This window comes from Myxococcus sp. AM009 (assembly GCF_013372605.1).
GTDB lineage: Bacteria > Myxococcota > Myxococcia > Myxococcales > Myxococcaceae > Myxococcus > Myxococcus vastator.
The window spans coordinates 1-57,671 of sequence record NZ_JABXEP010000034.1 but is presented as its reverse complement, the minus strand read 5'-3'; the positions used below and the strand labels follow the sequence as shown (position 1 = coordinate 57,671).

At 72.3% G+C, this 57,671-nt stretch carries 44 protein-coding genes (1 of these 44 running past the window's edge); 30 read left to right on the top strand and 14 right to left on the bottom strand.

Annotation, left to right across the window (positions count from 1 at the left end):
• Positions 1 to 549: the 3' portion of a hypothetical protein gene (locus HV824_RS11590; RefSeq protein WP_176423283.1), read on the top strand. It extends 129 nt beyond the left edge of the window; the window shows 549 of its 678 coding nt (coding positions 130–678); the start codon falls outside the window, past its left edge; its stop codon occupies positions 547 to 549.
• Between the two features lie 50 nt (positions 550 to 599).
• Here the strand turns inward: HV824_RS11590 and HV824_RS11585 are convergent, their stop codons facing one another.
• Positions 600 to 1,034: a hypothetical protein gene (locus tag HV824_RS11585; protein WP_176417608.1), complete on the bottom strand. Its 435-nt coding sequence runs from the start codon at positions 1,032 to 1,034 to the stop codon at positions 600 to 602.
• Positions 1,035 to 1,060: 26 nt separating this feature from the next.
• The gene (locus HV824_RS11580) at positions 1,061 to 1,846 is read right to left on the bottom strand and encodes an alpha/beta fold hydrolase (protein ID WP_176423282.1); all 786 of its coding nucleotides are present in this window, start codon (positions 1,844 to 1,846) and stop codon (positions 1,061 to 1,063) included.
• A gap of 129 nt (positions 1,847 to 1,975) precedes the next feature.
• Here HV824_RS11580 and HV824_RS11575 point away from each other — a divergent pair, with 129 nt between their 5' ends.
• A complete protein-coding gene (locus HV824_RS11575; RefSeq protein ID WP_176417610.1) occupies positions 1,976 to 2,716 on the top strand; it encodes a DNA methyltransferase in 741 nt (246 codons plus the stop codon).
• Here the strand turns inward: HV824_RS11575 and HV824_RS11570 are convergent, their stop codons facing one another.
• Both HV824_RS11570 and HV824_RS11565 read right to left on the bottom strand, forming a co-directional pair.
• Entirely contained in the window at positions 2,717 to 3,322 is a 606-nt protein-coding gene (locus HV824_RS11570; RefSeq protein ID WP_176423281.1) for a hypothetical protein, read from the bottom strand.
• 88 nt (positions 3,323 to 3,410) lie between these two features.
• On the bottom strand, positions 3,411 to 4,301 hold the full coding sequence (locus HV824_RS11565; protein WP_176423280.1) for an EamA family transporter: 891 nt from the start codon (positions 4,299 to 4,301) through the stop codon (positions 3,411 to 3,413).
• A 379-nt stretch (positions 4,302 to 4,680) separates the two neighbouring features.
• Here HV824_RS11565 and HV824_RS11560 point away from each other — a divergent pair, with 379 nt between their 5' ends.
• The 14 genes from HV824_RS11560 to HV824_RS11495 all read left to right on the top strand — a co-directional run bounded on the left by HV824_RS11560 (position 4,681) and on the right by HV824_RS11495 (position 20,764).
• Positions 4,681 to 4,896, top strand: coding sequence for a hypothetical protein (locus HV824_RS11560; RefSeq protein ID WP_176417659.1), 216 nt, complete (start codon positions 4,681 to 4,683; stop codon positions 4,894 to 4,896).
• Entirely contained in the window at positions 4,893 to 6,251 is a 1,359-nt protein-coding gene (locus HV824_RS11555; protein WP_176417613.1) for a sensor histidine kinase KdpD, read from the top strand. Before HV824_RS11560 ends, HV824_RS11555 begins: the two co-directional genes overlap by 4 nt.
• Positions 6,248 to 6,985 carry a hypothetical protein gene (locus HV824_RS11550; protein WP_176417614.1) on the top strand — a complete coding sequence of 246 codons (738 nt, stop codon included), beginning with the start codon at positions 6,248 to 6,250 and terminating at the stop codon, positions 6,983 to 6,985. The genes HV824_RS11555 and HV824_RS11550 overlap by 4 nt, the downstream gene beginning before the upstream one ends.
• Positions 6,982 to 7,866, top strand: a complete 885-nt coding sequence (locus tag HV824_RS11545) for a cyclopropane-fatty-acyl-phospholipid synthase family protein (RefSeq protein ID WP_176417615.1) — start codon at positions 6,982 to 6,984, stop codon at positions 7,864 to 7,866. Before HV824_RS11550 ends, HV824_RS11545 begins: the two co-directional genes overlap by 4 nt.
• Positions 7,867 to 8,029: 163 nt before the next feature.
• Positions 8,030 to 8,353: a hypothetical protein gene (locus HV824_RS11540; protein WP_176417616.1), complete on the top strand. Its 324-nt coding sequence runs from the start codon at positions 8,030 to 8,032 to the stop codon at positions 8,351 to 8,353.
• Between the two features lie 286 nt (positions 8,354 to 8,639).
• On the top strand, positions 8,640 to 9,893 hold the full coding sequence (locus tag HV824_RS11535; RefSeq protein ID WP_176417617.1) for a DNA repair exonuclease: 1,254 nt from the start codon (positions 8,640 to 8,642) through the stop codon (positions 9,891 to 9,893).
• Positions 9,890 to 13,114 (top strand): AAA family ATPase, encoded by a 3,225-nt coding sequence (locus HV824_RS11530; RefSeq protein ID WP_176423279.1) that lies wholly within the window; start codon positions 9,890 to 9,892, stop codon positions 13,112 to 13,114. Before HV824_RS11535 ends, HV824_RS11530 begins: the two co-directional genes overlap by 4 nt.
• 59 nt (positions 13,115 to 13,173) lie before the next feature.
• Entirely contained in the window at positions 13,174 to 14,043 is an 870-nt protein-coding gene (locus tag HV824_RS11525) for an alpha/beta fold hydrolase (RefSeq protein ID WP_255207954.1), read from the top strand.
• A gap of 190 nt (positions 14,044 to 14,233) precedes the next feature.
• Positions 14,234 to 15,130, top strand: a complete 897-nt coding sequence (locus HV824_RS11520; protein WP_176423278.1) for an ATP-binding cassette domain-containing protein — start codon at positions 14,234 to 14,236, stop codon at positions 15,128 to 15,130.
• 41 nt (positions 15,131 to 15,171) lie between these two features.
• Positions 15,172 to 15,936 carry an ABC transporter permease gene (locus tag HV824_RS11515; protein WP_176409247.1) on the top strand — a complete coding sequence of 255 codons (765 nt, stop codon included), beginning with the start codon at positions 15,172 to 15,174 and terminating at the stop codon, positions 15,934 to 15,936.
• Entirely contained in the window at positions 15,923 to 17,173 is a 1,251-nt protein-coding gene (locus HV824_RS11510) for an aminotransferase class I/II-fold pyridoxal phosphate-dependent enzyme (RefSeq protein WP_176423277.1), read from the top strand. Before HV824_RS11515 ends, HV824_RS11510 begins: the two co-directional genes overlap by 14 nt.
• Positions 17,170 to 18,081 carry a nucleotidyltransferase domain-containing protein gene (locus HV824_RS11505; protein WP_176423276.1) on the top strand — a complete coding sequence of 304 codons (912 nt, stop codon included), beginning with the start codon at positions 17,170 to 17,172 and terminating at the stop codon, positions 18,079 to 18,081. The genes HV824_RS11510 and HV824_RS11505 overlap by 4 nt, the downstream gene beginning before the upstream one ends.
• Positions 18,082 to 18,095: 14 nt before the next feature.
• Positions 18,096 to 19,778 (top strand): alpha-amylase family glycosyl hydrolase, encoded by a 1,683-nt coding sequence (locus HV824_RS11500; protein WP_176423275.1) that lies wholly within the window; start codon positions 18,096 to 18,098, stop codon positions 19,776 to 19,778.
• Positions 19,775 to 20,764 (top strand): nucleoside-diphosphate kinase, encoded by a 990-nt coding sequence (locus tag HV824_RS11495; RefSeq protein WP_176423274.1) that lies wholly within the window; start codon positions 19,775 to 19,777, stop codon positions 20,762 to 20,764. The genes HV824_RS11500 and HV824_RS11495 overlap by 4 nt, the downstream gene beginning before the upstream one ends.
• Positions 20,765 to 20,769: 5 nt before the next feature.
• Here HV824_RS11495 and HV824_RS11490 read toward each other — a convergent pair whose 3' ends face one another.
• Positions 20,770 to 21,558, bottom strand: a complete 789-nt coding sequence (locus tag HV824_RS11490) for a hypothetical protein (RefSeq protein WP_176417623.1) — start codon at positions 21,556 to 21,558, stop codon at positions 20,770 to 20,772.
• Positions 21,559 to 21,644: 86 nt separating this feature from the next.
• Between HV824_RS11490 and HV824_RS11485 the strand changes: the two genes are divergently transcribed.
• From HV824_RS11485 to HV824_RS11475, 3 genes are read left to right on the top strand one after another with little or no spacing between them, the layout of a single operon-like run.
• Positions 21,645 to 24,386, top strand: coding sequence for a PEP-utilizing enzyme (locus tag HV824_RS11485; protein ID WP_176423273.1), 2,742 nt, complete (start codon positions 21,645 to 21,647; stop codon positions 24,384 to 24,386).
• Positions 24,379 to 25,008 (top strand): gamma-glutamyl-gamma-aminobutyrate hydrolase family protein, encoded by a 630-nt coding sequence (locus HV824_RS11480; protein ID WP_176409240.1) that lies wholly within the window; start codon positions 24,379 to 24,381, stop codon positions 25,006 to 25,008. The genes HV824_RS11485 and HV824_RS11480 overlap by 8 nt, the downstream gene beginning before the upstream one ends.
• Positions 25,005 to 25,769 carry a phosphocholine cytidylyltransferase family protein gene (locus HV824_RS11475; RefSeq protein WP_176409239.1) on the top strand — a complete coding sequence of 255 codons (765 nt, stop codon included), beginning with the start codon at positions 25,005 to 25,007 and terminating at the stop codon, positions 25,767 to 25,769. Before HV824_RS11480 ends, HV824_RS11475 begins: the two co-directional genes overlap by 4 nt.
• 3 nt (positions 25,770 to 25,772) lie before the next feature.
• Here HV824_RS11475 and HV824_RS11470 read toward each other — a convergent pair whose 3' ends face one another.
• From HV824_RS11470 to HV824_RS11455, 4 genes are all read right to left on the bottom strand, one after another.
• Positions 25,773 to 26,288, bottom strand: a complete 516-nt coding sequence (locus HV824_RS11470; protein WP_176423272.1) for a hypothetical protein — start codon at positions 26,286 to 26,288, stop codon at positions 25,773 to 25,775.
• A 96-nt stretch (positions 26,289 to 26,384) separates the two neighbouring features.
• The gene (locus HV824_RS11465; protein ID WP_176423271.1) at positions 26,385 to 27,716 is read right to left on the bottom strand and encodes a peptidoglycan-binding protein; all 1,332 of its coding nucleotides are present in this window, start codon (positions 27,714 to 27,716) and stop codon (positions 26,385 to 26,387) included.
• 151 nt (positions 27,717 to 27,867) lie between these two features.
• Complete coding sequence (locus HV824_RS11460; RefSeq protein WP_176417627.1) at positions 27,868 to 28,338, bottom strand: NUDIX hydrolase; 471 nt, start codon at positions 28,336 to 28,338, stop codon at positions 27,868 to 27,870.
• A complete protein-coding gene (locus tag HV824_RS11455; protein WP_176423270.1) occupies positions 28,335 to 29,525 on the bottom strand; it encodes a DUF2380 domain-containing protein in 1,191 nt (396 codons plus the stop codon). Before HV824_RS11455 ends, HV824_RS11460 begins: the two co-directional genes overlap by 4 nt.
• 501 nt (positions 29,526 to 30,026) lie before the next feature.
• On the opposite strand from HV824_RS11455, the gene HV824_RS11450 reads away from it, so the two are divergent.
• The 8 genes from HV824_RS11450 to HV824_RS11415 all read left to right on the top strand — a co-directional run bounded on the left by HV824_RS11450 (position 30,027) and on the right by HV824_RS11415 (position 48,858).
• Positions 30,027 to 30,722, top strand: a complete 696-nt coding sequence (locus HV824_RS11450) for a lysophospholipid acyltransferase family protein (protein WP_176417661.1) — start codon at positions 30,027 to 30,029, stop codon at positions 30,720 to 30,722.
• Positions 30,723 to 30,791: 69 nt separating this feature from the next.
• Positions 30,792 to 33,968, top strand: coding sequence for a carboxypeptidase-like regulatory domain-containing protein (locus HV824_RS11445; protein WP_176423269.1), 3,177 nt, complete (start codon positions 30,792 to 30,794; stop codon positions 33,966 to 33,968).
• A gap of 50 nt (positions 33,969 to 34,018) precedes the next feature.
• The gene (locus HV824_RS11440) at positions 34,019 to 34,873 is read left to right on the top strand and encodes a phospholipid scramblase-related protein (protein WP_176417630.1); all 855 of its coding nucleotides are present in this window, start codon (positions 34,019 to 34,021) and stop codon (positions 34,871 to 34,873) included.
• A gap of 18 nt (positions 34,874 to 34,891) precedes the next feature.
• Positions 34,892 to 37,624, top strand: coding sequence for a hypothetical protein (locus HV824_RS11435; protein ID WP_176423268.1), 2,733 nt, complete (start codon positions 34,892 to 34,894; stop codon positions 37,622 to 37,624).
• Between the two features lie 15 nt (positions 37,625 to 37,639).
• Positions 37,640 to 38,527 (top strand): cupin domain-containing protein, encoded by an 888-nt coding sequence (locus HV824_RS11430; protein WP_176423267.1) that lies wholly within the window; start codon positions 37,640 to 37,642, stop codon positions 38,525 to 38,527.
• An 86-nt stretch (positions 38,528 to 38,613) separates the two neighbouring features.
• The gene (locus tag HV824_RS11425; protein ID WP_176423266.1) at positions 38,614 to 45,150 is read left to right on the top strand and encodes a HEAT repeat domain-containing protein; all 6,537 of its coding nucleotides are present in this window, start codon (positions 38,614 to 38,616) and stop codon (positions 45,148 to 45,150) included.
• Positions 45,147 to 47,000, top strand: coding sequence for an SWIM zinc finger family protein (locus HV824_RS11420; RefSeq protein ID WP_176409233.1), 1,854 nt, complete (start codon positions 45,147 to 45,149; stop codon positions 46,998 to 47,000). The genes HV824_RS11425 and HV824_RS11420 overlap by 4 nt, the downstream gene beginning before the upstream one ends.
• Positions 47,001 to 47,400: 400 nt before the next feature.
• Positions 47,401 to 48,858, top strand: coding sequence for a reverse transcriptase family protein (locus HV824_RS11415; protein WP_176409232.1), 1,458 nt, complete (start codon positions 47,401 to 47,403; stop codon positions 48,856 to 48,858).
• 3 nt (positions 48,859 to 48,861) lie between these two features.
• Here HV824_RS11415 and HV824_RS11410 read toward each other — a convergent pair whose 3' ends face one another.
• Positions 48,862 to 49,728 carry an alpha/beta hydrolase gene (locus HV824_RS11410; protein ID WP_176423265.1) on the bottom strand — a complete coding sequence of 289 codons (867 nt, stop codon included), beginning with the start codon at positions 49,726 to 49,728 and terminating at the stop codon, positions 48,862 to 48,864.
• A 151-nt stretch (positions 49,729 to 49,879) separates the two neighbouring features.
• Between HV824_RS11410 and HV824_RS11405 the strand changes: the two genes are divergently transcribed.
• The gene (locus HV824_RS11405; RefSeq protein WP_176423264.1) at positions 49,880 to 51,403 is read left to right on the top strand and encodes a GMC family oxidoreductase; all 1,524 of its coding nucleotides are present in this window, start codon (positions 49,880 to 49,882) and stop codon (positions 51,401 to 51,403) included.
• A gap of 1 nt (position 51,404) precedes the next feature.
• On the opposite strand, the gene HV824_RS11400 is transcribed toward HV824_RS11405, so the two are convergent.
• From HV824_RS11400 to HV824_RS11390, 3 genes are all read right to left on the bottom strand, one after another.
• The gene (locus HV824_RS11400) at positions 51,405 to 52,277 is read right to left on the bottom strand and encodes a DUF2785 domain-containing protein (protein ID WP_176423263.1); all 873 of its coding nucleotides are present in this window, start codon (positions 52,275 to 52,277) and stop codon (positions 51,405 to 51,407) included.
• A 117-nt stretch (positions 52,278 to 52,394) separates the two neighbouring features.
• Positions 52,395 to 54,014 carry an apolipoprotein N-acyltransferase gene (lnt, locus tag HV824_RS11395; protein ID WP_176423262.1) on the bottom strand — a complete coding sequence of 540 codons (1,620 nt, stop codon included), beginning with the start codon at positions 54,012 to 54,014 and terminating at the stop codon, positions 52,395 to 52,397.
• Positions 54,011 to 54,664, bottom strand: coding sequence for a hypothetical protein (locus tag HV824_RS11390; RefSeq protein ID WP_176417638.1), 654 nt, complete (start codon positions 54,662 to 54,664; stop codon positions 54,011 to 54,013). Before HV824_RS11390 ends, lnt begins: the two co-directional genes overlap by 4 nt.
• 81 nt (positions 54,665 to 54,745) lie before the next feature.
• On the opposite strand from HV824_RS11390, the gene HV824_RS11385 reads away from it, so the two are divergent.
• Positions 54,746 to 55,663: a hypothetical protein gene (locus HV824_RS11385; RefSeq protein WP_176423261.1), complete on the top strand. Its 918-nt coding sequence runs from the start codon at positions 54,746 to 54,748 to the stop codon at positions 55,661 to 55,663.
• A gap of 97 nt (positions 55,664 to 55,760) precedes the next feature.
• Here HV824_RS11385 and HV824_RS11380 read toward each other — a convergent pair whose 3' ends face one another.
• The gene (locus HV824_RS11380; protein WP_176417640.1) at positions 55,761 to 56,813 is read right to left on the bottom strand and encodes an SGNH/GDSL hydrolase family protein; all 1,053 of its coding nucleotides are present in this window, start codon (positions 56,811 to 56,813) and stop codon (positions 55,761 to 55,763) included.
• Positions 56,814 to 57,033: 220 nt separating this feature from the next.
• Between HV824_RS11380 and HV824_RS11375 the strand changes: the two genes are divergently transcribed.
• The coding region (locus tag HV824_RS11375) for a chloride channel protein (RefSeq protein WP_176423260.1) at positions 57,034 to 57,671 on the top strand (638 nt) is incomplete at its 3' end.

The following is a 57,671-nucleotide window of genomic DNA, read 5'->3' as shown; positions in this document are numbered from 1 at the left end:
GCGCAGGAGTTGACCCTCTGTGGCACCACCTGCCCCGCGGGGCATCATGTGACGAGCCAGACCTGCAATCCGGCCGCCTGTGGCGGCTCGTGCAGCAGCGCCTACTCCTACAATCAGGTCACCTGCGCCCCCAACACCGAGACGTTCTCGCAGTGTGGTGGTCCTTGCCCGAGCGGCTGGCAGGCGACGGAGTGGGGTTGCTCCTCGGCATGCGCCGACTTCTGCAATGGCATCTACGTCAATCAAACCACGTGCACCCGCGGCTGCGACCCGCGGGCGGGGACCTATGGCCGGAAGACCCTCTACACCTCCGCCGAAAGCGAGTATGCCTATCGGTCCGGATGGTGCGGCATTGGCACCATCTATCCCGCGATGTGCCATGAAGGAACGTACTACTACTCCCAGTCACTCGAGACGCGGGGCTGCCTGCGGGCGGGGAGCAACGGCACGTGCCAGGACCCCGATGCCGTGTGGCGGGTGACCTGCCGGTCATCCGTCCAATGCGTCTACGACTGCGACGGGAACTGTGTTCAGACGCACTGCTCATGAAGCAGGCGGACGGGGGCCGCTTCGACGGCCCTCGTCCCTGGCCGCGAGGCTCAGACCTTGCTGCCGACGAAGCCACCGCTGAAGGGAGAAAAGCCCCGCTTGCGCAGCGCCTCGCGCTCGGCCTGGAGCGCGGCCAGCGCCTCGTCGCGGGTCGCGTAGTGGTTGACGGCCGCGCCGTTGATGGCGCCGCTGGTGAGCACGAACATGCGCGTCATCTCGTCCCCACCGAAGCGGTACGAGCGGTGCGTGTAGCGCTCCAGCACGTCGCGGCGCTCCTTGCCGAAGACGCGGCCAGCGGTGAACTTCACCACCAGCCCGTCCAGGTTGATGAGGAGGTCCACCTTGGACGGGTACTTGGAGAGGTGGTCCTCGACTTCCTTCCGCCAGCGAAGGACGTCCGCCTCATTCATCAGGAGACAGTCGGTGAAGTACGCGGTGACGACGTCGTTCTGCGCGTCGTACTCGAAGGACATGTTCCAGGCCATCGTGCTGCCTCCTCGAAGCGCCGCGCTCAGGCCGGCAGGGAGCCGGCGAGGAAGGCGGACACCAGCGCCGCCGTCTCCGCCGGGCGCTCCACCTGGGGGTAGTGGCCGGGGCCGGGCAGGTACGACAGGCGCGCGCCGCGAATCTTCGACACCACCGCCTCCCGCAGGAAGGCAGCCGGCAGGAAGGCATCGTCCGTGGCCAGCACCAGCGTGGGCGCCGCAATCGAGGTCAGCTTGTCGGCGAAGCCACCCGCCGTCCACGCGTCGAAGACGTGCTCGATGGCCGCCGGGCTGACGCCCATCGAGTCCTTCACCAACGCCTCCAGCGCCTCCGGCGACAGCTGCTTGCACGCGAGCCCGAGGATGGCCTGCTTCTTCTCGAGGCTCTCCGCCGACGTGCGGAACAGCCCCGCCGCATCCGGAGGCAGCGGCAGCCCCGCGGCGGGCACCGTGTTGAGGAGCACCAGCCCCTCCACGCGCGCCGGCACCTCCGCGGCCACCCACTTCACCAGCTGGCCGCCCATGCTGTGCCCCACCAGCGTGAAGCGCCGCGCGTCCACGGCGTCCGCCACGGCCAGCACGTCGTTCGCCAGCGACTCCAGGCTGAAGCCCCCGGCCGGCCGGCCCGACTGGCCGGAGCCCCGCATGTCCGGAATCACCAGCCGCAGCCCCGCCAGGTCCAGGCGCTCCACCAGCGCGTCCCAGACAGCGCCGGACACCATCCAGCCATGGACCAGGATGACCGTGCGCGGACCTTCACCCACGACGCGGTAGTGGAGCGAAGTCCCGTCTTTCGCTGAAGTCGTGGGCATTCCATCTCTCCTTCACAACGAGATAAAACAGGATTGTAGAAATCTAGGGAAGCGCAAGCAAGCCACGGTTTCGGCGTGTTTTCCAGCCTGACGCGGAGTGCGCGCGGCTCTGGCAGACTCCCTGGCCACATGGCGGACGAACAGGCAGGCGCCACGGGCGCAGCGAAGCGCACGGTGTACTGCGAAGACGCACTCGTGTGGCTGGAGGCGCGGCCGGTGCTGGAGGGCAGCTCGGCCATCGCGTCCCTGCCGGACGGGTCCGAGTTCCCGTCCCTGTCGCTGGCGGAGTGGAAGGCCTGGTTCATCCGGGCGGCGGCGCTCATCCTCGCGCGCGTGCCGCCCGAAGGCGTGGCCATCTTCTACCAGACGGACGTGAAGGAAGCGGGCACCTGGGTGGACAAGGGCTACCTGGTGTCTCGCGCCGCCGAGGAGGCGGGCGTCGACCTGCTCTGGCACAAGGTGGTGTGCCGACGGCCGCCTGGGACGGTGACGTTCGGCCGGCCCGCGTACTCCCACATGCTGTGCTTCTCGCGCGGCGTCCGCGCGGACATGGCGAAGTCCACGCCGGACGTCCTGCCCGAAGCGGGCGAGGTGACGTGGACGCGCGGTATGGGCGTGGAGGCGTGCCTCATCGCGTGCCGCTTCATCCTGGAGCACACGCGCACGCGCACGGTGGTGGACCCCTTCTGTGGCCACGGCACGGTGCTGGCCGTGGCCAACGCCCTGGGGCTGGACTCGGTGGGCGTGGAGCTCAGCCGCAAGCGGGCGCGCAAGGCCCGCAACCTGCGCGCGGAGCTGATGGACGGCACGCTCGTCCTGTCGGGCGCCCATGGCACGGGCGCGCCCGGGGGCGAAGACGACGCGCTGTAGTCACCCTTGCTGCGTCCGCGCCACGGTGGCCTCCAGCTCACCGATGAAGGCCGCGAAGAGCCGCTCTTCCAGCGCCAGCGCGGCGTCCAGCGTGGCGCCCACGGCGGTGATGCGCGCGACGCACGCGTCCTCGATGGTGCGCCGGTGGCTCTGCTCCTCGGTGACGACGCGCCCCAGCTCCTCGCGCACGGCCGGCTGGCGGGTCGCGGCCTTGTAGAGCGGGTACAGCACCATGGCGCGACGCTCGATGGCCGTCGTCGTGAGCAGGTAATGCAGGTAGACGTCCGGCGCGCCCGTGAAGGACGACGCCCAGGTGGCCAGCTCGTGGTCCAGCGCCTGGAAGTAGCGGCCCGCCGCCTCCGGGCAGAGGAACGCGGTGATTTCCGCGCCGGCGACCTCGGCCGACAGGCGCTTGAAGGCGAAGGCGTGGCGCGTCTCGTCGGCCAGGTGCCCCAGCACCTCCAGCGACGGGTGCCGGTCCGCCACGGTGCGCGAAATCTTCCGCGCGCCGATGAACTCCATCAGGGACAGGGTGTGGAGCCAGCGCGCCTCCATGTCGGGCGTCTGGGCAAGCTGGCGGAGCACGGCCTGGATTCGGTCACGCATGAGGCCGTCGTCTAGCCCGGCGCCGGGCCCCATTGCGAGCCCGAAGACAGGCCCACCCCCGGAGAACGGGGTCGCCGGGCCCTTCCGGTCAGCTCGTGGCCGCGGCGGTTTCAGCGGGCCTGCGCGACGTCGCGGAGCTGCCCACGGACGCCAGGATGATGCAGCCGATGGCCGCCCACTGCACCAGCGACAGCCGCTCCTTCAGCAGCAGCAGCCCGGACACCGCCGCCAGCGCCGGCTCCAGGCTCATCAGGATGCCGAACGTGCGCGTGGGGAGCACCTTGAGGGCATACATCTCCAGCGAGTACGGCAGCGCGCTCGACAGCACGGCCACGCAGAGGATGACCGGCAGCAGCGACACGTCCAGCAGCTTCATGCCCGCGTGCGCCACCCCGAAGGGCATGACCAGCAGCGCCGCGGTGAGCATGCCCAGCGACGCCGCCGTGCCGCCGTGGACGGCGCCTCCGGCCCGCTGACCGAAGAGGATGTACAGCGCCCAGCAGGTGGCGGCCACCAGCGCCCAGAAGACCCCCACCCAGTCCAGCGCCCCCGACGTCTCCGACAGTGGAAGAATCAGCAGGATGCCGGCCACGGCCAGCAGCGCCCACACGAAGTCGAGCGCCCGGCGCGTGGAGAAGATGGCCAGGGCGAGCGGCCCGGTGAACTCGATGGCGACGGCGATGCCCAGCGGGATGCGCTCCAGCGCCAGGTAGAAGGTCAGGTTCATCCCGCCCAGCGCCGCGCCGTAGATGGCCACGGCCTGCAAGTCCGCGCGGGTGAGCCGCTTCCGCCAGGGCCGGAACACCGCCGCCAGGATGAGCGCCGCGAAGAACACACGGAGCGCCGTGGCCCCCGCCGCGCCCACCATGGGAAAGACCTGCTTGGCCAGCGACGCGCCCGCCTGGATGGAGGCCATCGCGACGAGCAACGTCAGGACCGCCACGGTGACTGGCCCCGGCTTCGTCAAGACTCGAGACATTCCGCGCACCTCTTCCACCGCGCCCGCTGGCCATCCCGTACCACCGGGCGGCCCCGAAGGGTGAGGAGAAGACGCTGGACAACACTCGCCTGGCCGGGAGTTTGACGGCGCGTGGGGGCCTTCGCTTTGCTTCGAGGTGAAACGACGGTGCCAGGCCCCGGGGGGAGCCAGCATGACGCCAAGAGTCCGAGAAATCCGAATCCATCCACTTCGCACGCGACGGGAATGCCCACCGCGCTGGGATGCCCGCACGGGCGCGCCCGCGACACCCCGGCCTCGAAGCCGTGTCGTCGGACCAGCGCACGACGGCTCGCACGGAGACACCGCCCGTGACAGCGCGCTGTCAGACTACCTGGCGCGCTGCAATGAGCTGGGCGCGGTGGAGGGCCCGCTGGGTGCGCGCGCGCTCAACCCCGCGCTGCGGCCCATCCTGGAGGCCCTCCATCACCTGCTCGCGGGCGGCGAGGTGTCGGTGCAGCTGCTCCAGCGCGGCAACGCGGACCTCGTCAACGAGCTGAACCTCCGGGCCGAACGCGCCACCGAGGAGTCCTCCAGCCTGGGTACGGCGGGTGACCTCCTGTCCGCCACCGTATGAGCCCGCGCTCCGCCGGACGACAGGCCCTCCTGTCCTCGTTCCGGCGGTGGACGCGCGCCCAGGATGCCGCGGAGGTGCTGGCCGCCTCGGGCCTGGGCGCGTGGCTCGCCCTCTGTGCCTTCGTGCCGAGCCTGCTGGCCATGACGGCCTGGGCCCCGGGCGCGCGGAGCTTCTTCGGCATCCACTTCGGCACGGCGCTGCTGTGCGCCGTGCCCATGTTGGCCAGCGGCGTCCTGTTCTCGCTCGCCCACCGACGACGCCGCCGCATCGAGCCCTGGGGCTGGGTGTGGCTCATCTTCAGCGTGGCGGCGATGCACTTCTTCGTGGCCGCGCTGATGGCGCTGTCGGCGCCGCCAGGGGCCGCCGTCCTGGCCTCGCTGTTCCTCTTCGCCACCGCCTTCCATGGCCGCCTGCACCGGGTGACGCCGCGCCAGCCCTTCCTCGCCTTGGGGACCCTGCTGGCCCTGGCGCTGGCCTTGCCCCTGCACGGGAGCGACGAGCACCTGGCCCTCTTCGGCGTCATCGGTCCCGCCGCGCTCACCGCCCAGCTCTACCTGGGGACCTTCGCCGTGCAGCATGACCGGGCGCGCGCGGACGCTGAGCGCCTGCGCGCCGCCGTGCACGCGCAGCTGCTGGAGCAGCAGGAGCGCGACGTGGGCCGCCTGTCGCAGGCGCTGTCGGAAATCCTGGGCTACCACCACGACATCGACAACGCGCTCATGGCGGCGGGCAGCGCGGCGGACATGCTGGCCGTGGTGGGCGCGCACCGCCCGGGCCCCGGCCGCACCGAGTTCGACGACCTGCTCCGGCAGCTCAACGACAACCTGACGCAGATACGGGACATGATGATGGACGCCCGCAACAAGGGGCGGCGCCATGCCGGCATGGAGCCGGAGCCCGTGGAGCTGACGCCGGTGCTGGACTCGGTGCAGGCCAGCGTGGGCCTGCGCTTCCCGGACGTGGACATCCAGGTGGAGGTGGAGCAGCCCTCTCCCCCCCTGCTCGCCCTGATGCGCGGCGGCGCGCCCACGCTGCGCCGCGTGGTGGAGAACCTGGTGCTCAACGCCTGTGAGGGAAACGGCGAGGAAGGCGCGGCGCGGGTCCACATCCACGCGCGCGTGGAGCCGCTCAGCGGGCGCCTGGAGGTCACCATCACGGATGACGGCCCCGGCTTCCCGCCCGGCCAGCTCAGCCGCCCCGCCGAGGCGCTGTACACCAGCAAGCCCCACGCGACGGGCCTGGGCCTCTACACCAGCGAGTGCCTGCTGCGCGCCAGCGGCGGCATGCTGCACCGGCAGAACGCGGACGGGGGCGGCGCCGTGCTCCGCATGGTCCTCCCCAGGGAGTACCGATGAGCGGCGGAGCCCTGTACCAGGAGTCGCTGCGCGCGCTGCGCCGGCTGGGCTTGCCGGAGGTGTCGGAGCGGGACGTGCTCGCGGCGCTGGAGGCGGCGCAGCCGGGCCCCCTGTCCCTCTTCTACGAGGCGGGCGCGGAGGCCGGGCTGCCGCGCGAGGCCCTGCTGGCGCGCGGCGCCGGGCTCTTCCTCAGCTTCAGCGCGGGCAACCTCGCCGACGACCTCATCGACGGTGAGTGCACGTACCACGACCCGCCCATCCGCGTGGGGCCGTGCGTGCAGTTCATCCTCCAGAACCTGGCCTTCGCCACGCTGTGCGGCGCGCAGGCGCAGCTGCCGGGCCCGGTGTTGGAGGAAGCGGCCCGCACCCTGGCGGTGGCCGCCGGCCCGCAGGCGCTGGAGGTGCGCGCCAGCGAATGGTCGGCGCCGCTGTTCCGTCAGGTCGCGGAGGGCATCGCCGGCCAGCAGTGGGCCGCGTACCTGCGCGTGTTGTGGGCGGGCACGGTGCTGGAGCCGCGCGCGGCGGCGGCGGGCCGGGCGCTGGGCGTGGCCGCGCACGTTGCGGAGGACATCCGCACGCGGGACGTGCGCTTCACCCGCATGCCCGAAGCAGACCGTCACGCGGTGGTGGAGTGGGCGCGCGCCGCCGCGCAGGCGCTGCGCCAACAGGACCTGCGCTGCCTGGACGCGGCGCTGCGCCGCATCGAACCGATGCTGCCAGAGGGGGAGTCATGAGCGCCGAAGCCGTGCCATCCGACGAGTGGAGACGCGACGAGGTGAGCGCGTACTACGAGGCGAAGACGGAGCGGCTGCTCCAGCGCTACGGGCCCGGCCCGCGCGTGCACTATCACTCCGGGCTGGTGGACGTGGTGCCGCCGCCCGGCGCGGCCTCGGGGGTGCTGCGCGACACGGTCCACTCCGCGCAGGAAGCGCTGTTGGTGGAGCTGGCGCGCGCCGTGGGCCGCTTCCCGGACGGCGGCGAGGTGCTGGACGTCGGCTGTGGCCTGGGTGGCGGCGCGCTGTACTGGGCCACCGAGCACCAGGCGCGCGTGACGGCGGTGACGAACGTGCCCTCGCATGTCGCGCTGGTGCGCGGCTTCGCGGAGGCCGCGGGCGTGAGCGCGCACGTGCGCCCCATCCTCTGTGACGCCCTCTGCGTGCCGGGCCGCACGGCCTTCGACGCGGTGGTGGCGGTGGAGAGCGCCTGCTACCTGCCGCGCGCCGAATGGTTCCGCCGCACGCGGACGCTGCTGAAGCCCGGGGGGGTGCTGGCCATCGCCGACTGCTTCCTCCGCCGTCCGGAGCTGGCCCCCGGCTTCGACCGGTATTGGCGCACGCGCATCGGCTCGCTCGACGAATACCTGTCCGCCGCGCACGCCGCGGGGTTGGAGCTGGAGGTGCGCGACGACGTGTCCTCGCGCGTGGTGGGCTTCTGGTCACTGACGCTGGAATTGATGGTCCATGAGCGCGCTTCGGCACACCCCGCCCAGCATCCCCTGCGTGCGCTCGCTCAGGCAGGCCGCGGCGAATCCAGCCGCGCGCACCTGCGCCTGCAGCAGGCGTTGATGGATGGCGGCCTGGAGTACGGGCTGCTCGTGCTCCGCCGCGTGGACTGAGGACTGGCGCCGTCTCCGGCGCGGACCGCAGGACCGAGTGCGGCGGGCCCCTGGCCGGCCGGCCGAGGCCTGGGCGGACATGCGCAACGGTCGAGAGGGCGGGGTGAAACACGCGCAGGTCGCCTCCAGCCTTGGGCCAGTCGCTACTCAGGGAGGAAACGCGATGCAGGCTTTCAATCGGTGGATGGTGCTCGGCGCGGTGGCGGTGGCGATGTCCGTCACGGGCTGCAGGGAACAGAACCGTGACCAGCAAGGGACGACGACCACCCCGGGCATGGAGGGCACGGGCGGCAGCGGCCAGGACACCGCGCCGCGCCCCATGGACGACATGGGCGGCACCGGCCAGGAGATGCAGGGCATGGACGCGGGGACGGGCGGCTCCGGGATGATGGAAGACGGCTACGACGCCGGCACCGGTGGCTCTGGGAGGATGGAAGACGACCGCCCCATGGATACGGAGACGCACAGCCCCGAAGGCCAGCAGTAGCCCGCCTGCCCGCGACACGCCGCGAGCAAGCAACCCGCGGGGTCCGGGATGCTCCGGGCCCCGCGCCGCATCCAGGCCCTTGCGCGGAGCGACCTGGCGGGTCCGCCACGCCGAGCCAGGAGGATTCGCTCCGGACCTTCGGCTCTGTCCTCCCCGTCACACCCGTTCTGGCGGCGAGTCGACGCCACCCGGGCGCAAAGGGCGAGGTCGCTGTCGGCCAGCGACCGTGCGTCCGGGCTGGAATGTCGGGTCACCCGCCCGCATCGGGTACGTTGTGCGGCGCGCCATGCCCTTCAAGTTCGTTCATGCCGCCGACCTGCACCTGGACACGCCTTTCCGAGGCGTCGCGACCCAGGGGCCGCTCCTGGGGCGCTTCCAGGATTCGACGTTCCGCGCGCTCACGCGCATCACGGAGGTGTGCCTGCGAGAGCGGGTGGCCTTCCTGCTGCTCGCCGGAGACCTCTTCGACGTGAAGGACCGCTCGGTGCGCGCGCGGCTGGCGCTGCGGCGCGAGCTGGGCCGCCTGGACGCGGCGGGCATCTCCACCTTCATCGTCCACGGCAACCATGACCCGCTGAGCGGAGACACCGGCGCGCTGGGGCTCCCGCCGTCGGTGAAGGTGTTCGGCCCGGACTGGGAAGACGTGGAGGTGAAGCGCGAGGGCCGGCGCCTGTGCCGAGTGCAAGGCATCTCCTATCCAGACGTGGAGGTGCGTGACGACCTCTCCGCGCGCTTCCGCCGCACCGGGGACGGCTTCAGCGTGGGCCTGCTGCACGCCAACCTGGGCGGCGTGGAGGGCCACGCCAACTACGCGCCCTGCACCACCGCGGGGCTGGGGTCGCGCGGGCTGGACTACTGGGCGCTGGGCCACGTCCACACGCGCGCCGAGCACCTGCTCCCCGGCGGCGGCGTCGCGGTGTACCCCGGCAATCCGCAGGGCCGGCACGCGAACGAGACCGGCCCGCGCGGCTGCATGCTGGTGGAGGTGGAGGACGGCGGCATGCGGCGGCGCTTCATCCCGGTGGACGGCGTGCGCTGGCACAAGCTGGAGGTGCCGCTGACCGGCGTCAGCACGTTGGACGGCCTGCTGGCCACGGCGATGGAGGGCGTGGAGGCGCGCTGCGCGCCCGAGCTGGACGGGCACGCGGTGCGCCTCACCCTCACCGGAAGAGGTCCGCTGCACCGCGAGCTGGCCCGCCCCGGCGCGCTGGTACAACTGGAAGTGGACCTGCGCGAGCAGCTCGCGAGGAGCCACCCGCCGGTGCTGCTGGAGTCGCTGCGGGACAGCAGCCGGCCGGAGGTGGACCTGGAGGCGGTGTGCGCGGCGGGCGGCTTCGCGCGCACGCTGCTGGACGAGGTGGGCTTCCTCACCGAGGACCCGGAGGCGCTGGCGCGGCTGTGGGAAGAGGAGACCCTGGGCGCGCTGAGCCAGCGGCTGAAGCGGCTGGGCGTGGACGCGCTGGAGGCGCCCCGCGCGGAGTGGGTGGCGCAGGCGGGGCTGCACGGCGTGGAGTCGCTGCACGAGGAGGAGACGTCATGAAGCCGGGGCTGCGCGTCGACGCGTTGCGCGTGCTCGGCTTCGGCCGCTTCTCCGGTCTCACGCGCGACCTGGGGCCGGGGCTGCACCTGCTTTACGGGCCCAACGAGGCGGGGAAGAGCACGCTGCTGGCCTTCCTGCGCAGCATGCTGTTCGGCTTCGAGAAGCGCGGGCAGCCGGAGCGCTACGAGCCGGCCCACGGCGGTGCGTTCGGCGGCGAGCTGACGCTGACCACCCACGCGGGACCGCTGTGGGTGCGCCGCATCGCGAGCCGGCGCTCGTCGGAGGGTGAGCTGTCGGTGCGCGACGCGGAGGGGAAGGAGCTTTTGAAGGAGTCGCTGGAGAGCGCGCTGGCCCACGTGTCACGCGAGCTGTTCTTCGACGTGTTCGCCTTCCGCCTGGATGAGCTGGCCGGCTTCGAGCGGCTCACCGAACAGCGAGGCGCCTCCGAGGCCCTGGTGGCCGCCAGCATGCGCGGCGCGCGCCGGTTGCCGGAGGTCATGGACCAGCTCCGCAAGAGCACCGAGGGCATCTACAAGCCCAACGGCGTGAAGCCTTCGCTGAACGAGACGCTGAAGGCCCTGGAGGACGTCCAGGTCCGGCTGCGGCAGGAGGGAGACCGGCCCGCGCGCTACTTCGCGGAGAAGGAGCGGCTGGGCGCGCTGAAGGAGGAGCAGCGGACGCTCGAAGCGGACCTGCTGGAGACGGGGACCGGCCTGGAGCGGCTGACGCGGCTGGAGGCGGCGCTCGGAGACGTGGCGGCGCTGGCGCAGACGCGCGCCGAGCTGGCGACGCTGCCCGCGCTGGAGTCCTTCCCCGAGGCGGGTGAGTCGCGGCTCGAGGAGGGCCTGCACCGGCGGAGGAACCATCGCGCGGAAGGCGCCCGGCTGGCGGAGCGACTGGCCACGGTGGAGGCCGGGCTGGAGCGGCTGTCCGCGCCGTCAGGGGTCCGTGGACGCGAGGAGGCGCTGAGCCAGGCCCTGGCGGCGTACACCGAGGGCGCCGCGCTGCTGCGCGCCCTGCCCTCGCGCCGGGCCGCCCTGGCGGAGAAGCAGCGGCAGGTGGAGCTGGCCTTGCGCGAGCTGGGCCTGCCCGTGGATGGGCCCGGCCTCCTGGCGTTGGACTTGAGCGTGAGCGTCCGCGTGACGCTGGAGGAGCTGGCGCTCCGGCTGGGAGCGGCCGAGGTCGCGCATCGCGAGGCGGAGGGCGCCTGGGCGCGCGCTGTCTCGGAGCGTGAGCGGCTGGATGGCGCGCTGGCGCGGGTGGACGCGGAGGTGTCGACGCTTCCGGAGGAGCGGACGTCACGAATTCGCCAGCAGCAGGCGGGGCTGGGACGGCTGCGCACCGTGCGCGCGGAGATGGAGCGCCTGTCGGAGCAGCGCGCCGAGCTGCACCGGCAATTCGAGAGCGTCCGCACCCAGGGCGAGCCACAAATGACGGCGGCGGTGCTGCCCACGTGGTGGGTGCCGGCTGTCGCGGCGATGGTGGTGGCCCTCGCGGTGACGGCGTGGCTGCTGGCGGGCAACGGGGTGGGCGCGCTGTGCCTCGTGGGCGGACTGCTGCTGACGGGCGTGCTGGAGCTGGCCCGGCGGCGAGTTGAGGCCGCGCGCGACGCGGACGTGGAGGCGCAACGCGCGCGCCAGCACTGGCGGCAACAGGAAGAGGAGCGGCTGCGCGCGGCGTTGATGGGTCTGTCCGCGCGGGAAGAGCTGCTGCACCGCGAGCTGCTGTCCGCGGCGTCCGAGGCCGGACTCAACCTGGTGGCGACGGCGGCGGACATGGCGGCGCGGGAAGCCGTGCTGGCGGATGCGCTGGAGCGAGCGGGACGGCGCGAACAGCTCCAGCGGGAGCGGGAGACCCTGCACGCCGAGCACGCCGCCGCGCGACGAGAGGAGCACCGCGCGAGTGACGCGGTGGCCGAGGCGGAGTCGCGGCAGGAACAGTTGGGCACGGAGCTGACGGCCCTGCTGTCCGAGCGGTGCTTCCCCTCCACCCTGGCCGCGTCCGCGGCACTCACGCTGTGGCGGGACACTGCGGCGCTCCGCCAGCGGCTCCTGGACGTGGGCGCGGAGGAAGCCGCGCTCACGGTGGACGCGCAGGTCTGCGCCCTGGTGACGTCACGGCTGTGGGCGGAGGCCGTGGTGGCGGAGCTCCTCCCGGGCGCGACGGAGGCCCGCGAGCTGGATGCTGGCGTGATGGAGCCCCTGGCCTCGCGGGTGGCGACGGCGCTGGAAGCGGAGCGCGCGCGGAGCCTGGAGCGCAGGACGCTGGAGGAGCGGCGGCACGAACTGCGCGCGGAGAAGGCGCGGCTGGACGGGCTGTGTCACGACGAGGAAGCGGCGTTGGCGACGCTGCTGGCCGAAGGTGGCAGCGCCGACGAGGAGACCTTCCGCCGCCGCGCCGCCCAGGCACGCCGCTACGTGGAGCTGACGGGCCGGACGCGGGAGCTGTCACACCGCATCGAGGCGCGCACGGGCTTGTCGGAGACGCCCGCGCGGCAGGCGCTCATCGACGTGGGCGGAGAGCAGGGTCTGCGCGTGGAGCTGGAGTCCCTGCGCGACAGACAGGCGGGGGCCCAGGAGCGACTGAAGGCGGTGCTCACGGAGCGCGGCGCCCTCAGCCACCAGTTGGAGCAGTGGGAGAACGACGACGCGCTGGCGAAGCTCCGCATCGTCGAGGAGTCGCTGCGCGCGCGGGCCGCCGAGCTGGCGAGGCAGTACGCGGCGGACCGGCTGACCCTGGCACTGCTGGCCCGAGCCCGGCGCCGCTTCGAGGAGGAGCAGCAGCCGCGCGTGGTGCAGCTCGCCTCGGAGCACTTCGCCGCGCTCACCCAGGGCCGCTACCAGCGCGTCTTCATCCCCACGGGGGAGGAGCGCGAGCTGCGCGTGGGAGATGGCCAGCGCGACTGGAGCGCGGCGCAGCTCTCCCGAGGGACGCGCGAGCAGCTCTACCTCGCGTTCCGGCTGGCGGTGGTGCGCGACTTCGGGGAGACGCGCGGGGCGCTGCCGCTCATCGTCGACGACGTGCTGGTGAACTTCGACCCGGAGCGGGCGCAAGGCGCCATCCACCTGCTGGCGAGGCTCTCCGAGCACCAGCAGGTCATCGCCTTCACCTGCCACCCCTGGCTGCGCGACGCCTTCGCCGCCGAGGGCGCGTGCGTGCAGACCCTAGATGCCTCCACCAGCGAGCCGCCCGCGCCGGTGTCCGTGCTGAAGGCGGGCTAGCCCGGCGAAGCGCCAGGATTCCGTGCCCGGAACGTATCGGGGGCACTGTCAGGTTCCACATGAAGACCATCGAGATGCAGACCCCAGAGCGGCAGGGGACGACAGCGCTGCCCGACGGGCGCGTGTTGAGCTGGAGCGAATGGGGCCCGCTCACGGGCAGGCCCGTGTTGCTCTGCCCGGGAGCGGCGACCAGTCGCTGGCTGGGCTTTGGCTCGGCGGTGTTGGCGGAAACAGGCGTCCGGCTCATCTCCGTCGACAGACCTGGCCTGGGGGCCTCCACGCCCATGCCGCGGCGGAGCCTCCTGGACTGGGCCACGGACGTCCGGCACCTCCGTCTTTCCCGGGCGCTGAACGGGCTCCGCGTGGTGGGATTCTCCCAGGGCGCGCCCTTCGCGCTCGCTTGCGCGGCCACACAGGAGGTGGAGGCGGTCGCGCTCGTTTCAGGCGGGGATGAACTGGCACACCCGGCCATTCGCGCGCTCCTCCATCCGGATGTCGCGAAGCTGGTGGACCTCACCGCCACGGAGCCCGCGCAAGCCGAGGCCTTCTTCGCGGGGATGAGCGCCCAGATGATGTGGGACATGGTCATCGGCATGAGCCACGAAGCGGACCGCGCCGTGTACACCGAGCCCCGCTTCGCCGAAGCGTACCGGCGCGCGCTGGACGAAGCCTTCTCACAAGGCACCGCGGGCTACGCGCGAGACACCGTGCTGGCCATGTCCCGGTGGCCCTTCAAGCCCGAGTCCATCTCCGTGCCGGTGGAGCTCTGGTACGGAGCGCTCGACACAAGCCCCGTCCACTCACCCGACCATGGACAGACGCTCGCAGCGAGGCTTCCCATGGCCCGGCGACGCGTGGAGCCAGAGGCCGGCGGCGCGCTGCTGTGGACGCATGCCGAGCCCATCCTCACGTCGTTGCTCGCCCGGTAGGCGCCGCGCGACGGCACCCGGCTTCCCATCCGGACACCCCAGGAAGAGACGCTCCACGGCGCCATCGGCATGACGCTAACGCCCGATGTCAGACCGCTCCGGTACAAGCCATTCCAGCAATGACTGGAAAAGCTAAAAAATCAGATAAACGCTCATCCTTCGAAATCCGGCCTGGGCGGACCCACTGACCATGGGACACACGCCGGAAACCGTCTTTCTCTCCGCGCAGGGACTGTCCTTCGCGTTCGCTGGTGGAGCGCCCGTGCTGCGCGACGCCACCCTTCGCTTGAGAGGGGGGACTTGCGTCGGGCTGCTCGGGGCCAACGGCGCGGGCAAGACGACGCTGCTGGGCGTGCTCACCCGCACCGTGCAGGGGACAACTGGAGGCGCGCTCCGGCTCGACGTGGGGGCGCTCCCCGCCCGCCGCGCCATCGGGTTCGCGACGCAGGCCATCGCGCTCTATCCCGTGCTCACGGTGGAGGAGAACGTCGGGCACCTCGCGCACCTGCTGCTGGGCCGCAAGGAGGCGAAGGCCGCCGTCGACCGGACCCTGGAGGAGTTCGCGCTGGGGCCCATCGCCCGCACGCGCGTGCACCACCTGTCAGGCGGGCAGCGGCGCCTCGTACACCTGGCGGCGAGCTTCGTCCACGCGCCGCCCATCCGGCTGCTCGATGAGCCGACCGTCGCGCTCGACTTCGAGGCCCGCCAGCTCGTCGTGCGGCGGGTGCGCGCCTGGCGCGAGGAGGGCGCCGCGGTGCTGGTCACCGCGCACTACCCCGAGGACATCGAGGAGCTGTCCACGGAGCTGGTGCTGCTGCGGGACGGGACAACGCGCGACCTGGGAGCGCTGGGCGCCGTCTTGTCGAGCCAGGCGCGCACGCTGTCGCTGCGCGGCGAGCGCCCCACGGACACCGCGTGGGAGCTCGCGCTGACCACCAACAGCCTGGAGGAGGTCCGCTCGAAGCTCGGCGAGCTCCCCTCCGACGTCCACCTCTCCGAGCTGCGCCTGTCCGGCAACCGGCTCCGCGACCTCCTGCTGAGAGACCCGTCGCTGAGCGCCTTCGCTCGGGAATCCGAGGCCCCATGAGTCACGACCCGTCGTCCCCGCCCTCCGCCACACACGGCGGAGTGGCTGGCTTTTTCAACGAGGCGCGGTGCTACGCGCTGACCGAGTGGCGTGTCCTCGCGCGCGAGCGCACGGCCATGGTGTTCATCTTCATCCTGCCCGCGGTCCTCTCCGCCATCCTCGGCCCGGGTGTCTCGGGGCTCAGCGCGGCGCCGGGCGCCATGGGCCGGGCCACCATCGGCTTCGCGGTGATGTTCAGCTACATGGTGGTGACGTACTCGGGTCACGCCTTCTACCGGGACTTCTGGTACCACACCCAGGGCAGGCAGGCGCTGCTCCGCCCGTCGAAGCTCGCGTTCGCCCTGGGCAAGGTCCTGCCCGCGTGCGCGATGTCCTTCGCGCAGCTGCTGCTCTTCACGGGCTTCGCGGCGGCGTTCCTGGGCCTGCCGCTGCACGGCAGCCTGCCCCAGGTGGCGCTCACCGGCGCGGTGCTGGTGGCCAGCGGCGCGGCGCTGGGCTTCCTCCTCTTCGCCGTCACCCGCAGCACCGCCACGCTCTCCAACCTCTCGTACCTCGTGCTCGTGACGTTCAGCGCGGTGGGCGGCGCCATCGTCGTCACCGAAGCCCTGCCGGGATGGTCGCGCGCGCTCGGCCATGTCACCCCGCACTACTGGGCGCTGCGCGCGCTCAACGAAGCCACCTTGGGCGAAGGCCGCTGGAGCGTCGTGCTCCAGAGCGCCGCCGTCATCCTCACCTTCACCGCCGTGTGCGCGACCGCCGCGAGTCTGGCGTTCGACTTCCGGGACCAAAAGCATGACACCACATGACCCAACCACCACGGGCCGCTCTCGGGCGCCCGTCATCCAGAAGCTGCTCGGCGACCCGCGCGTGGCCCAGGCCCGCCTGGGCAGGCGCATCGGGCGCCTCCCGTACTTCACGCGGGTGGAGTCCGCCACCGGCCCGCTCACGCGCATGGAGGGCCGGGACATCCTCAACTTCGGCTCCAACAACTACCTGGGGCTCGCGAACGACGCGCGCGTCATCGCCGCCGCGCAGGAGGCCTCGGCCCGCTGGGGCGCGGGGGTGACGGGCTCGCGGTTGCTCAACGGCAACCTCGCGCTCCACGAGGAGCTGGAGGAGGCCCTGCGCCGCTTCTATGGCCGCACGGGCGCCATGGTGTTCTCCACCGGCTACGGCGCCAACCTGGGCCTGATGAGCTCGCTGCTCGGCCGCAATGACCGCGCCTGGGTGGACGAGGAGATGCACGCCTCCGTCCTGGACGGCGTGTGGCTGGCGCGCGCGACCATGAAGCGCTTCGCGCACAACGACCCCGAGGACCTGCTGAGCCAGGCGACGCAGGAAGACCTCCCCGGCCTCTGTGTCGTGGAGGGCGTCTATTCCATGCGTGGGGACCGGGCGCCGCTTCGCCGGTTCCTGGAGGTGTGCCGCGCCACGCGGCTGGCGCTCATCGTGGACGAGGCCCACGGCCTGGGCACGGTGGGCGAGCGGGGGCTGGGCACGGTGGAGGAGGAGGGCATCGTCCAGGACGCGGACTTCATCACGGTGACCTTCTCCAAGAGCCTGGGCTCTTGCGGCGGCGCCATCATCGGGGACGCGGACCAGATTGAAGCCCTGCGCGTCCTCACGCGCCCCTTCCTCTTCACCGCCTCCAACACGCCCGCCTCCGTGGCCGCGGCCCTCGCCGCCCTGCGCATCCTCCAGACGGAGCCGGAGCTGGTGCGCGAGCTGAAGGCGCGGGTGTCGTCGCTGCGCGAGGCGCTCACGGCGCGCGGGCTGCGGCCCCTGCCGTCGGATGGGCCCATCGTCAGCGTGGAGGTGGGCGCGGACTTCGACACCCTCCAGGCGTGGCGGCTGCTGTGGAACCGGGGCATCTACGCCAACCCGGTCATCCACCCGGCCGTCCCAGCCGGCCGCGGCCTGCTGCGCCTGAGCGTGATGCGGACGCATGAGGCGCAGATGGTGCACACCGTCGCGGACGCGTGCGCGGACGTTTTCTCGGACTTGCAACTGTCCCAGCAGGGGCAGGGGAAGGTGACCTCATGAAGCGCACGCATCAGCTCTCCAATGGCCAGCCGCTCACCGCGGAGACGCTCCGCGCCCACGGCGTGGACCTCGAACGCATCCTTCCGGAGCTCGTCAGCGACCCCGCCTCGTGCGGCGTGCTGCTGACGGGCTCGCTCGCGGCCGGCAATGGCACGCCCAGCTCGGACGTGGACCTGATGGTGCTGGTGCCGCACCGCACGTCGCTCGTCACGGCGCGGGAGGGCATGCGCTTCAAGAACAGCCGCTTCAGCGAGGCGCTCCAGTACTGCGACGGCATCGAGGTCAACATCGAGCTCGCCGAGCGGGGCCGCGTCGCGGAAATCATGACGTGGATGACGGCCATCGCGCCGGCGCTCTACAAGCCGTCCGAGCTGAAGTTCGTCCCCATCATCGACGGCCCGGAGCTGCGCTTCCTGCACCGCCTGCGCACCGGCGTGCCGCTGCTCAACCCGAGCCTCGTCGCGAGCTGGCGGGATGAGTTCCTCGTCGAGCTGCTGCCCACCTACCTCACGGTGCGGCACTTCATGGAGGTCCACGAGTACCTCGAGGACGCCATCAGCCACCGCCCCACCAGCGAGGAGTCCAGCCGGCACGTCGCGCGCATCGCCGTGGAGGAGGCGCTCGTCTCCATCCTCGCGACGCTGGGGGTGACCAGCGCGTCGCGCAAGTGGCTCCTCATCGAGTCACGCAAGGCGATGACCACCGCGGGAGAGGTGGACCGGGCGCTGCTGGCGGAGGGGCTCTCCATCCTCGCGGACTGCGCGGCGGGCCCGCTGGGTGACTGCCTCACGCGCATCGAGGCGCTGCATCAGCGCATGGCCGCGCGCATGTCGGCGGAGCCGGAGCTGGCGCGCGCGGTGGAGTTCCTCCAGGGCAGCATCACCTACGTCCTCGAGCACCAGGCATGACCACCCCCCGCACCATGGCTGAACCGGTCCGCGCCTCGGCGATGGCGCGGCTCGGAGAAGCGCTGGGCCGGCTCCATGGCGCGGAGCGCGCGGACGCGCGGGCCCAGGCGCTGGCGGCGGAGGCGGAGGACGTCCGCGCGCGCATCCGGCCCGGACACGCGGCGGCGAGCGCGCGGCCCGCGGTCATCACCGTGTACCCGGACCACGTGGCCGACGGCGGCGTGGCGCCCCTCGCGGCGCTGCGGCGCTTCCTCGACGAGGAGGTGGGCCCCCTGGGGACGACGCTGCTGCACGTATTGCCGCCCTATGTGTCGGACGGCGACGACGGCTTCGCGGTGGTGGACCACCAGGCCGTGCATCCACGCCTGGGCGGGTGGGAGGACCTGGAGCGGCTGGCGGAGGTGGGCGGCGGGCTGATGCTCGACCTGGTGCTGAACCACGTATCCACCGCGCACCCGGGGTTCCGGGAGGTGCTACGCGGCGCGGGACGGCCGGAGGACTTCCACCTCTTCCAGGAGCCACGGACCATCGAGTGGGGCACGCGGGTGCGCACCGCTCCCCTCCTCCAGCGCTTCGACGCCGGGGGGCGTCCCGTATGGGCGTGGTGCACCTACGGGCGCGCGCAGGTGGACCTCAACCATGGCTCGCCGGACGTCTTCGAGCGCATGGCGCGGACGCTCCTGCGGCTGGTGGCGGCGGGCGCGCGCGTCATCCGCCTGGACGCCATTCCCCACGCGTGGAAGCGCGTGCCCGGCGGGCCACACCAGCCCGAGGCGAAGGTCCTGGTGCGCGCGCTGCGCGCCGTGGCCGACCTGGTGGACCCCTCGGTGCGCCTGCTCGCGGAGACGGACCACGGCGCCGGGGAGCGGTGCTACCTGGGCGGGGAGCTGGCGCAGCACGACAACCACCTCGCGGCGCCGCTGCTCGTCTTCGCGGCGGCCCTGGCGGGCGAGGGGCAGCCCCTGGTGGACTGGGTGAACGCGTCCGCGTCCGATGCGCGCCACCGCGACGGCTACGCCTTTCTCCAGACTCATGACGGCGTACACCTGCGGCCCATGGACCCGCCGCTCGACGCGCCCACCCTGCGGCGCGTGCTCACGCGGCTGGAGCGCGCGGGGGTCCAGGTGTCCCACGCGGAGGTGAGGGGCGAGTCACGGCCCTACGAGCTCAACAGCTCCCTGCACCGCATCTTCTCCACCGAGGCGGGGCTCGACGTCGAGCGCTACCTGGCCGCCCACGCGCTCCTCTTCGCGCTCCCCGCGACTCCTTGTCTCTACTTCCCCACGCTCTTCGGACTGCCGGACGCGGTGGAGTTCGAGCCCTCGAACCCGCGCGCCGCGAACCGGCACCGCTACGCCTACGAAGCGCTCCGCGAGCGGGTCCGGCGACCGGTGCATGCGCGCATCCTGAAGTCCCTTCTGAGACTCATCCACCTGCGCGAGCAGGCGCCCGCGCTGATGGAGGACGACGGCTGCGAGGCGCGGCTGCCCGCCCCGCGGGTGCTCCACCTGGCGCGGAGCCATGACCGTCAGCCCCTGCACGTCCTGGTGAACTTCGGCGTGGAGCCCGTGTCCGTCGCCACGCCCCTGCGGACCTGGAAGGACCTGCTCGGCGGGCGCCAGGGCAGCGGGCCCGTGTCGCTCGCGCCGGCCGAGGCGCTGTGGCTGGTCGAACCCGGGAGCGGAGAACACCCATGAGAAACCTCGCCAGTGTGTCCGGCCTCGTCGACGACTTCGCCACGCGTCCTGGGAGCGAGGCGTTCGTCTTCACGTTCTTCGACCCGTATGCCCTCGGGCTCGGGCTGGCCGAGGAGGCGCTCGCGTTCCTCCAGCGTGAGGGCTTCCACGTCGTGGACCGGCGCTTCGTCCAGTACACGCAGAGCACCATCGAGGCGGTCTACAGCCCCAACCGCCCCATCGCGGTCGACAAGACGTGGGCCGTCCCGAGCGAAATCTATCTGCTCGAGCCCTCCTGCGCGCTGCTCCTCCACACCCCGGGGCGCTCGGCCTGCGCGGCGTTCAAGGCGCTCAAGGGCTCCGCGGACCCGCGCAAGCGCTCGCCGCACCACCTGCGCAGCCGGCTACAAGCCCCGACGCGCGCGCTGAGCCTCATGCACTCCTCGGATGACACCCGCGCGACGCTGGAAGAGGCCGCCACGGCCTTCGACCCCCGCGAGCTGCGCCTGCTCCTGGCGTCACAGGGACAGCCCACCCGTCGCGCCACGTCGCCGGGGCAGCAGCTCCCGGAGGCGCTCGTGGGACGGGCGTGGCGGCCTTCGCCCATGGAGTTCCTGATGCACCTGCGCTTGCGGCTCGCCGAGGAGGTGGAGCTCATCGCCCCCTTCCCCGAGGCGCTCGTCGGACCGTGGCGCGAGGCCAGCAGCCAGCTCGCAGCGCTCCGCGCCGAGCACGACGCGTCCCGCGAGCTGTACCTGCGCGGGGTGGCCCACGAAGCCCCGCGGGTGGCGGAGGTGGTGCGCGCGGGGCTCGCGCATCCACGGCGGCCCGGGATGTTCGACTACCGCGTGGAGCCGGCGCTCATCGCCACGGTGCTGGAGCTGCTCCATCAGCCCGCACTGTACCGCGAGACGGACCTCACGCGGCTCATCGGTCCGCTGGGGGCGCTGGTCCGCAACGCCTACGAGCGCGTGCTCCTGCGCAGCGCGCTCCAGGAGTTCGAATGAGCCCGTCACTCCGCCAGCGGCACCCGGTCAAGCACCCGGCTCTTGAGGATGAGGTCGTCGTGCGTGCGCAGGATGGAGAGCTCGTTCACCTCGAGCTCCACGATGACGGTCTCCCGGAAGCTCCGCAGCACGCCGAAGAGCTCGTCCGCCTCATGCACGTCCAGCTCGGCGTTGAAGCGCAGGTGGTCCATCAACTGCAAACAGCCGATGTAGAAGCCGGGGTGGAGCGAGTGCCCCAGCCGCTTCTGGACCTCGGTGAGGTGGTCCACCGGCGCCGGGCCCTCCGTCAGCTCCGGGTAGACGGGGAAGTAGATGCGGCCGTTCTTCTTGCCCCAGAACCAGCCGCCCTTCACCTGGACACGGAAGCGAGGGAAGCCCTCCAGCCGCTGCTTCACGAAGGGGACGATGTCCTGCGCGGGCATCCGCTCATGCAGCCCGTTGCAGATGGTGAAGTGGTGTCTGTATTTGCGCCGCTCGACGAGGTCCCACGCAATCTTCCGCGCCGCGGCCGTCATGGCGACGGCGTTCATGAAGCGGTTGAATTGGGGGCTCTGGGCGAAGGCACCGAAGTCCACGAAGCCCACCAGCGAGACGCGCGGCGCGCGGTAGGTGCCCAGCCAGTCATAGCCGGCCTTGAGGTCGAACGGCACGACCTCCGGATGGTCGGGCCGCACCAGCGGCAACTGCATCAGCCGGTACTCGTAGGAGAGGACATGGTCCTCGGATGGGCGAGGCTGCAGCTCGTTGCCCGCGCGGCGATACGCGAGCCGCTCATCCGTGGCGAAGGTTCTCATGCATTCAATCCACCACACGTGGGCAGGGGCCACAATGCGATGCCTCGCTCGTGCCATGCGCCACGTCCGCCCGTGCGAGGCTGCCCGTGACTGCCCTGGACCGTGACACCGCGACGCTTCACCTCACCCCGCGGGTCGGAAGCGCGCCCGACTGCCGGAGCCGAAGCATCGGCCCCACCCACGCCTCCATGCGCGTCTGGGCCGAGCGTGTCCTGAGCACCCTGGCCCAGTCGTATGACGGCGCGCCGCTGACGCTCGTCTTCAAGGGAACGGTGCTCCCCCGGCCGCGCGCGCTCCACGCGCTGCTCCAGCAGGCCCCCGCCGTCGTCGCGACCTGGCGGGGAGCGTGCCGGTTCATCCTGGGGAGGACCCAGGCCGTGCGAGGCGCGCTGGAGGGCTGGGACCTGGACGAGGTGGCGGGCCGCCTCGCCCAGGCCGGAGACGTGGCGCGCCTCGAGCTCCGTGAGGACGAGGCCACGAGCGAGCCGCTCACCCCCGTGGGCCGGCTCGTCCTGGGGGACAAGGCGCGCACGCTCGACGTCCTCTCGGAGCTGCACGGACCATGGCGCATCTGCCAGCCGCTCGTGGTGCGCGGCGAGGAGTGGGCCCGGGACCGGGACGACGTGCTCCAGCGCGTGCGCGAGCGCTTCGGGAGCGAGCGCGTCGTGGTCCGCTCCTCCTGCTCCGCGGAGGATGCGTGGAGCGCGTCGAACGCCGGGCGCTTCCTGTCGGTGCTCGACGTGGACGCGGGCGACGCCGAGGCCCTCTGCGGCGCCATCTCGGACGTGTTCGGCTCGTATGGCCCGGGGGCGGCGGCGGAGAAGGTCTTCCTCCAGTCCTACGTCTACCCCGTGAGCGAGAGCGGCGTGCTGATGGCGCGGCACCCGGAGACGCTGGCCTCCTACTGGGTGGTGGCGTCGGACGTACACAGCGGGCGCACGGACCAGATTACGTCCGGGGCCCTGGAGAAGCCCTCCTCCGCGTATGTGGAGCACGGCGTCCCCAAGGGGCTGCTGCCGGACTCGCTCCGCCGCGTCGTCACCGTGGGCCGCGAGCTGGTGAAGCTCATCGGGGTGGAGGCGCTCGACATCGAGTTCGCGATGGCCGGCGGCCACTTCCACCTCTTCCAGGTGCGGCCCATCGCCAAGGGCGCGTCGCTTCCGGAGGGGAGCGAGGTCCACCGCGCGAGGTTGCTCGCGGAGGCCTGCACGGCGCACCAGGCGCTGCTGCGGCCGAGGAGCCCCGTCGTCGGCGAGGGGCCCGTCTACAGCACCATGACGGACTGGAACCCCGCGGAGATGATTGGCCGGCGCCCGCTGCCGCTCGCGCGGAGCCTCTACGGCGGGCTCATCACAGACAGGACCTGGGCGGAGCAGCGCGCCGGCTACGGGTACCGCGACCTGCGCGGCGTTCCCCTGCTCCGCGACTTCGCGGGGCATGCCTACGTGGACGTGCGGGCCTCCCTCAACTCCTTCATCCCCGCCGTCACCCCGTCGCACGTGGCGGAGGCCCTGGTCTCCCACCAGCTCGCCCGGCTGGCCGAGTCCCCCGAGCTGCACGACAAGGTGGAGTTCGAGATCGCCGACACCTGCGCGAGCCTGGGCCTGCGGGAGCGGCTGAGGCGCCACTATGGGGCCTCGGTGGATGCGCAGGAGCTGGACGCCCTGACCGCGGCGCTGCGAAACCTCACGCTCAACGGGCTCCGCGACCTGCCCGCCTGGCTGGCCCAGGTGGAGCGGCTGCGTGCCCATCCGTTCGCGCCCGGCTTCGAGGGTGGGCTCGGCCCCGTCCTCGCGCGCCTGCGGGAGCTGGGCACCCTGCCCTTCGCGCACCTGGCGCGGACGGCGTTCATGGTGACCGCGCTGCTCAAGAGCTTCGTGCGCGAAGGCGTGCTCGACGCGAGCGAACAGCGCGAGGTGCTCCAGCGCATCCGGACAGTGGCTGGGCAACTGCAAGCGGACGCGCTCCGCGTGCGGCGGGGCGCGCTGGGACTGGAGGCGCTCGTCGCGGAGTTCGGGCACCTTCGCCCGGGGACCTACGACATCCGGATGCCGCGCTATGGCGCGGACCCGGAGCGGTACTTCGGTCCGCTCATCTCGGGAGCGGAGGAGCCTCCCAGAGACGCAGCGCCGCTCTCCCGGGACCTCCTGGAGCGCCTCGACGCGGGCCTCCAGGGCGCGGGGCTGGCGCTGACGAGCGACGCGTTCCTCGGCCACCTGGGCGCGGCCATCGCGGGCCGCGAGTACGGCAAGCATGTGTTCACCAAGACGCTCAGCGGCGTGCTCGAGCACCTCGCCGCGTGGGGAGAGCCGCTGGGGCTCAGCCGCGATGACCTCGCGCACCTGTCGCTGGAGCAGGTGGAGGCGGCGCTCGGGCTCCCGCCAGCCGAGGCGAGGCGGTGGTGCCGTGACGCCGTGGACGAGGCGCGCGAACACGCCGCCGCCGTCAACCTCATCGAGCTGCCGGACATCCTGGTGCGCACGTCCCACCTGCTCTTCCACGTGAGCAGCGGCGAGCAGCCCCTGTTCGTCACCCAGGCCTGTGTGCGCGCGCCGGTCCTGGTCGCCAACGGCCTGCCGGACCCGGAGCACGTCCGCGGCGCCATCGTGCTGCTGGAGCGCGCCGACCCTGGCTATGACGGCCTGCTCGCGCTCGGCGTCGCCGGCATCGTCACGGCGTACGGTGGCGCGAACTCACACATGGCCGTGCGCTGCACCGAGCTGCAGCTCCCCGCCGCCATCGGCGTGGGCCGGGAGCAGTTCCGGCGGCTGTCGGGCGGGCGGGTGATGACGCTGGACTGCGGGGGGCGCAGGCTCATCCATGAGTGAGCGACGCGTGGTCCTGCTCACCCAGCGAAGCGACCGCGTCCCAGGGCGCCCGGAGGTGCGGGACGCGCTCGAGTCCTCCTGGGCCGCGTGTCTGTGGGAGGCGGGCTGGGTGCCGTTCCCCGCGGTGAACGTGGCCGCCGCGGCGACCGCCCAGTTCGAGGCCCTCCGTCCCGCGCTCGTCATCCTCACCGGAGGCAACGACGCACCAGGGACGGGTGAGGCGCAGGTCCCCGCGCGGGACGAGGCGGAGTCCGTGCTGTTGTCGCTCGCCGCCCGGGCGGGGACGCCGCTGCTCGGCGTGTGCCGGGGCGCGCAGATGCTCGCGCTCGCCGCGGGGATGCGGCTCGTGCGCGTCGAGGGACATGTGCGTGTACGCCACGCGCTGACCGGCCCGCTCGCCAGGGCGTGGCGGGGCCCGGCGGAGGTGGCGAGCTTCCACCACTGGGGCGTGGAGGAGCAGTCCGTTCCCGCCGGCTGGGACGTCCTCGCGCGCTCGGAGGAGGGCTCGGTGGAGGCCTTCGCGAGCAGGCAGCGGCGCGCGCTGGGAATCCTCTGGCACCCCGAGCGCGCGCCTCATCACCTGGCGGCGGTCCTCGACTTCATGGAGGCATACAACCTGTGAAAGCAATCGTTCTGGCCGCGGGGCTGGGAACCCGCATGGGGCCGCTGGCGGCGAGCCGGCCGAAGTGTCTGGTGGAGCTGGCCGGGGCGGCGCTGCTCGACCACCAGTTGGCCGTCTACAAGCACTTCGGCGTCGACGTCACGGTGATGGCGGGCGCGTACCCGGAGCAGATTCAAGCGGGGCGCGACGTGCGCGTGGTGGTGAACCCGGCCTACACCACGGGCAACATGGTCGCCACGCTGCGCTTCAGCCTGCCCGTGGTGTCGCGGAGCGAGCCCGTCCTCGTCGCCTACGGGGACATCGTCTTCTCGCGCGAGGTGCTGGGGACGATGCTCGCCGCGTCCCGGGACATCGACGTCGCCGTCGACACGCGGTGGCGCCGCCTCTGGGAGCTCCGGATGGAGGACCCCACGACGGACTGCGAGTCGCTGCGCTTGGAGGGTGAGCGCATCATCGACATCGGCGCGCGGGTGCGGTCGGTCGACGAAGTGCAAGGACAGTACATCGGCCTGCTGCGCTTCGCTCCAGGGGTGCTGCACGCGCTCTTCGAGCGCTTCGACCTGCGCGTGGCACAGGATGCCCGCTACTGGAACACGTCGATGACGGCCTTCCTCCAGGACCTCATCCGCGACGGCGTGGCGATTCACGCCGTGCCCATCGCGTCTGGCTGGCTCGAGGCGGACAACGCGGAGGACCTGCGCCGCTACACCGAGGCCCACGCCGCGGGCGCGCTGGCGGACCTCTGGTCTCCAACGGCGTGAGCCTCAGATAAGGCGCACCCGCGCGTCCCCCGCGTCCTGGAGCAGCGAGAAGCCGGCGCGATAACGCTCCTGGATGCCGGGGACGGAGGTCAGCGCGCGGACGGCCTCGTCCCAGTCCGGCCAGGTGAGGGCCTCCGCGCGGACGGCGTCGCTGAAGGGCGCGCCGTCCGTGAGGTGGAAGTGCACCTGCCCGACGTCCTGGCGAGGGCCCGCGTTGACGAGCACTGAGGACGGGGCCCGCTGCCGGGCGCTGGCGATGAGCGCGAAGAGGCCCGCGCGGAGCCCTGCATGGCGCGGATGCGCCAGGGCGAAGACATCCGGCACGCCATGCAGGGGGACGGCGATGTGGTGGAAGGTGCCGTAGACCGGATGCGGGTGGCGGTAGATGGCGGCATGCGCCGAGCGCGCCACGGAGGTGAGCGGCAGGAGCCGGTCCGCGTGCGCGAAGCCGAAGCGCACCAGGGCACCTGAAGCGGGAGTCCTCGCCATCTGGAACGCGACCTGTTTCAGGGTTGCCATGGACGCCCTTCACGCGTGTGTCAGCCGGAGGAATCATGTCCTCTCCGGCTGACAGGCGACGCTACTACAGCCCTGGCTCCGCGGCCGGGCCCCGCATCACGACACGGGAACGGGCGTCGGACTCACCTCCACCATGCCGAGGTTGCCATCCACGTACTCGGCCATCTGCTCCGGCGTCACCTCGATGGGGCCGTTGGGGCAGAGCGGGTCATTGACGATGTAGTTGCCCGACTCCGTCATGCCCGTCACGGTGACCCAGTGGCCACCGAAGTTCTCGCCCATCAGGTAGTTGTCGTCTGCCCGCGCGGTGGGCCCCCAGGCCTGGTGGTCGGGGTCGTTGCCGAAGGGATTGCCTCCGAGGATGACGGGATGCCCGCGAGAGAGCGCGGCGTCCACGGCCGCCATGTCGACGTCCGCCGAGCCTACGACGGTGGCCACGGCGCCCGCGTCCGTCACGCCCTCGGCCACCTGGTTCACGGTCATCGTCACGGACGTGTCCGAGTCCGGGTCGTCGAGGATGTTCTCCCGCACCGTGTCGATGGCCTCGCCCGCTCCGGCCGCGCCCGGAGGCGCCATCGCGCCCACGGCCGTCGCCGCGATGACCACCGAGGCCGGGCCGCAGTCATTGCCGCCGTAGTACTTGCTGCCATCGTTGAAGTCCCTGTAGCCCTCCGCACCCCACTGGGCGACGTGGAAGGCCGTCGCCTCCTCCAGCGTCGACACGGTGCTCGGGGACACGGGGGGCACCAGGTCCTCGCCGTTCAGGTCCTGCACGCGCACCTCGCCCCCCGGCAGGCGCGTGAGGGTGCCGTGCTCGAATTGCTGCACCATCGCGCCGTCCCTGCCCGGCTCCAGCGGGCTCATGGGCCGCCCGAGCTGCGGCGCGTAGGCCTGGGCCAGGGAGGCCATCGACGGGTCCGCCGCCGGGTGCTGGGGGCGCTGCATGGCGGCGAGCGTGGCCGGGCTCATGTTGCCGTCCGCGGGGCTGAGGCCTTCGGCGGTCTGGAAGTCCCGCAGGGCCGCCTGTGTCAGGCGCCCGAACGTGCCGTAATCGGCGCCGCCCATGTCCAGGTAACCCGCGCCCTCGAGGAACTGCTGCAGGCGCGTGACGGGGCCACCATCGGCGCGGTCGACCTGGTTGAAGTCGACGCCGCCAACGTCCGTGGCGTCGGTCAGCGAGGGCGGACCGCCCCGCGGCTGGGACGGCGGGGCGGCGCAGTGGGGCGCCACGCTCACCTGCATCGCCAAGCCCTGCAAGCGCCGCAGCGCATCGAGGCTCACTGCCTGCTCGAACGTGTCTCGCACGGGGTTGCGCGGAGGCGCGGGCGGCGCCCCCTGCGTCCCCAACTCCCGAGACGCGGGGCTGCTCCGCGGCGCCACCGGAGTCGACGACGGTGTGAAGAATGAACGGCTCTGGATGCGTGACATTCACTTCCCCCTCTGGGCCCCCACGGCCCTGATGAACCGAGTATCGCGCCCGGCCACGCTCCCGTTGAATTAAGCCGAGTTAAATCTGTGGGCGCGAAGGCGCGGTCCTGGGAGGGCTGTCGTCGCGGCCCGTGCTTCGCGCCGCTGACGCTCAGGCTTCTTCGTCGGGGAGGAGCGTTCGCAGAAGCTCGTCGTCAGGGCCGAGCGGGCGCCAGCCAGGACGAGGAGGAGTCGCGCGAAGCGCTGCCATGACTTGATCGGCACGCTCTTGGTGGGACTCGGGTACGTGTCCGTACCAGCAGCCGAGCGCTTGGGCGACCTCGAAGCGGCCATCATCATCCATCACGGTCGGCCAACCGTCGGGGAAGCTCTCGGACAGCTCGCGCACGAGCATGTCGCGAACAAAGCGTGTGACATGCCTTTGTCGTTCCGCTTCGTCGAGGAGCCCGCTCAACACCTGTACTCCCGCGATGTCGTCCCGCCCAAGCTCGTCGGCCAGGAGATACAGCGGGATAGCAGGCCGCGCATTGGCGAAGGCCGTCAGCGAGTTGTAGCCGCGCTCGCGAACTCGCTCATAGAGGCGGGCCTTCCAGTTCCCCTGCCAGGAACGATCCTCGCTCATCGACTTCTCCCAGGAACGAAGTTCATCGGGAGCTTATGGGTTCTCATGTTCCTTGCGACGATCTTCAGGATCTCATTCCGAGTCAACACTCGGCCTGTCTCACTCTCAGCCTTGCTCAGTACGCGCATGATCATCCGATTCCACTCGCCCGGCCATATGCGCCCCAGCTTCCAGTTTCCCCCACCGTGAATCGCCTCATGGTGAGCCCGCTCCAGCCGCACGCAGAACTGGTCGATGTCCGTGTCGCCCTTGAAGCCGCGCGCCTCGAACCTCTCGCGGTGCTCTTTCGGCAGCACGTGATGCTTCGGTGCGTCGGACATGCCCGCGCCCGCTCTGCCCGTCACCTGCATGCCGCGCACTTCGGGGCTGGCGCCCAGCGCGTCACGCACGCCCTTGGGCAAGTCCCGGTGCGCCTGGGCCATCAGCACCTGTCCGCCGTGAATGCGGATGGCCGCGCTCACAGCCGGAACGGAGAGGACGCCCGCCTGCACCAGCCTTCGCATCATCTCCACCCACTCCGCGGAGACGACGATTCGCGAGCCCACCATGACGCCACCCGGACTCATCACCAGCCCCACGCCGAGCGTCGCGGGTCCAGCCGGAGGCAACCGGGGGAGTGACAGCTTCAGCGTGGAAACCATGGTGAACATCTCCACCACCTGCGCCGCCACCATGAGCTTGGCGCCGTTCTCCATGGCCGCGCGGGCGCCTCCATGAATCGCGTCGAACTCGTGGGTCAGCTTCCCCATCAACTCGGGCATCGCGGTCGCCGCCACTTCGACGCGCTCCGAGTCCCCCGAGGCGAGGTCGGCCAGCGTCGGAGCCATCAGGCCTAGAACTCGATGCAGGTCCGCGAACAGCTTCTCAACGCTATAGGCGGGGCACTGTCGAAGCACGGCGTCAGCGAGTTGGAGGAAGTCCACCCACGTGGCCAGCAACAGCGCGCCAAACATCGCGGCCTGGAGTCGCGGCCCCGACATGCGGAGGAGGCCCCGCTCCATGTCGGAGTCCCCCACCTGTGACGCCACTCCCACCAACCCGGTGGAGCTCCCGAGCGTTCCTCGGAGCCAGGCCCATTGCCTGGAGCCATGGTCGAGGTAGCGCGTGAATGCCCCATGGAGTCCCCGGCCACCGAGCGCGGGCGGACGCGACGCGAGCCGAGCGCGCGCGGCTTCAATGCCCTCCATGGAGCGCTTCACCTCGTCAATGGCGTCGAGGACGGCCTGACGCGCCGGGGAGGCCCCCTGCCTTCTCCCCCCGACAACTCCAGAGACAGGGCCAAACCCAACCATCGTTGCTTCGTTTCGTAGCGCCGACCGTCGCCACAGTCGCTGTTGCGTTTCAGGGCCTGCGAGAATGACACGCTCACGCGGGTCCGTGAGGGATTGCGCCGGGACAGCGAATCACACCAGCAGGTAAAGAATGGCAACGAGTCGGGGCAATGCACGCCCTCCCGGCTCGAATCTACCAGACAGCCTCACTCGCGCTTCTTGGGTTTCCAACCATTGCGAGCGGAGGCACCGCGCCAGGGCACGTTGGTGCGGCACGGAAGAGGACTCCTGAAAGGGCCTCTGACGCCCGTGGGCCCCCAAGTACAAGCCCACGCCCCGCGAGCCTGTGGCACACTGCGCGCCATTCGACTCCTCTTCTCCATCGTCTTCTGGGCGTTCCTGATGCTCTCCAGCGCCGTGCTCTTCGTGGGCGCCGTGCTCGTGTGGGCCGTCACGCTGCCGTTCGACCGCGACGGCCGCGTCCTGCACCTGTATTCGTGCTTCTGGGCGCAGCTCTACTTCTACGTCAACCCGCTCTGGCGCCTGGAGATCGACGGCCGCGAACACCTGCCCTGGCGGGGCCCGGCCGTGCTCGTGGCCAACCATGAGTCGCTCGGCGACATCCTGGTCCTCTTCGGCCTCTACCGCCCCTTCAAGTGGGTCTCCAAGGCGTCGAACTTCAAGCTGCCGCTCATCGGCTGGAACATGCGGCTCAACCGCTATGTCCCCCTGGTGCGCGGTGACAAGGCGAGCATCATGAAGATGATGGCGGCCTGCGAATACTGGCTGTCTCGCGGCGTGCCCATCCTCATGTTCCCCGAAGGCACGCGCTCCTTCGACGGCGTCGTGAAGCCGTTCAAGGACGGCGCCTTCGCGCTGGCCTTGAAGCAGCGCTGCCCCATCATCCCCGTGGTCCTCACCGGCACCGCCCGCACCCTGCCCAAGCATGGCCTGGTGCTGGAGACCTCCTCCCGCTGCCACGTCCAGGTCATGCCCCCCGTCGACCCCAGCGGCTTCACCGACGTGGCGTCCCTGCGTGAGCACGTCCGGAATCTCATGGTCTCTGAGAAGGCGCGCATCGAGGCCCTGACACCCGGCGCCGCCACCCCGTAGCGCCCGCCTGAGCCCCCGGGCGAAGATATGCTCCGGCTTCGACGCGGGGCTCACGCTCCGGGGGACGCAATGCGCAGACAACCGGTGGTGATGGTCGCACTCGGGGGGCTCGTGCTGCTGCTGGCCGTGGCGCTCGTCCACCGGGGGGAGGACACCGGCGAGCGGCCAGCCGCCTCCACCGCGCGGCGAACCCCATCACGGCGCGACCTCGGCGTCCCGACGCCCCCACCGCGTGGCGACCACTCGCTCCGCGGACGCGTGCTCGATTCGCGGCGCCGCCCCGCCGCGGGCATCCAGGTCTCCGCCACGCGCGACATGCCCGGCGAGTCCCTGTCCGCGCGCCCATGCGACACGCGCTCACCGGAGCTGCCCCTGTCCTCCGGAGGCTGCATCGGCGAGCCCGAGGAGCTGGTGCGCGCGCTCGTCGAGGCCGGCCACGGCGCCGCGCCCGTGGTGGCCCAGGCCCGCACCGCGGCGGACGGAACGTTCCTGCTCGAAGACCTCCCCGAGGGCCTGGTGGCGCTCTGGGCCATCGGCGAGCGCCACGCCACGCTGGCCCTGGAGGTCCGCACCGACGCCCAGGACGTGCAGCTCGTGCTCGAAGCAGGCCGCTTTCTCCCTGGCCGCGTCGTCGCCGAGTCCGGCACACCGCTGCCCGGTGCGCGCCTGACGCTCTTCCACCAGGACCACACCCGCTTCTTCGATGCCCTGGCCGACGCGGACGGCCGCTTCGCCTTCGGCCCACTCCCGCCGGGCGAATACACCGTCGTCGCCACCCGCGAGGGCCTGCTCACGGAGTCGCTCCAAGAGGTGGACGCGGAGAAGCTCGACCCCGTCGTCCTTCATCCACCGCGACGCCTGTCCGGCCGCGTGCTCGCCCAGGACAAGCCGGTGTCCGGTGCGGAGGTCCTCGTGGAGGACACGCCGCATGTCACCGTGACGGACGACCAGGGCCGCTTCTCCTTCGAGCCACTCGCGCCGGGCGACTACGAGGTGCGCGCGGCGCATCAAGGCGAGCACGGCTTCGCCACGGTGTCGCTGACCGAGGAAGGCGGGGACGCCGAGGCCACCGTGCGGCTGGGTACGCTCGTCTACGTGGAGGGCTCGGTGCGTGACGAGTCCGGACGCCCCATCGCTCGCGCCAGGGTGGGCGCCGGCGCGGCCAGGGGACGGGCGCCTCCCGCGGACGACGTCACCACGGCGGAGGATGGCCGGTTCCGGCTGGGCCCCCTGCGAATGGAGCCCTACATCTTCAACGTCATGGCCCCCGGCCACCAGGGCCAGCTCCGTGACGTGGTCGCCAGCCCCGGTGAGCGCGTGGACTTCACCCTCGCGCGCGCCCACCTCCTCCAAGGCACCGTCACCGACGCCCAGGGCAACCCCTTGTCCGACGTGGACATCGACGTGGACGACGCGCTTCACGTCGAGACCGGGACCTTCCGCGAAGAAGTCGACCCCACCACCTCGGACGAACACGGCCGCTTCGAGCTCACGTTCCCCGACCCTGGGGACTACACGCTCGTCCTCACCCGCCCTGGGCACGTCGAGGAGCGGGTGGGGGTGGACGTGCCGGGCCCCGCGCTCAGCGTGACGCTGCGCGCGGCGGGCCGGGTGGAGGGAGTCGTCACGAACACCCAGGGCGTGCCCATCCCCGGCATGACGCTCAGCCTGGTGGACACCCGCGAGGCGGTGGCTTCCCAGGAAACCGAAACGGACGCGGAGGGGCGCTTCCTCATCACCGAGGTGGGGCCGGGCACGTACACGCTGATTTCCGGGCCGGACCTCGGCGTCAGCGGGCCCAAGGCGCTGCGCACCGTCACCGTGCAAGGGACGGAGCGCGTGGAGGCCTCGCTGCGGCTGGAGACGGGCGCCCCGGTGTCCGGCATCGTCGTGGACGAACACGGACGCCCGGTGGCGGACGCGCGGGTGGACGGGAACAACTTCCCAAGGTCCCGTGACGGCGTCTTCGAAGGCACCTCCAGCGACGCGGAGGGCCGCTTCATCCTGCACCACCTGACGGAGGGCGCGTGCGCGCTGAGCGCGTCGAAGGACGGATATGTCTTCGAAGCCCCAGGCCCCACGGTGGCCGGGCGCTCCCCATTCGTGGTCTTCGCGAGGTCCGGGGCGGACGACGTGCGGCTGATGCTGCGAAGCCAGGGCCGCATCCGCGGCCGCGTGGTGCGCGGGGATGGCTCCCCCATTACCCGCTTCACCATTGACCAGCAGTCCTTCCGGGACCCCCAGGGCGCCTTCGAGCTCGCCGCCGAGTTCGAGGGCACGCAGCGGCTGACCTTCGAGGCCCCCGGGCTGACACGCGCGCTGCGCGAGGTGCGGGTCTCCGCGGGCCAGGACATGGACCTGGGCGAGGTGCGGCTGGAGGCCGGACGCAACGTGCGCGGCCGGGTGGTGGACGCGGAGACGTCGCGCCCCATCGCGGACGCCGTCGTCGAGGCCCACCTGCCCGATGAAGGGGGCTGGACGAAGGAGGTCGCGCCCATCGCCGCGGAGGCCACCGACACGGACGGGACGTTCGCCTTCGCCCCGCTGGAGGCGCGCCCGCTGGACCTGCTGGTCCAGACTTACCGGGGCCACCCCCTGAGGCGCCAGCGTATTGGCACCGGTGACGAAACACTGGAGCTGCGAATCTACCCCGGAGCCCAGGTGGACGGCACCCTGAAGGACCGCGACGGAAGGCCCGCGGAAGCCATTGTCCAGCTCGTGGCCAACGACGGGGAGTACTCCGCCTCGGTGGACGAGGCGCTGGGGACGTTCCAGGCCCGGAACGTCCCGGCGGGCACCTACACGCTGTCAGCCACCATGGGACAAAACGCGGAAGGCCGCGGCGTGACCTTCCTCCCGCGGCGCGTGACCATTCCCCCCATGGGGAAGGTGACGTTCGCCTTCACGGAGGCCACCGGCGGCGGCACGCTGCGGCTCGGCATCCGGATGCCTCCGGCCAGGCCGGGCGAAGGGCGCTACCAGGCGCTGCTGGCGGGCACGGTGCCACTGGCCGTGTCCGCTCGGGAGCTGCGCACGCGGGCCCGCTTCGGCGACATCCGCCCGGCCACGAAGAGCCAGGAGGGCGTGTGGGTGTACGAGCAGCTCCCAGGTGGGACGTACACGTTCATCGTCCTGCTCGAAGAGGGCAAGCCCGCCCGCTTCACCGTCCACCGGGAGGAGCTCTTCCTCGAAGAGGGCGAGACGCTGGAGCGCGAAATCCAGGTGATGCCGCACCCCCTGCCCTGAGCGGGGGGTGGGATTATCGGGGCGCCCGGCCCAGGCTTAGAGTGAAATGAATGAGCGACAAGCGCCCCCTCGCGGACACGACCGAGCTGGAGCTGGACTGGCGGGGCCGCGAGCCTCGCAAGCCCGAGGCGCCCGCCAGCGCGGCCCTGGAGCCGCTCTCCGAGGTCGAGGTGCCCTCCGGCGCGGGCAAGGGGCTCCCGGGCGACCCGCGCCACATGGGCACCGAGCTGCGCATGGCGCTCCAAGGAATGATGGAGACCCCCGCGCTGCGCATGCGGCAGTTTCGCGAGGGCCTGGAAATCATCTTCGGGGCCCAGACGCGCAACCGCTACGAGGTCTGCGACGACATGGGCCGCGTCGCGCTGTACGTGGAGGAGGAGGCCCGTGGCTTGGGCGCGATGCTCCGGCGGACCTTCTGGCCCTTCTACAAGGCCCGCCTGGAGTGCATGACGCTGGGCGGCATCGTGGCGCTCGTGGTGGAGCGCCCGTGGAGCCTCATCCTCACGAAGGCGGACATCCTCGCCTGGGATGGCCGGTTGATGGCGCGCATCCAGCAGCGCCTCACCCTCCTGGGGCGCAGGCTGGACATCGTCACCCCGGGCGGCGCCGTCATCGCCACCGTGAAGGGGCCCCTGTTCAGGCCCTGGACCTTCCGCGTCCTCCAGAATGACGTGGAGGTGGCCGTCGTCCGTAAACGCTGGAGCGGCTTCCTGCAGGAGAGCTTCAGCGCCGCGGACAACTTCACCCTCGACTTCCAGCCCCAGTGCACCGACTTCCGGCTGCGGCAGCTGGTGCTGGCCGTCGCCCTGCTCGTGGACCTGACGTACTTCGAGAACAACAGCTCCCGCTCCGCCCTGGGCCCCGGGCTGGACCTGTTCGACGCGTTGATGTTCTGGAAGAAGTAGCGTGGTAAATCCCCCTCCATGTCCACGTCCACGAGCGATGCGCTGAGCGCGGCAGACCTGGAGCGGCTGGTCCGCGCCGAGTCCCCTGACCTGGCCGATGCCGTCCTCGCCCTGCTCGCGCAGCCCGAGCAGCCGCCGGAGAAGCCGCTGCCGAAGGACGCCTTCACCTTCGAGGCGCTCCTGCGGACGCTCACCCAGGCCCGGGCGCACTACGAGTCGGACGGGCGGCGTCAGGCCTCCTCCGAGGCGTGGCAGCGCTACCTCGCGCAGCAGGACGTGCCCCGCCCTCCCCGCCTGGCCCTGGCCGACCTGCTGGTGGCGCTCTACCAGCGCGGCACCCAGGCCTCGCGCGCGGCGCTGATGAACATCGCCCGCCGCGCGGACCTGCGCTTCGGCCTGTGGGGCGGCCTCAAGCGCATCTACAAGCTGGCGGAGGCCAACCACGACGCGGAGCTGTTCGGCGTGCTCGCCTGGCGCTTCGACGTGGAGCGCCACCGCCCCAGCGCCAGCCGCGAGGTCTCCGGCGGCACCCTCACCTACCTGCGCCGCCGCGCGTGGCGCTACCTGCGCCACCTGGGCGCCGCCGTGCCGGAGCTCTACCCGCAGTTCGCGGTGGAGGTGCTGCGCCACTACGCGCCGGACACCTCCTGGTACGGCGTCTGGGTGGCCCACCACCTCTGGGCGCACGGCAGCGGCAAGTACTCGCAGGACTCCTTCGCCATGCCGCCGCCGACGGACATGGTGAAGCACCGCGCCTTCCCGGACGCGTGGAAGCGCTCGCCGGACGCGCTGATGCGCCTCTTGGACGTGTGTGAGTCGGACCCCGCCGCCAGCTTCGCCATCCAGGGCCTGCGCAAGGACTTCCCGGAGGCGCTGCGCAAGGTGACGCCCGCGTGGCTGGACCGGCTCGCCCGCCGGCCGCTGGGCAGCGCGCACGACTTCCTGGTGGAGACGCTGCAGGGCTCGCCCGAGTTCCACCAGGGCCGGCTGCGCGAGCTGGGCCTGCATGAGGCGGTGCTGGCGCTGCTCCTGTCCCCCAGCGCCAAGGCCCGCGCCTACGCCATCGAGTACGCCCGCGCCCACGCGCAGGACCTGCCGGCGGAGCGCCTGGAGGAGCTGGTGGCCCAGGGCGCCCCGGACGTGAAGTCCTTCGCCGCGGCCACGCTGGAGAAGCGCAACCCCCGCGAGCTGGGCGTGGCGCTGCTGGGGCGGCTGTTGCAGCACAAGGCCACGTCGGGCTTCGCGGCGGGCGCGCTGGCGCAGTCGTTCGACCGGGCGGAGCTGCCCGCGGACTTCCTGCGCGACATGTACCTGGGCACCGGTGAGCAGCTCAACTGGGTGAAGGGCTTCATCAGCTCCAAGTACGGCGCCACCGAGCTGCCCTCGGACTTCTGGAAGGCGCTGCTGGACGACCCGCGGCTGCAGAAGAAGCCCCACCCCGTGGAGAACCTGGCGATGCGGGCGCTGTCGGCCTACGCGGCCGCGGCCATTGGCCCGGAGTGGCTGCTGGAGAAGGCCGCGCATCCCCGCATCGGCAACATGGCGACCCAGGCGCTCATGCGCGCCGACAGCCTGCCCGGGCTGGACGTGGAGCAGGTGAAGGCGCGCGTCTTCAGCGCGAAGTACCGGGGCGTGGCGCTGGGCCTGCTGGGCAACCGCAAGCTGTTCACCGCGCGCCAGCTCACCGTGCCCTGGCTGCTGGCGCTGGCCCGCCGCGCCGACCCGGAGCTGCACGGCTTCGCGCACCGCTACCTGCTGGAGAACGTGGCCCCCGCGGACTTCAGTGACGCGGGCGACGCGGCCGCGGGCCTGGAGCGCCTCTTCGAGCTGGCCCTGGGCGCGAAGCAGCCGGTGCCCGTGCGCGCCTTCGCGCAGACGTACCTGCGCTGCCACCACCCCGTCATCGGGCCGGAGCAGCCGGAGTCCAAGTCCTACAACCTCAAGCCCCGCGCGCCGCGCAAGGCGTACACGCCGGAGCTGCTGTGGCCCGCGCTCACCGATTCGCGTGACGACGTGCGCCGCTTCGCCCTGGCCATTGCCCGCGCGGAGCTGCGCGCCTGGGGCTGGCACACGCGCGTGTACGAGCTGGCGGACGCCGAGGCGAAGGAGGTCCGCAACCTGGCATATGACGCCCTGCTGCGCGCGGGCGAGGAGGGCGCGGACGCCCGGCACACGCTCCAGCCGGAGGAGCTGGACCCGGTGAAGGTGTTCTCCCTCACGGAGAGCACCAAACGCAGCACACGCGAGGTCGCGGTGGAGCTCATCCGCCGGCACTACGCGCGGCTGGGCGGCGCAGAGCGGCTCGCGTGGCTGATGCAGAGCGCGGACCGCGAGGTGGGCCTGTTCGCGGTGCGCCTCCTCTGGGAGAAGCACCGGCCCACGCACCTGCCGGAGGGGTGGAAGCCCGCGGGCGCCCAGGAGGCCCCGGCCGCCAGTGGCACGGAGCGCTTCGCCAACGTGGACGCGCTGCGCACCTTCCTGCGGAAGATGCTCTTCGGCCTGCCGCCGGGCCGCGCCAAGGAGGCCCGCGAGGGCGAGGTGCAGAAGCGCCTGTCCGCCAGCGTGGCCAAGCGCCGCGTCATCGAGCTGGTGCGGGATTTGGGCCTGGACGACGCGGCCTTCGCCCGCGTGGTGGCGCCGGTGCTGGAGGAGTTCACCGGCTCGCTGGCCAAGGGGGAGTGGCAGAGCTGCCTCGCCTCGCTGGTGCGGCTGCGAGCCGCGCACCCGGATGCGCAGCTCGGCGGCGTCTGAGCAGATTGAACGCCCATGCTGCTCGATGAACTGCTGAATGGCTTTCCGCGGGAGCGCTTCCTCCAGGAGCACTACCAGCGGCGCCCCTTCACCGGCGCCTCCGCCGCGGAGCGCCTCCAGCGCCTGGGGACGTGGGAGACCCTCGACTTCCTCGTCGAGGAGACGGCCTGCGACGTGCTGCTCGCGCGCCAGGGCGTGCCCTACCCGGGAGCGCGGCCCACGACGGCGAAGGCGGCGCGGGAGCTGTTCGCGCAGGGCTACACGCTGGCGCTGCGACAGCCGGACCAGCACCACCCGGAGCTGGCCCAGCTGGCGCGCGCCTTCAGCGCGGAGCTGCACGGCCGCATCAACCTGCACATTTACTGCACGCCCGCGGGGCACCACGGCTTCGGCTGGCACTGCGACCCGGAGGAGGTGTTCATCCTCCAGACGGCGGGCCGCAAGGACTACCTGCTGAGGGAGAACACGCTCCACCCCGTGCCCCTGCCGGAGTCCGTGCCCAGCGGCTCCCTGGCGGCGCAGGAGCAGACGCCCGTGGAGACGCACGCGCTGGGCGCCGGGGACTTCATCTACATCCCGGGCGGGTACTGGCACATGGCGCAGGCCTCCGAGGAGGCGCTGTCCATCTCCATCGGCCTGATGCCGCCCACGCTCCTGGACCTGCTCGACGGGGTGAGGGCCGCGCTGGCCAGCAGCCCGGTGTGGCGGCGGCGCCTGCCCGCGCTGGGGCGTGCCTCCACGCTGGATGACCCGAGCAAGCTGGCGCTGCTGCGGGCGCTGCTGTCGGAGCTGAGTGGTGAGCTCCAGCGCCAGCTCGCCGACCCCGGCTACCCCCTGCGCTTCCTCGCGCAGACGGCCCGTTTCTATCTGCGCTCCACCGGAATCCGGGGCAACGGGCGCTGACGGGGCGCGGTCGCCGCGAACACCCGCACTGCGTGCTCTTCTATTGAGGGCGCTGGTGCTAAGAAGGGTAGCCACTGAGGAGCGTGATGCCCGTACTCGCCATCGGCAACATCGAGAAGGTCCGTGCACTCGCGGCCAACGCGCGCCTGCTGCTCGTGGGCGGCGCGCGCGCATCCGCCGCCAGCCGCGTCACCGCGTTCGAGCCGGGCACCAACAAGGTGCTGTGGAGCACGGAGCTGCCCTCCGCGGTGAACGCGCTCGCGCTGTCCGGTGGACAGTGGGCCGCGGCCGGCGCGGATGGCACGCTGCGCATCGGCGCGGTGTCCGACGGACAGGTGCAGTTCCAGCTCAACGACGTGCACCCCGGCGGCGTCACGGCGCTGGCCTCCAGCGCGGATGGCACGCTGCTCTTCAGCGCGGGCGCGGACGGCGCCGTGCGCGCCTGGGACTGGGAGTCCACGCGCAAGCTGCACGAGTGGGCGGCGTCCACCCAGCCCCTGCGCGCGGTGGCCGTGGACCCCTCCGGCACCTACGCGGCGGGCGCGGGCGACGACGGCGTGGTGCATGTCTTCACCGTGGCCACGGGCGCGCGGCGCGACATGGCCGGCCATGAAGGCGCCGTGCGCGCGCTCGCCTTCACGCCGCGCGATGGCCGGCTGGTGTCCGCCGGTGACGACGGCAAGCTGCGCATCTGGTACCTCGTCGGCGCGGTGGAGTTCGAGGTCCGCGGCGAGAAGGACACCGGCCACGCCGGCCCGGTGCTCGCCCTGCTCTTCCCGCCCACGCCCACCGTCAAGCCGGGTGAGGAAGACCCCGGCGACCGCGTGTGGTCCTCGGGCAGCGACGGACAGGTCAAGGTCTGGCGCCTGGACGTGCGCCGCAAGCCGCGCTCGCTCGACGCGGGGGGCAAGCCCGTGCAGGCGCTCGCCTTCGCCCCGCCCGCCAATCCGCGGCTGGCGAAGACGTCCCTGGGCTCCGTCTTCACGGGCGGAGATGACCGCCGCACGCACCGCTTTGGTCTCGCTCCGGATGGCTCGCCCGCGGGCGACCACGACACGTCCCAGCACGGCGTCGACCTGCTGACGGAGTCGCTCAAGGCCGGCCGGCCCCGCCGCGAAGCCGCGGTGCGCGAGGCCGCCGCGCTGGAGGAGCCGGAGGCGCTGGACTTCCTCTTCCAGGTGCTGGCCACGGAGAAGGACGTGGAGGTCCGGCGGCTCGCCGTGCGCGAGCTGGCGGACAAGGGCCGCACCGCCGCGCGCCCCAAGCTGCGCGAGCGGCTGGACGACTCGCACCCGATGGTGCGCAAGGCCGCGCTGGAGGCGCTCGTCGCGCTGGAGCCGGAGGCGCCCCTGTCCGCGCCGCGCGCGGCGCTGGGCTCGCAGCACCCAGAGGTGCGCGTGCTGGGCCTGGAGCTGCTGGCGAAGCTGGGCGGCACGTCCCCGCTGGTGCCGGGCCTCATCGCCGGACAGCTCGCGGACAGCCAGGGCGCGGTCGGCCTGGCCGCGCTGGACGCCCTCACCCAGGTGGTGCCGGGCGACGGCGCCGAGCCGCTGCGCACCGCCTTCGAGCGCGGCCCGGCGCCGCTCAAAATCGATGTGCTCGTCCGCGCCGCGGCGAAGGGGCTGCTCGGGCACGCGCAACTCCAAGCGCTGGTGGGCCGCGCGCTGGATGACGCGGACCTCGGCGTTCGCCGCGCGGCCTTCACCGTACGCGTCATGGAGCGCCGGGCGCTGTCCCACGCGCTGGAGTCGCGTGACGAGGGCTTCGCCCGGGGCACCAAGGAGGTGTCCCGCTGGCTGGCTCAGCACGCGCGCCGGGCGCAGGGCGTCGCGGGCACTCCGCCCATCACCGACGCGGAGCTCCAGGCCGCGCGCGACGCGATGCCCGCGCAGGGCACCACGGGCGCGGCCATCACCGAGAGCGACCTGGAGCCGCTGCTGGCCGCCATGGCCTGCCGCACGCCGGACACGGCCGTGCACGGCGCTCGCGGCCTGGCGCAGCTCGGTGACGCGCGGGCGCTGGGCGCGCTGCTCCAGCTCTCCCGCGAGCCGGACGCCACCATTCGCCGGATCGCCGCCTCCTCCCTCCAGGCCCTCCAGGACGCGCGCGCTCGCGAGCGGCTGGTGTGGATGCTGGATGACGAGGACGCGGACGTGCGCGCCGCCGCGCTGGACGCGGTGGTGGCGCTGGACGCGGAGGCGCCGCTGGCCTCGGCGGAGGCCGCCCTGCGCGCGGGCCACGAGGACGTGCGCGTGCGCGGCCTGGACCGGCTGGTGAAGCTGGGCGCTTCGACGCCGGGCGCGGAGCCGCTGCTGGGTGACGCGCTGGAGGACGAGTCCGGCAAGGTGCGCGGCGAGGCCTTCCGCACGCTGTGGGCCTGGAACGAGCAAGCGCCAGAGAAGGCGCTGGACCGCGCGCTGGCGGGCCGCTTCCCCGACCTGCGCCACCGCGCGGTGGAGGTGCTGGCGCAGCGCGCCGCCGAGGGCTGGGCGCTGGAGCGGCTGAAGAAGGCCGTGGAGGACCGCGACACCAGCGTGGCCACCGCCGCGTATGACGCGTGGGTGAAGCACGTGGGCAAGGAGCACGCGGAGGCCCACCTCGCGGCGCTCGCCACCACGCACGCGCCGCTGCGGGAGCACGCCGCGAAGGGCGCCGTCCACGCCCCCATCGAGCCGTTGCGCTCGCCGCTGCTCAAGCGCGTCCAGGACGAAGAGGTCCCCGTCGCCGTGGCCGCGATGGAGGCGCTGGACAAGCTGGTGCCCACCGAGAACGGGCCCCTGCTGGCCGGCCTCTCCGCGGCGCCGCTGCCGGTGCGCGTGCGCGCGGTGGAGCTGCTGGCTCCGCGTGGCGCCGAAGACATCATCGAACCGATGCGCGCGTTCATCACCGACAAGGACCTGGAGCGGCTCTACCCTCCGGCCTTCCTGGTGCCGCTGCGCATCCGCGCCGCGCGGGCCCTGGCGTCACTGGGCTCGCGGCGCCTGCTGACCTTCTTCGCCACCGTGCTGCTGCCGCACGAGCTGGGCGACCTCCAGGAGCAGGGAGGCCGCGGGCTCGCCACCGCCGCTCGCCGGGGCGACGAGGGCTTCCTGCTGGACGCGCTGGGCCACGCCAACGTGGCGGTGCGCTCCTGGGCCGCGGACGGCCTGTCCCGCCTGGGTGACGCGCGCGCCCTGCCGGTGCTCACCGGCAACCTGCGCCACGACCACCTCCCCATCCGGCTGGGCGCCATCCTCTCCTTCGCGGCCCTGGGCCCCGAGGGCGACGGCGGCCTGCTGCATGGCCTGGAGGACCGCGCCCGCGAGGTGCAGGAGATGGTGTTCGCCATCGTCCTCGCCCGTGACTTGCGCGCCAGCCGCCGGGGCGAGCCGCCCGACCTGCTCACCAGCGCCCTCTCCAGCGGCAGGCCGGAGGTCCGCTACGCGGCCGCCCGCGCGCTGGAGCTGCGCACGGAGCCGGACGCGGCGCGTGGCCAGTTGGTGGAGGCCCTGCTGCCGCCTCGGCCGGAGAAGGTGGCCGACATGAAGGACTGGCCGGCCGAAGAGGAGCGCGTGAAGTACGTCGTCGGGCTCGCGGAGGCCCTGTCCAGCCTCCAGCCCGAGCAGCGCTACGCGGCGGCCCAGGTGCTGCTGCTGCGCGACAAGCCGCTGGAGTACTTCCGCCACGCCAGGAAGGTGGCGCGGCCGAGCACGCTGGAGGCGCCCTGGAAGCCGGAGACGGCCCCCGCCAGCGCGCCCGCGCAGGCCACGCCCGCGAAGAACTGGCTGCGGCGCATCTTCTCCGCCGTGAAGACGGATGCCACCGCCGCCTCGCCCGAGGCCTCCGCCCAGGCCGAGCGGCAGCACCTGCGCCGGCTGGCCTTCGGCGCCTACGTCGGCCTGCTGCGGCAGGTGTCCACGGGCGACGACGAGAGCCACCGCGTGCGCCGCGACGCCGTGGACCGCGTGGTGAAGCTCACGCTGGAGGGCTTCGCCGGCACGCCCGCCGCCGTGGCCGCCCTGCTGCGCGCCCTGGAAGACCCTCACCAGCTGGTGCGCAAGGCCGCGCTGGCCGGGCTGAAGGAGCTCTTCCCCGCCGGGAGCGATGAGCCGCTGGCGCTGGCCCTGGCCTCGCTGGCGCCGGACGTGGCGCGCGCGGCGCTGGATGAGCTGGCCACGCGGGGTGACGCCGCGAAGCCGCGCATCACCGCCGCGCTGAACTCGCCGCTGACGGACGTGCGCCGCTACGCCTTCGAGCTGCTGGAGAAGCTCAGCCCGCCCGGCAGCCTGGAGCCGCTGCTGGCCGCGCTGGGCAGCGAGCACGCCGACCTGCGCGTGGGCGTCATCGAGCGGCTGGCGGGCGCCAACGACTCGCGCGTCACCGAGGCGCTGGGACGCGCCATGGCCAGCGAGCACGAGGACCTGCGCCTGCGCGCCTCGGAGCTGCTGGCGTGGCGCGGGGATGACCGCGCGGTGGAGGTGCTCGCCACCTTCCTGCGCGCGGAGAACGCCAACGCCGCGAAGCGCGCCACGAAGGCCCTGTCCCGGCTGGCCACGCCCGCCGCGGTGGCCGCGCTGGCCGCCCGGCTCACGTCGACCCAGGACGCCGGTGAGCGGCAGCGCCTGGTGACGGCCCTGGGCGACACCCGCCGCGCCGAGGCGCTGGACGTGCTGTCCCGCCAGTGCCTGGCGGACGAGGATGGCTCGGTCCGCGGCGCGTGCGTCACCGCCGCCATGAGCGTGGCCGGCACGTACGTGAAGAAGCGCGATGCGGCCCGGGCCGTGTCCTTCCTGCGCCACGCGGTGAAGAACCAGGACATGTCCGTGCGGCTGGCCGCGCTGCGCGAGCTGGAGCACGGCGCCGAGGCCGGCCAGTCGGAGCTGCTGGCCAGCCTCTTCTCGGACCGCTTCGCGGCCGTGGCCGCGGAGGCGGTGGAGCGCTACGCCAGGCGCGTCACCGAGCACGGCGCCCCGGTGGAGCCGCTGGAGGCGGTGCTGCGCGGCGGCTCGCGCGAGCTGATGCTGCCGGCCGCCGAGGGCGTGGCCTTCAAGGGCGGCGTCAGCGCGCTGCGGCCCCTGATGCTGTACGCCCGCGCGGGTGAAGACGGCCAGCGCGAGCGGGCCCTGCTGGCCCTGGGCACGCTGGGTGACGCGCGCGCCCTGGCCGAGCTGGAGACGGTGGCCGCGGGCGGCACGGCGGAAGCGCCCGTGGAGCCGAGCATGGTGTCGGCCGCCATCGAGGGCCTGGGCCGGCTCGCCGCGAAGCTGCCGGACGGCGAGGAGCGCCGCCGCGTCGAGGAGAAGGTGGAGGCCGCCGCGGTGGAGGGCGCCACGCTGGAGCTGCAGCAGGCCGGCGTGAAGGGCCTGCGCGCCATCGGCGGGGAGCGCGCCCGCGTGAAAATCGAGGCGCTGCTCGGCGACACGGGCACGGCGCTGCCGGTGCAACTGACCGCGGCCCAGGAGCTGGGGAAGCTCAAGGACACCGCGGCGGAGGCGGCCCTGGCCGCCGCGCTGGACGCGCCCCAGCAGGACCTGCGCAAGGAGGCGCGCAAGGCGCTCGACGTGCTGTTCCCCACCGAGCGCACGCGGGTGGAGTTCCACGCGGTGGCCAGTCGCTACCCGGACATCTCCGCGCCCGCGGCGGCCTACCTCGCCAACGAAGGCGACCCGGCGCTGCTGGTGCCCCGGCTGGCCACGCTGGACAACGTGACGCTGCGGCTGCGCCTGCGGCGCGGGCTCGCGCGCCGGGGCGCCCTGCCCCTGCCGGAGGTGGTGGCGCTGCTGGGCCACGACAAGCCGGAGGCCCGCGAGGAGGCCGCGCTGCTGGTGGGCACCTGGACGGGTGAGGCCCGCGAGCCCGGCGCGGTGGACCTGGCCGCGCTGTCCCGCGCGCTGGTGACGGCCGAGCGCCGCACGGCCACGGACTGGGCCTCCGCCGCGCCTTCCAAGCGCGCCGCGCTGGTGGCCGCCTGGGAGCGCCTGCTGTGGGCGGGCTCCCGGCTGGGCACCGCGGGCCTGGCCGACTCCGCGCGCACCCTCCTCCAGGGTGGAGAGGCGGCGGCCCCGGGCACCGTGCGCCAGGAGGCCGCGCGCGCCCTGGGCCGGCTGGGCACGCCGGGGGGCACGCTGACGCTCACCGGACAGGCTCCGGCGGCCGTGCTGACGAACGAGAAGGAGCGCGCCGCCGCGGCGGACACGCTGCGCAAGTCCCTGGTGGACCCGGACGCGCGGGTGCGGGCGGCGGCGGCGGATGCGCTGGCGAAGCTCGCCCCCGAGCGCGCCACCGCGTGGGCGCTGGAAGTGAAGCCCTTCGACGCGGTGGCCTTCGGTCCCATGGGTGCCCGGACGACGCGGGAGCTGCTGGCCACCTCCGAGGGCCGCCGGCTGTCGGTGCCGCCGCTGCTGGGCGCCCACGCGCTGGAGCCCCTGAAGTCCCTGGCCACCGACGCGAAGCCGGAGACGCGGCAGGACGCGTGGGCCGCGCTGGGCCGCCTGGGCGGAGACGACGCGGCGAAGCTGCTGCACGAGGCCGCCTTCGACAAGTCGCAAACCGTGGAGCTGCGCAAGGCCGCGTGGCGCGCCCACAAACGAGCACGCCGGGCCGCTGAGCGCGCCCGGAACCGGAAGGAAGGGAACCCGTCGTGACGACCGCCACCCGACACCCCGTCGAGCTGCGCTACGCCACCGCGAGCGACGTCGAGTCCGGCACGGACGGCTCCCGCGTCCGCCTGGCCCTGGAGGGCTCGCGCGGCACCGTGGGCGTGAGCGGCCGCGTCACCGACGCCGCCCTCTTCCGCGACGCGCTGGCCGCCACCTTCGGCATCCTCGCCAGCGACCTGCGCTACCGGGGCAAGGACCGCACCGCGTACCTCGCCTACCTGATGAAGCAGGGCAAGCGGGCCAGCGCGCTCATCTGGGAGGCGCAGAAGGCGTTCCTGGACAACGCGCTGGACGGCGAGAAGCAGCAGGACGCGGTGCTGGACCCCGTCCTCACGGTGGATCCGGACAGCGTGTCCCTGGAGGTCTTCTCCCGCGACGAGAGCGCCTACGCCCGGCTGTCCTTCGACAACCGCCTCTTCGAGGGCCGCGAGGCCGCGCACGGCTCCACCTTCCTGGACGTGCCGCCGGAGCTGCCCGCGCGCGTGGACCGGCTGCGCACCTACGTGCCCGTCTCCCTGGAGGCCCACGTCGCGCTGGCCACGCCGGCCTCCCAGCCGGCCCGCGCCCCGCGCAACGTGGAGGTGCCCCACGCCTGGCTGCGCGGCTTCCTCCAGGTGCAGTCCGCCGCCACGCTGCCCGCGAGCACCTGCGAGCTGGCGCCCATCGACCTGTACAACCTCCTCTTCGCCCTGCGCGCGCGCAAGGCGAAGAAGGCCCCGCGCGCGCTGCGCTTCGAGCTGGTGCCCGGCGCCCCGCCCCGGCTGGTGCTGGAGCCGTGGGAGCTGGTGCTGGAGTGCCACGGCGGCACGTACAACGGCACCGCGCCCGCGGTGGTGCGCACCTTCGGCCGTCAGCGGCTGGCCGCGCTCGCGCGCCTGCTTCCCCACGCGAAGTCCGTGCGCGTGCAGTTGATGGGCCCCGGCCTGCCGGTGTTCTGGGTCATCGACATGGGCGCGGCCACGCTGACGCTGGGCCTCACGGGCTGGACGGAGAGCGGGTGGTCCTCCGCCGCGGCCTTCGACGTGCTGATGCCCCGCGCGGTACCGGACGGACTGGCGGAGCGGCTCCGCGACCGGCTGCGGACCGAAGGCCCCCTGCCCTTCGACACGCTCGCCGCCAGCGCCGGCGCGCCCAAGGAGTCCGTGCGCGCGGCGCTCCAGCTGGAGTGCCTGCGCGGGCGCATCCTCTTCGACGTGGCGCGCGGCCAGTACCGTCCGCGCGAGCTGATGCCCACGCCGGTGGACGCCGCCGTCATCCGCTACGGCAGCGAGCTGGAAGCGCGGGCGCACCGACTGCTGGGCGGCGACGGCGCGCCAGGCGCGGGCGAGGTGAAGCTGACCAAGGTGCACGACGTGGTGGGCGAAGGCCTCCGCATCCACGGCGAGGTGGTGGACCGCGAGGCCCTGCGCAGCTTCTTCCCCAGCTTCACGCTGGACTTGGAAGGCCGCGTGAAGGACGCCAGCTGCGGGTGCCCGCACCACCGGCGCTCCGGGCTGCGGGAAGGCCCCTGCGAGCACCTGCTGGCGCTGCGGCTGGCCTACGCGCGCCGCCGGGCGGAGGAAGAGGCGCTGCGGCAGACGCCCGAGGGCCGCAAGCTCATCCGCGCGGAGACGCGCGCCTACGTGCGCCGGGACGCGGAGAGCGGCCTGGAGACGGTGTACCGGGTCTCCCTGGATGGCCAGGTGGTGGCGGTGGAGTGGGGCCCGCGCACGGGCACGTCGCGTCACCAGCGGCTCTGGTTCGACTCGGATGCCGAAGCGCGCGGGGCATATTTCGCGCGGCTGGAGAGATTGGCGGCTGAAGGCTACATCGACGCGGCCTCGGCCTTGGTGTAAACCCATCAACCACGGCCCGGCCGCTGCGAGCGGCCGGCAGGACAGGTGCGACGAAGAGACGACGACGTGCGCTTCACGCGCGAGCAGCCGAGAGAGGTCCGGAGTGCATCAGCCTGAGCGCCTCGAGCGCGGGAGCGGCGTTGCGCCGCTCCGGTTGGAATGCAGGACACTCTCCGCAAGGTAGCCTGTTCTTGGCTCTCTCCCTCCTAGGCACTACGGCCAGGGTGGGTAGCGGAGCCAACGACGCGACCGCCGTTTACCCACCCCGGCCGTAGTGCCTAGGAGGGGAGAGCCGGTGAGGCTACCGTGCCCCAGGTAAGATGGTGGTGCTTTCCCGGCCTCCCTCGACTGCTCGCGCCATGTCCCGTCTTCCATCGCCGCCCCCGCCCAAGGTGCAGACATGACCGCCAGGCTGGACCCGTTCGTCCCCGCAGCTTCGCCGCAGGCCGTGCCCACGCCCGAACCCACCGCGCCGGCGCCAGACGCGGCCGTGAAGCGTGAAGCGCGCCGGCTCGCTCACGAAGCGCTCCTCGTCCGCGCGAAGGCCATTGACGAAGCGGGCGGCGCCGACGAATGGGTGCAGGCGCAGCTCGTCTCCAAGGGCCTCGCGGTGGAGGACCTGGACTTCTCCAGCGCCTCCGAGAAGGACAAGAAGGCCTGGAAGGAGAAGAAGAAGGCCGAGGCCACCGAGCGCCGCGCGCTGAAGCGTCAGGCGCACGAGGCGTGGAAGGCCACGCACGTGGGCCACCTGGGCGCGGGCGTGCACTGGGTGGAGGACCGCCCAGCCGACGCCTTCGACGTGCCCCACCGCGAGGAGCGGGCCCGGGCCAACGGCCTGACGGAGCTGGACTCGGCGGAGGCGCTGGCCAAGGCGCTGGGGCTGAGCGTGTCCAAGCTGCGCTGGTTCGCGTTCCACCGCGAGGTGGACACGGCCACGCACTACGTGAGCTGGACGATTCCGAAGCGGGACGGCAGCAAGCGCACGATTACGTCTCCCAAGCCGGAGCTGAAGCAAGCGCAGCGCTGGGTGCTGTCCAACGTCGTGGAGCGGCTGCCGGTGCACGGCGCGGCGCACGGCTTCGTGGCGGGGCGCTCCATCCTCACCAACGCGCTGGCCCACCAGGGCGCGGACGTGGTGGTGAAGGTGGACCTCAAGGACTTCTTCCCCTCCGTCACCTGGCGCCGGGTGAAGGGCCTGCTGCGCAAGGGCGGCCTGCCGGAGGGCACGTCCACGCTGCTGTCGCTGCTCTCCACGGAAGCGCCGCGCGAAGCCGTTCAGTTCCGGGGCAAGCTGCTGCACGTGGCCAAGGGCCCGCGCGCGCTGCCCCAGGGCGCGCCCACGTCGCCGGGCATCACCAACGCGCTGTGCCTCAAGCTGGACAAGCGGCTGTCCGCGCTCGCGAAGCGGCTGGGCTTCACGTACACGCGCTACGCGGACGACCTGACCTTCTCGTGGACGAAGGCGAAGCAGCCCAAGGCGCGGCGGACGCAGCGTCCCCCGGTGGCCATGCTGCTGTCGCGCGTGCAGGAGGTGGTGGAGGCGGAGGGCTTCCGCGTGCACCCGGACAAGACGCGCGTGGCGCGCAAGGGCACGCGGCAGCGGGTGACGGGGCTGGTGGTGAACGCGGCGGGCAAGGACGCGCCGGCGGCCCGAGTCCCCCGCGACGTAGTGCGCCAGCTGCGCGCCGCCATCCACAACCGGAAGAAGGGCAAGCCGGCCCGCGAGGGCGAGTCGCTGGAGCAGCTCAAGGGCATGGCCGCCTTCATCCACATGACGGACCCCGCCAAGGGCCGCGCCTTCCTGGCGCAGCTCACGGAGCTGGAGTCCACGGCGAGCGCCGCCCCTCCGGCGGAGTGACGCTCAGGGCGCGAGCAACGCCGCGTCGAGGAAGTCCTTCAGCCGCCGGGGGTACGCCTCCGGCTCGGTGGCGCTGAAGTTCCCGTGCCCGGCGCCCGGGATGCGCCACGTCTGGGCGTACTCGCGCACCTGGGCGAAGAGCGCGTCGGCCAGCGGCTGTCCGGACTCCTCCGTCCCCATGACGATGAGCAGCGGCCGGGGGCGGATGCGCTCCACCGCGTCGATGGTGCGCACCTCTTCCAGGGCGATGCCGCGCCGCCAGAAGGGCACCAGCGCGCCGGCCTGCGACACGAAGCCGAAGCGACGGAAGTCATACGCGGCGGCCAGCCACAGCGTGTTGAACGGGGACAGCAGCACCACGGCGCGCACCGCCGGGTCCTCCGCCGCGACTTCGGCCACGGCCGCGGAGCCAATCGAGAAGCCGAGCGCCCCCACCCTTTCCGGGTCCACGTCCGGCTGGGCGCGCACGAAGGCCAGCGCGGCCCGCACGTCCCGGCGCTCCAGGTCTCCCCAGGTGGAGAACTCGCCCTCGCTCGCACCGTGGGCGCGCAGGTCGAAGAGCAGCACGCCATACCCCGCGGCCCGCAGGCTTCGCGCTTCGGGCAGCAGGTCCGCGCGCGTCTGGGACAGGCCATGCGCCAGCACCACGGCGGCGCGGTTCCGGGACGGTACGTACCAGCCCCGCAGCGTCAGCCCGTCCGACGTCTGAAGCGAGACGTCCTTTGCCTCGGCGAAGTCCGCGGGGCGCTCGGCCTTGAGGCGCGGGTAGTGGAAGTAGGCCTCCGAATGACGCAGCGCCCTACCGAACACCGCCAGCGCGGCCAGCAACCCCAGCGCGAGCGCTCCACCCAGCAGCCACCGCCACTTCATCTTCGTTGGACCTCGGTGAAGGGAGCTGGGGTGTTTGAACCCCAGGCGTGCAGAAGGGACTCACGTTGCTCCGCCACGTACCGGGCAGCTTACACTCCATGTAGACAACTCACAGTGCCATCAAAGACGGCACTGTCGCGCCAGGAAAGCCGTGGGCACATCCAGGACGATGTTTGACGTGGTGGTGGTGGGCGGGGGCGCCTGCGGCGGCTGGACGGCCAAGCAGCTCACGGAAGCGGGCTTGCGTGTCCTGGTGCTCGAAGCGGGCCGAGGCATGGTCGCGGACCGGATGCTGTGGATGTTTCACCGCCTGCGCCAGTCCTTCGGCTACCTGGCGGAGACGGACGACCCGCGCAAGGTGCGCCAGTCGGTGCAGAGCACCACCTTCGCGTGGCCCTTCCACCCGCACGCCTTCGTCGACGACGTGGACAACCCCTACACCACGCCGGAGGACCAGCCCTTCACGTGGATTCGCGCGCGGCAGGTGGGCGGGCGCACGTCGGTGAAGGCGCACGGGCGCCAGTTCTACCGGCTGTCTGACTTCAACTTCAAAGCAGGCACGCAGGATGGGCAGGGACCGGACTGGCCGCTGACGCTTTCGGAGCTGGCGCCGCACTACGAGACGGTGGAGCGGTGGATGGGCCTCCAAGGCAATGCGGATGGCCTGGACATGCTGCCGGACTCCGTCTTCGCGGGGGCCCTCACCATGACGCCCGCGGAGCAGCGCCTGAAGGAACAGGTGGAGGGCCGGTGGCCCGAGCGCCACGTCATCGTCCGCCGCACGGCGGGAGCGCCCGTGACGATTCCCGCCGCGCTGAAGACGGGCCGGCTCACGCTGCGCACGAACGCCGTGGTGGACCAGGTGCTGTACGACGCGGCGACGGGGCGCGCTTCGGGCGTGCACTATTTCGACGCGAAGTCGGGCAAGTCCCACGAGGCCCACGCGCGGGTGGTGGTGCTGGCGGCGGGGGCGATTGAGTCCACGCGCCTGCTGCTCAACTCGCGCGGCAGCGCGTTCCCGGACGGCCTGGCGAATTCGTCGGGGCAGCTGGGCCGCAACCTGATGGACCACACGTACCTGCTGGGCATCGAGGCGAAGATGAACCTGCCGCCCGAAGCCCAGCGGCAGGAGCAGAGCTGGGCGTACATCCCCCAGTTCCGCAACGTCGCCACGAAGGAGCAGGACTTCGCGCGCGGCTACGGCGTGCAGGTCTTCACCTTCGGAGACAACTGCCACTTCGTGCCCTTCGGGGAGATGGTGCCGCGCGCGGAGAACCGCGTGACGCTCAGCCCGACGGTGAAGGACCGGTGGGGCATCCCCGCCGCGCACATCGAGTGCCGGCACTCCGCCAACGAGCTGAAGATGGCCGAGGACGCGGTGGCGGCCTGCAAGGAGATGATGGAGGCGGCCGGCTTCACCGTGGAGAAGGCCAACGCCACGTTGTCCACGCCGGGCATGGCCATCCACGAGGTGGGCACGGCGCGCATGGGCACGGACCCGAAGACGTCGGTGCTCAACCCCCACAACCAGAGCTGGGATGTGCCCAACCTCTTCATCAACGACGGCGCCTGCTTCCCGTCCCAGGGCCCGCAGAACCCCACGCTGACGATGATGGCCCTCGCCGTGCGCGCCAGCGCTCACCTCGTGGCGGAGCTCAAGGCCGGGCGGCTGTAGCTCACGGCACCTGCTTCAACGCCGCGCGGATGGCGGGCGCGAGCTTCGTGTCCGCCTCCACGAACAGGCTCAGCAGGAAGGCGCGGAGGTCATGGCGCCGCGCCAGCCACGCGCCGTCCTTGTAGGCCTTGCTGGCGGCCCCGAGCCGGGGGAGCAGCGCGGCGAACCAGGCCCGCCACTCCTCCTCCGAGTAGATTCCGCGCCGCGCGAGGAACAGGACCGGGCGCGCCAGCCGCTCGGGCTCGCCGAAGACATAGGCATGCGCCTGCTCCGGCACGGCCTGCGTGGCGACCGCGGCGAGGATGCGGTCGGCCTGCGCGCGGTCCAACGCCGGGTTGAGGCTCAACTGCATCAACCAGTCGCTCCCGTGCGCCACGCCATGGCGCCAGCCCGTCGCCTCGTCGAAGCCGCGATAGTCGCGGACCGACTCCACATAGCGAGCGGCCGACTCGACCATGGCCGTGCGCTCCTCCGCCGTCATCCACGGCTTCACGCGGTCCACGCGCGCCACCTCCGAGAGGACGAGCGCCGCGAACGGCTTGCGGAAGCCCGCCGCGTCCGCGCCCGCGAGCATCCCTTGCAGCGCGTCCCGCAGCCCACGCAGCGCCGCGGCGTCGAGCTTCCCGTCGCGCAGCCACCGCGTCAGCGCTTCGTAGGCGACGCCATCTCGCAGCGCGGGGTCCGGCGAGCCCAGACAACCGAGCAGCCCCTTCACCAGCGCCTCGCGCGCGGCGGCGTCCGGGACGTCGAACTTCGTCGCCTTCAAGGCGGCCAGTGACTCCCGGGTGCTTCCTTTCGGGGGACAGGTGGCGGAGGCCGAGGCCGAGGCCGAGATGAACAGCGGCACGACAGCGAGCGCGCGAAGCCACGTCATGAGGAGAATCCCAGGGAGCCAAACCTCCCGCCCCGTGTTCGGAGATGAGCTCGGACGACCCTAGCCCATCCCCGCGCGCCGGATGGCCCCAGGTGGTTCGAGCGGCCAGGCGACCGCTCAGGGACGAGCCCTCCGCCGCGCCAGCGAGCCCCCCGCGAGCAGCCCCACCGCGGCCAGCAACGCCAGGGGACTCAGCCAGTCTCCCCACGCCAGGGCGAGCGTGGACAGCGACGCCGTGGCGGGCACGCGCATGGTGAGGCCAGCGCGCTGGTCGTCGTCCACCTCGGCCACCACCGCGCCCGTCGCGTCGATGAGCGCGGACACGCCCGAGTTCGTCACCCGGACCTGCGGACGCCGCGTCTCGATGCTGCGAAAGGCCGCGTGCATCAGGTGCAGCCGGGGCGCGGGCGTGCCGGTGAACCAGGAGTCATTGGACAGCGTGAGCAGCAGCTCCGCGCCCTGCCGCACGCCCTGCGCGACATACTCGGGGAAAATCGTCTCGTAGCAGATGAGCGGCGCCACCCAGAGCTGGCGCCCGTCGCGCAACGTGAAGCGCACGGCCCTGGGCCCGGGCCCGCGCTTCCAGCGCCCGGTCCACGGCAGCCACTCGCGAAGCGTGGGGGTATCGATGAGGTCCGGCACCCACTCCGTCAGCGGGAAGAGCATCGTCTTGCGGTACGCGGCGCGTTCAGGCGCGCGCCCCGGTGAAGACGGGCCCAGGAACATGGCGGCGTTGAACTCGCGCTCGCCCTCCAAGTCGTAGGTCCCGAAGACGAGCGGCACGCCGCGCTCGGAGACGTAGCCGGCAATCTCCGCGTCCAGCGCCGCGCCCGTCTCGCTGCGCGGCGTGCCAAAGGGCGTGGGGTACACCGTCTCCGGCCACACCAGCAGGTCCACCGGTCCGTCGCGCAGCAGCGCGTCCGACATCGCGTAGTGCGTGTCGAGCACCCTCCGCACGACTTCATAGGCGCCCAGCTCCGCCTTCAGCTTCTCGTACCGGGTGATGTTCGCCTGCACCGCGCCCACCACCAGTCCACCGTCCGCCCGTGTCGCCGCGCGCGCCTGTGCATGCCGCAAGGCCCCGTACCCCGTCAGCCCGAGCACCAGCCCCGCCAGCCCCGCCGCGGGCCTCCAGGCGCTCCGCGCGCCCTGGCCCCTCCAGGCACGAAGCGCCGCGAGCACGCACTCGTTGCCCAGCAGCAACACCAGCGTGAGGCCCGGCGCGCCCGCCACGTCCGCGCCCTGGCGCTGCCACTCGGACGCATAGAGCCCGTGCCCCAACGTGTCCGCGAAGAGCTTGGGCGTGATTCCCTCCATGCCCACGTACGCGAGCGTCCCCACCAGGGGCGGCAGCCAGCCCTGCCCCTCCCGCGCCAGACGCCGCGCCGCGTACCGGGCCAGCGCGGCGGCGGCGAACTGGAGCTGGAGCAGCGGCGCCACCAGCAGGAACAGCGCCCAGCCGACCGCCGTGGGCGCTCGCGAGTACGCCTGGAGCGCGCCCGGGAACCAGTGAAAGACGGCGGCGGTGAACGTCACGCTGAGCAGCACGCCCAGGCCCAGCGCCTCGCGCGCGGAGCGGGCCCTGTCCAGCGCCGCGAGCCAGGGCACCATCGCCACCCAGCCGAGCGCCAGCCAGTGCGCCTCCAGCCGCCCGAACAGCGCGAACAGGACCGTGGTCCCCACGACGCCGAGCAGCGCCGCGCCCAGGTGCCGCCCGCTCCCCTGGACGTCGTTCACCGCGGAGAGGCCCCGTGCTCCGCGCCCTCGGGCAGCTCCAGCCGCTGGATGGGCATTCCGGGCGGGGCCAGCTCTTCGGGCACCAGCCCGTCGGGAGGCACGGGAACCGGCTGCCCGTTCGCATCCGTGGGTGGGGTGTCGGGATGGAACATCAGCACGGCCGCCACGAGCTCACCCGAGTCCGTGTACTGGAAATGGCGCACGTACCCGGGCGGCAGCTCGAAGTCGTCGGGGACGACGAGGCCCTTCTTGATGGGCTTCGTCCCGGGCCGGTAGAGCTGGAGGCCCGTCGGTTCGGAGTCCATGTCGGGCTCCTGGACGTCGGCGTCGGTGGCCAGCTCGGCCACGGGCTCCGCGACAGGCTGTGGTGCTGGGGCCGCGACGGCAGGCGTCCGCGGCCGAGGCGCGCGGGCGCGCACTTCAGGCGGGGGAGGCGGAGCGGGCCGCGGCACCTCCGCGAGCGGCGGCGGCGCTTCCACCTGGAGGCCTGACGAACCCCACCAGACGCTCCAGCCAATGCACGCGAGCGTGAAGACAAACGCGCCGCCCACGAGCCACGCGCCCGGGCCCTTCCCCGTGCGAGCAGGCGCGATGTGCGTGACGCCGTCACTGTCGACGCGCCGCTTCGGTGTAGGGGATTGCGGCCTCATGTTCGCGCGAAGACCTCCGGGCTGCGTATGCTACGGAGCCACTCCCCCCGAGGCAAACACAGCGCCTTTCCGCTCACCCTCATGAGCTCTTCGTCCAATCTCGTCACCGACGCCCCCGGCGCGCCACCGCCCGCGACCACGCCCGAGCCCGCTCGCTTCGTCGTGCACGCCTGGACCCCCGGGCTGCGAGGGCTCGCGGTGGTGACGCAGCTCGCCGCGCTGGGCGCCCTGCTCCACTTCAGCGCGCAGCTCTGGATGGCGCTTTCCGATGGGAGCCAGCAGCCGCAGCCCGTGCCCATCATCATCGGACTGGTGCTGCGAGTCGCGCTACCGCTCGCGTTCGTCTCCGCGCTGCGCCGCGGCCACCGGGCCACCGTGGACGTGGACACCCACCAATGGACCCTGACGCTGCGCGGCGGCGCCCGGATGGAGCTCCCCTTCGAGGCCGTGGCCGCGGTGCGCCCCTGGCGGCTGCCGCTCCCGGGACCTGGCCTGGCGCTGCGGATGCGGTCCGGCCGCGCCTTCAGCCACGCGCTGGAGGTGGAGGACGCGGTGCCCCTGCTGCGCGCGCTGGACCGGCATGGGGCACTGGGCGCCGCGCAAACCCACACGCTGGTTCGCTACGCCCAGGCGCGCCAGGCCCTGTGGCGCCGGCGCTGGTACCACCTGATGGGGAAGTTCGTGCTCTTCCCGCTGGTGCCCACGGCCATCCTCTTCCGCGCGAACCAGGTCATCTCGTTTGGAGGCGCGCTGGGTGAGTACAGGATGTACGGGTTGGACGCGTACCTGCGCTCGTTCGGCCGGTACTACGTGCCCATCTCGTTGGGCCTGCTGCTCTTCGCCTGCGGCTGGCGCGTCGTCGCGGAGAGCGCGGCGCTCCTGGCCGCGTGGCGGCTGCCGGCCTGGACGCGCGGGGCGCGGCGCGCGGCGGAGTGGCTCTGCCGCCTCGCCTACTACGCCGGCCCCCTCGCGTTGATTGGCGCGCTCTTCCTGACGTGACGTGCGCGCCACGCCCTGGAAACGACAAGGCCTCCGGTTCCCGAAGGCAACCGGAGGCCCAGGCACCGCGCCCACGTTTCAGGCGCGGTCGCCGCGACTACGGCTGGGCGGGGTTGAACTTCGCGCTCTCGAAGCCCATGCGGTCGTGACCCGTCTTGTTCCAGGTCGAGGTGTCCGTGGGCAGCGCGCCGGTGCCGCCAGAGCTGGAGATGGTGCCCCCGGTGTAGGTCGGGTGGACGTCGTCCGACTGGAGGTAGTCGTAGCTGGTGCTCGAGTTGACGAAGTGCGTGTTGGAGTCGCGCAGCGTGGAGCGCAGCGTGACGGAGATGCGCTGGACGTACGCCGCCTCGGACTCGCCCTGGACGTAGCGGATGGCCGCGGAGTCCACCTTGCCATCGCCGTTGGAGTCATAGTCCGCGGCCATGTACTCCGCGAACGAGTCCGCGCACTTGAAGCCGTAGCGCGCCGCCAGGCTGCACGCGCGCCAGTTGCTCCGCGCCAGCAGCGGCAGGAACTTCTCCCGCTTGTTCACGACCTGGCCCGTGGCGGAGTCCCGGCACTGGGTGTTCACGTTGTCCGCGTTGAAGCCCGGGTAGTAGATGTTGGAGATGATCTTCGTCGCGCTGGCGGGCGCGTACTGGTTGATGGTCTGCATCGCACGCTCCATGTACGTGGTGCAGGTCGCCAGGGCGGACTCCAGGCCGGAGTAGTTACAGGTGCCCGACTGCCCCGAGAAGGCGCTGCGCGCCTGGAGGTAGTCGTTGCCACACATCTCGAACATGACGACGCGGGTGTTGGCCGCCTGCATGTACGAGCGCTCGGAGACAATCTTGTTGTTGTAGATGTCGTCCGCCTTCGCGCCGGACTTGGTGCGGCGGATGACCTCCACGTCGGCGTTCCACTTGCGCGCCAGGTCCTCGCCCTGCACCACCGGCGCCGCGCGGCGGGCCACGTTCCAGAAGAAGACGCTGCCGTTGTAGCCGGCGTAGATGGAGTCGCCGTAAGCCACGACGCGGTACTTCGTCGACGTCGACGGCTGGTCGATGGTCCACGACGTGTTCTGGTTGATGGTGCTCGCCATCGCGCTACCACCGACCGTGACTGCCGCGCACATGGCAACGATGGACATCCCGTTATGACGGAAAGACATGCCCCGCTCCTTTGGATTCCCGCTGGGGGTTTTTGGGGGAGCGCGCACGCTACATGGCGTCGATTCGCAAATCACCTCGAAACAGGAATAACGCACCAAGTCAGAATTGCTGGTGTTGATATGACCTCACCCCCGGGTGAAGGGGTGTCGTCAGAATGACGCGGAGCAAGCCTTTGACGCGGTGTTTCATCATGTTTCACCCAGGCCCGGAGTGTTTCACGTGAATCTTTCTCGTGGCACTAGAGCGCTGCTGCAATGGCTGCTCCTGGGGAGCCTCGTGGGCGTCGTCTGCGGCGTGGCGTCCGCGGTGTTCCTCTACCTGTTGGATGAAGCGACGCACTTCCGGGAAGGGCACCCGTGGCTGGTGTACGCGCTGCCCGTCGCGGGTTTGGTGCTGGGGTCGGTGTACGCGAAGTGGGGCGGGCCCATTCGCGGGGGGAACAACCTGGTGCTGGACACGGTGCACGCGAGCGACGCGCAGGTGCCGGTGCGCATGGCGCCCATGGTGCTGGTGGGGACGGTGCTGACGCACCTGTTCGGCGGCAGCGCGGGCCGCGAGGGCACGGCGGTGCAGATGGGCGGCAGTCTGGCGGACCTGGTGGCGCGGCGCTTCCGGGTGGGGCCGGACACGCGCCGCGAGCTGCTGGCCGCGGGCATCGCGGGAGGCTTCGGTTCGGTGTTTGGCACGCCGATGGCGGGGGCGGTGTTCGGGCTGGAGGTCGTCGTGGTGGGGCGCATGGGCTACGAGGCGCTGCTGCCCGCGCTGGTGGCGTCGGTTGTGGGGGACTTGGTGACGCGGGGGCTGGGCATCCACCACACGCCGTATCCGGCGCCGGGGGCGCTGCCTTTGACAGTGGT

Bases quoted from the DNA above. Each gene is read 5' to 3' on its own strand.
- HV824_RS11585 (WP_176417608.1), bottom strand. From the start codon at position 1,034: ATGGCCTGGAACATGTCCTTCGAGTACGACGCGCAGAACGACGTCGTC.
- HV824_RS11580 (WP_176423282.1), bottom strand. From the start codon at position 1,846: ATGCCCACGACTTCAGCGAAAGACGGGACTTCGCTCCACTACCGCGTC.
- HV824_RS11575 (WP_176417610.1), top strand. From the start codon at position 1,976: ATGGCGGACGAACAGGCAGGCGCCACGGGCGCAGCGAAGCGCACGGTG.
- HV824_RS11570 (WP_176423281.1), bottom strand. From the start codon at position 3,322: ATGCGTGACCGAATCCAGGCCGTGCTCCGCCAGCTTGCCCAGACGCCC.
- HV824_RS11565 (WP_176423280.1), bottom strand. From the start codon at position 4,301: ATGTCTCGAGTCTTGACGAAGCCGGGGCCAGTCACCGTGGCGGTCCTG.
- HV824_RS11555 (WP_176417613.1), top strand. From the start codon at position 4,893: ATGAGCCCGCGCTCCGCCGGACGACAGGCCCTCCTGTCCTCGTTCCGG.
- HV824_RS11550 (WP_176417614.1), top strand. From the start codon at position 6,248: ATGAGCGGCGGAGCCCTGTACCAGGAGTCGCTGCGCGCGCTGCGCCGG.
- HV824_RS11545 (WP_176417615.1), top strand. From the start codon at position 6,982: ATGAGCGCCGAAGCCGTGCCATCCGACGAGTGGAGACGCGACGAGGTG.
- HV824_RS11540 (WP_176417616.1), top strand. From the start codon at position 8,030: ATGCAGGCTTTCAATCGGTGGATGGTGCTCGGCGCGGTGGCGGTGGCG.
- HV824_RS11535 (WP_176417617.1), top strand. From the start codon at position 8,640: ATGCCCTTCAAGTTCGTTCATGCCGCCGACCTGCACCTGGACACGCCT.
- HV824_RS11530 (WP_176423279.1), top strand. From the start codon at position 9,890: ATGAAGCCGGGGCTGCGCGTCGACGCGTTGCGCGTGCTCGGCTTCGGC.
- HV824_RS11525 (WP_255207954.1), top strand. From the start codon at position 13,174: ATGAAGACCATCGAGATGCAGACCCCAGAGCGGCAGGGGACGACAGCG.
- HV824_RS11520 (WP_176423278.1), top strand. From the start codon at position 14,234: ATGGGACACACGCCGGAAACCGTCTTTCTCTCCGCGCAGGGACTGTCC.
- HV824_RS11510 (WP_176423277.1), top strand. From the start codon at position 15,923: ATGACACCACATGACCCAACCACCACGGGCCGCTCTCGGGCGCCCGTC.
- HV824_RS11505 (WP_176423276.1), top strand. From the start codon at position 17,170: ATGAAGCGCACGCATCAGCTCTCCAATGGCCAGCCGCTCACCGCGGAG.
- HV824_RS11500 (WP_176423275.1), top strand. From the start codon at position 18,096: ATGGCTGAACCGGTCCGCGCCTCGGCGATGGCGCGGCTCGGAGAAGCG.
- HV824_RS11495 (WP_176423274.1), top strand. From the start codon at position 19,775: ATGAGAAACCTCGCCAGTGTGTCCGGCCTCGTCGACGACTTCGCCACG.
- HV824_RS11490 (WP_176417623.1), bottom strand. From the start codon at position 21,558: ATGAGAACCTTCGCCACGGATGAGCGGCTCGCGTATCGCCGCGCGGGC.
- HV824_RS11480 (WP_176409240.1), top strand. From the start codon at position 24,379: ATGAGTGAGCGACGCGTGGTCCTGCTCACCCAGCGAAGCGACCGCGTC.
- HV824_RS11470 (WP_176423272.1), bottom strand. From the start codon at position 26,288: ATGGCAACCCTGAAACAGGTCGCGTTCCAGATGGCGAGGACTCCCGCT.
- HV824_RS11465 (WP_176423271.1), bottom strand. From the start codon at position 27,716: ATGTCACGCATCCAGAGCCGTTCATTCTTCACACCGTCGTCGACTCCG.
- HV824_RS11460 (WP_176417627.1), bottom strand. From the start codon at position 28,338: ATGAGCGAGGATCGTTCCTGGCAGGGGAACTGGAAGGCCCGCCTCTAT.
- HV824_RS11455 (WP_176423270.1), bottom strand. From the start codon at position 29,525: ATGGAGGGCATTGAAGCCGCGCGCGCTCGGCTCGCGTCGCGTCCGCCC.
- HV824_RS11445 (WP_176423269.1), top strand. From the start codon at position 30,792: ATGCGCAGACAACCGGTGGTGATGGTCGCACTCGGGGGGCTCGTGCTG.
- HV824_RS11440 (WP_176417630.1), top strand. From the start codon at position 34,019: ATGAGCGACAAGCGCCCCCTCGCGGACACGACCGAGCTGGAGCTGGAC.
- HV824_RS11435 (WP_176423268.1), top strand. From the start codon at position 34,892: ATGTCCACGTCCACGAGCGATGCGCTGAGCGCGGCAGACCTGGAGCGG.
- HV824_RS11430 (WP_176423267.1), top strand. From the start codon at position 37,640: ATGCTGCTCGATGAACTGCTGAATGGCTTTCCGCGGGAGCGCTTCCTC.
- HV824_RS11425 (WP_176423266.1), top strand. From the start codon at position 38,614: ATGCCCGTACTCGCCATCGGCAACATCGAGAAGGTCCGTGCACTCGCG.
- HV824_RS11415 (WP_176409232.1), top strand. From the start codon at position 47,401: ATGACCGCCAGGCTGGACCCGTTCGTCCCCGCAGCTTCGCCGCAGGCC.
- HV824_RS11410 (WP_176423265.1), bottom strand. From the start codon at position 49,728: ATGAAGTGGCGGTGGCTGCTGGGTGGAGCGCTCGCGCTGGGGTTGCTG.
- HV824_RS11400 (WP_176423263.1), bottom strand. From the start codon at position 52,277: ATGACGTGGCTTCGCGCGCTCGCTGTCGTGCCGCTGTTCATCTCGGCC.
- HV824_RS11390 (WP_176417638.1), bottom strand. From the start codon at position 54,664: ATGAGGCCGCAATCCCCTACACCGAAGCGGCGCGTCGACAGTGACGGC.
- HV824_RS11385 (WP_176423261.1), top strand. From the start codon at position 54,746: ATGAGCTCTTCGTCCAATCTCGTCACCGACGCCCCCGGCGCGCCACCG.
- HV824_RS11380 (WP_176417640.1), bottom strand. From the start codon at position 56,813: ATGTCTTTCCGTCATAACGGGATGTCCATCGTTGCCATGTGCGCGGCA.